The 57,126-nt window shown below is 63.1% G+C and carries 52 protein-coding genes (1 of these 52 only partly in view); 12 read left to right on the forward strand and 40 right to left on the reverse strand.

All coding sequences use genetic code 11. The features are described from left to right. The 3 genes from ACGLHS_RS16905 to ACGLHS_RS16915 form a co-directional block, all read left to right on the forward strand. Positions 1-2,544, forward strand: a 2,544-nt coding sequence (locus ACGLHS_RS16905; protein ID WP_394481497.1) for a YadA family autotransporter adhesin, incomplete at its 5' end; no start/stop codon positions are given. Continuing rightward, positions 2,531-2,821, forward strand: a complete 291-nt coding sequence (locus tag ACGLHS_RS16910) for a hypothetical protein (protein WP_394481499.1) — start codon at positions 2,531-2,533, stop codon at positions 2,819-2,821. The genes ACGLHS_RS16905 and ACGLHS_RS16910, both read left to right, overlap by 14 nt. 69 nt (positions 2,822-2,890) lie before the next feature. Beyond that, positions 2,891-3,670 carry a helix-turn-helix domain-containing protein gene (locus tag ACGLHS_RS16915; RefSeq protein ID WP_394481501.1) on the forward strand — a complete coding sequence of 260 codons (780 nt, stop codon included), beginning with the start codon at positions 2,891-2,893 and terminating at the stop codon, positions 3,668-3,670. A gap of 442 nt (positions 3,671-4,112) precedes the next feature. On the opposite strand, the gene ACGLHS_RS16920 is transcribed toward ACGLHS_RS16915, so the two are convergent. The 11 genes from ACGLHS_RS16920 to ACGLHS_RS16970 form a co-directional block, all read right to left on the reverse strand. Further along, complete coding sequence (locus ACGLHS_RS16920) at positions 4,113-4,994, reverse strand: plasmid partitioning protein RepB C-terminal domain-containing protein (protein ID WP_394481503.1); 882 nt, start codon at positions 4,992-4,994, stop codon at positions 4,113-4,115. Beyond that, the gene (locus ACGLHS_RS16925) at positions 4,991-5,851 is read right to left on the reverse strand and encodes a plasmid partitioning protein RepB C-terminal domain-containing protein (protein ID WP_394481505.1); all 861 of its coding nucleotides are present in this window, start codon (positions 5,849-5,851) and stop codon (positions 4,991-4,993) included. Before ACGLHS_RS16925 ends, ACGLHS_RS16920 begins: the two co-directional genes overlap by 4 nt. Before the next feature lie 38 nt (positions 5,852-5,889). Then, complete coding sequence (locus tag ACGLHS_RS16930) at positions 5,890-7,455, reverse strand: recombinase family protein (RefSeq protein ID WP_394481507.1); 1,566 nt, start codon at positions 7,453-7,455, stop codon at positions 5,890-5,892. A gap of 147 nt (positions 7,456-7,602) precedes the next feature. Beyond that, positions 7,603-8,034 carry a hypothetical protein gene (locus ACGLHS_RS16935; RefSeq protein WP_394481509.1) on the reverse strand — a complete coding sequence of 144 codons (432 nt, stop codon included), beginning with the start codon at positions 8,032-8,034 and terminating at the stop codon, positions 7,603-7,605. 568 nt (positions 8,035-8,602) lie between these two features. Further along, a complete protein-coding gene (locus tag ACGLHS_RS16940; RefSeq protein ID WP_394481511.1) occupies positions 8,603-9,622 on the reverse strand; it encodes a TniQ family protein in 1,020 nt (339 codons plus the stop codon). 15 nt (positions 9,623-9,637) lie between these two features. Beyond that, a complete protein-coding gene (locus ACGLHS_RS16945) occupies positions 9,638-10,666 on the reverse strand; it encodes a TniQ family protein (RefSeq protein ID WP_394481513.1) in 1,029 nt (342 codons plus the stop codon). Positions 10,667-10,671: 5 nt separating this feature from the next. Then, entirely contained in the window at positions 10,672-11,562 is an 891-nt protein-coding gene (locus tag ACGLHS_RS16950) for a TniB family NTP-binding protein (RefSeq protein WP_394481515.1), read from the reverse strand. A 2-nt stretch (positions 11,563-11,564) separates the two neighbouring features. Next, positions 11,565-12,143: a Mu transposase C-terminal domain-containing protein gene (locus tag ACGLHS_RS16955; RefSeq protein ID WP_394481517.1), complete on the reverse strand. Its 579-nt coding sequence runs from the start codon at positions 12,141-12,143 to the stop codon at positions 11,565-11,567. Positions 12,144-12,214: 71 nt separating this feature from the next. Continuing rightward, entirely contained in the window at positions 12,215-13,546 is a 1,332-nt protein-coding gene (locus ACGLHS_RS16960) for a hypothetical protein (RefSeq protein WP_394481519.1), read from the reverse strand. Next, positions 13,506-14,180 (reverse strand): Tn7 transposase TnsA N-terminal domain-containing protein, encoded by a 675-nt coding sequence (locus ACGLHS_RS16965; RefSeq protein ID WP_394481521.1) that lies wholly within the window; start codon positions 14,178-14,180, stop codon positions 13,506-13,508. The genes ACGLHS_RS16960 and ACGLHS_RS16965 overlap by 41 nt, the downstream gene beginning before the upstream one ends. Before the next feature lie 264 nt (positions 14,181-14,444). Next, positions 14,445-14,798 carry a hypothetical protein gene (locus tag ACGLHS_RS16970; protein WP_394481523.1) on the reverse strand — a complete coding sequence of 118 codons (354 nt, stop codon included), beginning with the start codon at positions 14,796-14,798 and terminating at the stop codon, positions 14,445-14,447. Between the two features lie 239 nt (positions 14,799-15,037). Between ACGLHS_RS16970 and ACGLHS_RS16975 the strand changes: the two genes are divergently transcribed. Then, the gene (locus ACGLHS_RS16975) at positions 15,038-16,066 is read left to right on the forward strand and encodes a hypothetical protein (protein WP_394481525.1); all 1,029 of its coding nucleotides are present in this window, start codon (positions 15,038-15,040) and stop codon (positions 16,064-16,066) included. 111 nt (positions 16,067-16,177) lie between these two features. Here the strand turns inward: ACGLHS_RS16975 and ACGLHS_RS16980 are convergent, their stop codons facing one another. From ACGLHS_RS16980 to ACGLHS_RS16990, 3 genes are all read right to left on the reverse strand, one after another. Then, positions 16,178-16,543, reverse strand: a complete 366-nt coding sequence (locus tag ACGLHS_RS16980; protein ID WP_394481527.1) for a hypothetical protein — start codon at positions 16,541-16,543, stop codon at positions 16,178-16,180. 394 nt (positions 16,544-16,937) lie between these two features. Next, the gene (locus tag ACGLHS_RS16985; RefSeq protein ID WP_394481529.1) at positions 16,938-18,011 is read right to left on the reverse strand and encodes a hypothetical protein; all 1,074 of its coding nucleotides are present in this window, start codon (positions 18,009-18,011) and stop codon (positions 16,938-16,940) included. A gap of 484 nt (positions 18,012-18,495) precedes the next feature. Next, positions 18,496-19,689 carry a hypothetical protein gene (locus ACGLHS_RS16990; RefSeq protein WP_394481531.1) on the reverse strand — a complete coding sequence of 398 codons (1,194 nt, stop codon included), beginning with the start codon at positions 19,687-19,689 and terminating at the stop codon, positions 18,496-18,498. A gap of 95 nt (positions 19,690-19,784) precedes the next feature. On the opposite strand from ACGLHS_RS16990, the gene ACGLHS_RS16995 reads away from it, so the two are divergent. Then, entirely contained in the window at positions 19,785-20,582 is a 798-nt protein-coding gene (locus tag ACGLHS_RS16995; protein WP_394481533.1) for a hypothetical protein, read from the forward strand. Between the two features lie 100 nt (positions 20,583-20,682). Here ACGLHS_RS16995 and ACGLHS_RS17000 read toward each other — a convergent pair whose 3' ends face one another. The 4 genes from ACGLHS_RS17000 to ACGLHS_RS17015 form a co-directional block, all read right to left on the reverse strand. Next, entirely contained in the window at positions 20,683-22,557 is a 1,875-nt protein-coding gene (locus tag ACGLHS_RS17000; protein WP_394481535.1) for a hypothetical protein, read from the reverse strand. Beyond that, positions 22,548-23,042 carry an ABC-three component system middle component 2 gene (locus ACGLHS_RS17005; RefSeq protein ID WP_394481537.1) on the reverse strand — a complete coding sequence of 165 codons (495 nt, stop codon included), beginning with the start codon at positions 23,040-23,042 and terminating at the stop codon, positions 22,548-22,550. Before ACGLHS_RS17005 ends, ACGLHS_RS17000 begins: the two co-directional genes overlap by 10 nt. Beyond that, a complete protein-coding gene (locus ACGLHS_RS17010; RefSeq protein WP_394481539.1) occupies positions 23,039-24,115 on the reverse strand; it encodes an ABC-three component system protein in 1,077 nt (358 codons plus the stop codon). Before ACGLHS_RS17010 ends, ACGLHS_RS17005 begins: the two co-directional genes overlap by 4 nt. A gap of 154 nt (positions 24,116-24,269) precedes the next feature. Further along, complete coding sequence (locus ACGLHS_RS17015; protein ID WP_394481541.1) at positions 24,270-24,512, reverse strand: hypothetical protein; 243 nt, start codon at positions 24,510-24,512, stop codon at positions 24,270-24,272. 400 nt (positions 24,513-24,912) lie between these two features. Between ACGLHS_RS17015 and ACGLHS_RS17020 the strand changes: the two genes are divergently transcribed. Continuing rightward, entirely contained in the window at positions 24,913-25,398 is a 486-nt protein-coding gene (locus ACGLHS_RS17020) for a DUF488 family protein (RefSeq protein ID WP_394481543.1), read from the forward strand. On the opposite strand, the gene ACGLHS_RS17025 is transcribed toward ACGLHS_RS17020, so the two are convergent. Then, positions 25,355-26,191 (reverse strand): hypothetical protein, encoded by an 837-nt coding sequence (locus ACGLHS_RS17025; protein ID WP_394481545.1) that lies wholly within the window; start codon positions 26,189-26,191, stop codon positions 25,355-25,357. The genes ACGLHS_RS17020 and ACGLHS_RS17025 overlap by 44 nt on opposite strands. 77 nt (positions 26,192-26,268) lie before the next feature. Further along, complete coding sequence (locus ACGLHS_RS17030) at positions 26,269-28,746, reverse strand: DEAD/DEAH box helicase (RefSeq protein WP_394481547.1); 2,478 nt, start codon at positions 28,744-28,746, stop codon at positions 26,269-26,271. Positions 28,747-29,240: 494 nt separating this feature from the next. Between ACGLHS_RS17030 and ACGLHS_RS17035 the strand changes: the two genes are divergently transcribed. After that, entirely contained in the window at positions 29,241-29,531 is a 291-nt protein-coding gene (locus tag ACGLHS_RS17035) for a co-chaperone GroES (protein WP_007835162.1), read from the forward strand. 56 nt (positions 29,532-29,587) lie between these two features. After that, complete coding sequence (gene groL / locus ACGLHS_RS17040) at positions 29,588-31,243, forward strand: chaperonin GroEL (protein WP_042579049.1); 1,656 nt, start codon at positions 29,588-29,590, stop codon at positions 31,241-31,243. Positions 31,244-31,314: 71 nt separating this feature from the next. On the opposite strand, the gene xylB is transcribed toward groL, so the two are convergent. From xylB to ACGLHS_RS17095, 11 genes are all read right to left on the reverse strand, one after another. Continuing rightward, entirely contained in the window at positions 31,315-32,784 is a 1,470-nt protein-coding gene (xylB, locus tag ACGLHS_RS17045; RefSeq protein WP_394481551.1) for a xylulokinase, read from the reverse strand. Positions 32,785-32,824: 40 nt separating this feature from the next. Beyond that, positions 32,825-33,766: an AraC family transcriptional regulator gene (locus tag ACGLHS_RS17050; protein WP_394481553.1), complete on the reverse strand. Its 942-nt coding sequence runs from the start codon at positions 33,764-33,766 to the stop codon at positions 32,825-32,827. 11 nt (positions 33,767-33,777) lie between these two features. Further along, the gene (locus ACGLHS_RS17055; RefSeq protein ID WP_394481555.1) at positions 33,778-34,746 is read right to left on the reverse strand and encodes a carbohydrate kinase; all 969 of its coding nucleotides are present in this window, start codon (positions 34,744-34,746) and stop codon (positions 33,778-33,780) included. A 17-nt stretch (positions 34,747-34,763) separates the two neighbouring features. Beyond that, complete coding sequence (locus tag ACGLHS_RS17060; RefSeq protein WP_394481557.1) at positions 34,764-35,435, reverse strand: transaldolase family protein; 672 nt, start codon at positions 35,433-35,435, stop codon at positions 34,764-34,766. 122 nt (positions 35,436-35,557) lie between these two features. Then, on the reverse strand, positions 35,558-36,346 hold the full coding sequence (locus tag ACGLHS_RS17065) for an L-iditol 2-dehydrogenase (RefSeq protein ID WP_394481559.1): 789 nt from the start codon (positions 36,344-36,346) through the stop codon (positions 35,558-35,560). Next, the gene (gene dalD / locus ACGLHS_RS17070) at positions 36,343-37,722 is read right to left on the reverse strand and encodes a D-arabinitol 4-dehydrogenase (RefSeq protein ID WP_394482478.1); all 1,380 of its coding nucleotides are present in this window, start codon (positions 37,720-37,722) and stop codon (positions 36,343-36,345) included. Before dalD ends, ACGLHS_RS17065 begins: the two co-directional genes overlap by 4 nt. A gap of 82 nt (positions 37,723-37,804) precedes the next feature. Then, entirely contained in the window at positions 37,805-38,845 is a 1,041-nt protein-coding gene (locus ACGLHS_RS17075) for an ABC transporter ATP-binding protein (RefSeq protein WP_093245442.1), read from the reverse strand. A 17-nt stretch (positions 38,846-38,862) separates the two neighbouring features. Next, complete coding sequence (locus tag ACGLHS_RS17080; RefSeq protein WP_093245440.1) at positions 38,863-39,687, reverse strand: carbohydrate ABC transporter permease; 825 nt, start codon at positions 39,685-39,687, stop codon at positions 38,863-38,865. Between the two features lie 148 nt (positions 39,688-39,835). Next, the gene (locus ACGLHS_RS17085; protein WP_093245437.1) at positions 39,836-40,693 is read right to left on the reverse strand and encodes a carbohydrate ABC transporter permease; all 858 of its coding nucleotides are present in this window, start codon (positions 40,691-40,693) and stop codon (positions 39,836-39,838) included. A gap of 157 nt (positions 40,694-40,850) precedes the next feature. After that, a complete protein-coding gene (locus ACGLHS_RS17090) occupies positions 40,851-42,164 on the reverse strand; it encodes an ABC transporter substrate-binding protein (RefSeq protein WP_394481562.1) in 1,314 nt (437 codons plus the stop codon). A 182-nt stretch (positions 42,165-42,346) separates the two neighbouring features. Continuing rightward, positions 42,347-43,279 (reverse strand): LysR family transcriptional regulator, encoded by a 933-nt coding sequence (locus ACGLHS_RS17095; RefSeq protein ID WP_176801212.1) that lies wholly within the window; start codon positions 43,277-43,279, stop codon positions 42,347-42,349. Positions 43,280-43,372: 93 nt separating this feature from the next. Here ACGLHS_RS17095 and ACGLHS_RS17100 point away from each other — a divergent pair, with 93 nt between their 5' ends. Continuing rightward, positions 43,373-44,347: a tripartite tricarboxylate transporter substrate binding protein gene (locus tag ACGLHS_RS17100; RefSeq protein WP_093245432.1), complete on the forward strand. Its 975-nt coding sequence runs from the start codon at positions 43,373-43,375 to the stop codon at positions 44,345-44,347. A 41-nt stretch (positions 44,348-44,388) separates the two neighbouring features. Beyond that, on the forward strand, positions 44,389-45,459 hold the full coding sequence (locus ACGLHS_RS17105; protein WP_394481565.1) for a 4-hydroxythreonine-4-phosphate dehydrogenase PdxA: 1,071 nt from the start codon (positions 44,389-44,391) through the stop codon (positions 45,457-45,459). Here the strand turns inward: ACGLHS_RS17105 and pgi are convergent. Next, complete coding sequence (gene pgi / locus ACGLHS_RS17110) at positions 45,443-47,002, reverse strand: glucose-6-phosphate isomerase (protein ID WP_394481567.1); 1,560 nt, start codon at positions 47,000-47,002, stop codon at positions 45,443-45,445. The genes ACGLHS_RS17105 and pgi overlap by 17 nt on opposite strands. A 2-nt stretch (positions 47,003-47,004) precedes the next feature. Further along, a complete protein-coding gene (gene tal / locus ACGLHS_RS17115) occupies positions 47,005-47,961 on the reverse strand; it encodes a transaldolase (protein WP_093245424.1) in 957 nt (318 codons plus the stop codon). Positions 47,962-48,196: 235 nt separating this feature from the next. On the opposite strand from tal, the gene ACGLHS_RS17120 reads away from it, so the two are divergent. Next, the gene (locus ACGLHS_RS17120) at positions 48,197-48,904 is read left to right on the forward strand and encodes a lipocalin family protein (RefSeq protein ID WP_394481570.1); all 708 of its coding nucleotides are present in this window, start codon (positions 48,197-48,199) and stop codon (positions 48,902-48,904) included. Here ACGLHS_RS17120 and ACGLHS_RS17125 read toward each other — a convergent pair. From ACGLHS_RS17125 to ACGLHS_RS17145, 5 genes are read right to left on the reverse strand one after another with little or no spacing between them, the layout of a single operon-like run. After that, positions 48,850-49,512 carry an HAD family hydrolase gene (locus ACGLHS_RS17125; protein ID WP_394481572.1) on the reverse strand — a complete coding sequence of 221 codons (663 nt, stop codon included), beginning with the start codon at positions 49,510-49,512 and terminating at the stop codon, positions 48,850-48,852. The genes ACGLHS_RS17120 and ACGLHS_RS17125 overlap by 55 nt on opposite strands. Positions 49,513-49,524: 12 nt before the next feature. Further along, positions 49,525-50,568 carry an ABC transporter ATP-binding protein gene (locus ACGLHS_RS17130; RefSeq protein ID WP_394481574.1) on the reverse strand — a complete coding sequence of 348 codons (1,044 nt, stop codon included), beginning with the start codon at positions 50,566-50,568 and terminating at the stop codon, positions 49,525-49,527. After that, positions 50,565-51,116 carry a hypothetical protein gene (locus ACGLHS_RS17135; protein ID WP_394481576.1) on the reverse strand — a complete coding sequence of 184 codons (552 nt, stop codon included), beginning with the start codon at positions 51,114-51,116 and terminating at the stop codon, positions 50,565-50,567. The genes ACGLHS_RS17130 and ACGLHS_RS17135 overlap by 4 nt, the downstream gene beginning before the upstream one ends. An 8-nt stretch (positions 51,117-51,124) precedes the next feature. Further along, positions 51,125-53,386 carry an ABC transporter permease gene (locus ACGLHS_RS17140; protein WP_394481578.1) on the reverse strand — a complete coding sequence of 754 codons (2,262 nt, stop codon included), beginning with the start codon at positions 53,384-53,386 and terminating at the stop codon, positions 51,125-51,127. After that, positions 53,387-54,400, reverse strand: coding sequence for an ABC transporter substrate-binding protein (locus tag ACGLHS_RS17145; protein ID WP_093245411.1), 1,014 nt, complete (start codon positions 54,398-54,400; stop codon positions 53,387-53,389). A gap of 144 nt (positions 54,401-54,544) precedes the next feature. On the opposite strand from ACGLHS_RS17145, the gene zwf reads away from it, so the two are divergent. Then, on the forward strand, positions 54,545-56,017 hold the full coding sequence (zwf, locus tag ACGLHS_RS17150) for a glucose-6-phosphate dehydrogenase (protein WP_394481581.1): 1,473 nt from the start codon (positions 54,545-54,547) through the stop codon (positions 56,015-56,017). 26 nt (positions 56,018-56,043) lie between these two features. On the opposite strand, the gene ygiD is transcribed toward zwf, so the two are convergent. Together ygiD and mctP are read right to left on the reverse strand one after the other, a co-directional pair. Further along, positions 56,044-56,946 (reverse strand): 4,5-DOPA dioxygenase extradiol, encoded by a 903-nt coding sequence (gene ygiD / locus ACGLHS_RS17155; protein WP_394481583.1) that lies wholly within the window; start codon positions 56,944-56,946, stop codon positions 56,044-56,046. A gap of 100 nt (positions 56,947-57,046) precedes the next feature. Next, positions 57,047-57,126, reverse strand: the final stretch of a protein-coding gene (gene mctP, locus ACGLHS_RS17160) for a monocarboxylate uptake permease MctP (RefSeq protein WP_394481585.1). 1,426 nt of this gene lie beyond the right edge of the window; only the last 80 of its 1,506 coding nucleotides appear in the window; its start codon lies beyond the right edge, outside the window; the stop codon is at positions 57,047-57,049.

Consider the following 57,126-nt stretch of genomic DNA (forward strand, 5'->3'; position numbering starts at 1 on the left):
AGCTTGTCGACGGGCCTTAGTACAGCTACTAGCGGCATTGGCAGTCTGTCCACTGGCCTCAGCACGACCAACAGTGCCGTTGCGAGTTTGTCGACTTCGACCTCGACTGGCCTGAGCACTGCAACCAGCAGCATCGACAGCCTTTCGACCTCCACATCTACGGGTTTGAGCACCGCGACGAGCAGCATCGGCAGTCTGTCGACTGGCTTGAGCACGACCAACAGCGCCGTTGCGAGCTTGTCGACGTCGACCTCGACTGGTCTGAGTACCGCGACCAGCAGCATCGGTAGCTTGTCGACGGGCCTTAGTACAGCTACTAGCGGCATTGGCAGTCTGTCCACTGGCCTCAGCACGACCAACAGTGCTGTTGCGAGTTTGTCGACTTCGACCTCGACAGGCCTGAGTACAGCGACCAGCAGCATCGACAGCCTCTCGACCTCGACATCCACAGGGCTGAGCACCGCGACGAGCAGCATCGGCAGCTTGTCGACAGGCCTGAGCACAACCAACAGTGCCGTTGCCAGCTTGTCGACTTCGACCTCGACCGGTCTGAGCACTGCAACCAGCAGCATCGACAGTCTTTCGACGTCAACGTCCACGGGCCTGAGCACCGCGACGAGCAGCATCGGTAGCTTGTCGACTGGCTTGAGCACGACCAACAGCGCCGTTGCGAGCCTGTCAACCTCGACGTCGACCGGCCTGAGCACTGCAACCAGCAGCATCGACAGCCTGTCAACCTCGACGTCCACGGGACTGAGCACCGCGACGAGCAGCATCGGTAGCCTGTCGACGGGCCTGAGCACAACCAACAGTGCCGTTGCCAGCTTGTCGACTTCGACCTCGACCGGCCTGAGCACTGCAACCAGCAGCATCGACAGTCTTTCGACTTCGACGTCCACAGGACTGAGCACAGCGACGAGCAGCATCGGCAGCTTGTCGACGGGCTTGAGCACAACCAACAGTGCCGTTGCCAGCTTGTCGACTTCGACCTCGACGGGCCTGAGTACGGCGACCAGCAGCATCGACAGTCTTTCGACTTCGACGTCGACGGGTCTGAGCACAGCGACGAGCAGCATCAGCAGCTTGTCGACTGGCCTCAGCACGACCAACAGTGCCGTCGCTAGCTTGTCGACTTCAACCTCGACCGGCCTGAGCACAGCAACCAGCAGCATCGACAGCCTGTCAACCTCGACGTCCACAGGTCTGAGCACCGCGACGAGCAGCATCGGTAGTTTGTCGACTGGCTTGAGCACAACCAATAGCGCCGTTGCCAGCTTGTCGACCTCGACATCGACCGGCCTCAGCACCGCCATCAGTGGCGTCAGCAGCCTGTCCACTGGCCTGAGCACGACCAACGTCAACCTCAACAGTCTCTCGACCTCCACCTCGGTGGGCCTGAGCACGGCTGCGAGCGGCATCGGCAGCTTGTCCTCCGGCCTGAGCACCACCAATCTCAACGTCACCAGCCTGAGCACGACGGTCAACACCATCTACAACACGGGCACCAAGTACTTCCATGCCAACTCCACGGCGGCGGACTCCAGCGCCAGCGGGCAGGAAGCGGTGGCGATCGGCCCGCAGTCGGTGGCCAGCGGTGCCAACTCGTTCGCGGCCGGCAACGGCGCGAAGGCCACGGCCGACGGCGCGGTGGCGGTGGGCTTCGGTGCGCAGGCCACGGGCGCGAACGCCATCGCGATCGGCACAGGCGCCTTGGCCACCGGTTCGCAGGCCATCGGCGCGAATGCTCGCGCAGGCGGTGGCGGCGTGGCGCTGGGCGACAACGCCGATGCCGGCGGCACGCCGTTGAGCCAGGCGCAGAACGTGTCGAAGGGCACGGCCATCGGCTTCGGCGCGGTGGTGCAGCAAAGCGGGGGCGTTGCACTGGGCTCGGGCTCGGTGGCGTCGACGGCCGCTGGCGTGGCGGGCTATGTGCCGGCGAGCGCGGCTGCGCAACAGGCGGCAGCCGTCAATGCCACCACCAGCACGCAGGCGGCCGTGTCCGTGGGCAATGCGGCCAACGGACAGTTCCGCCAGATTACCGGCGTAGCAGCAGGCACGGCTGACAGCGACGCGACCAACGTGGCTCAGTTGAAGGCCACGGCCAGCGCAGTAACGGCCAGCAGCGTGCAGTACGCGACCAACCCGGACGGATCGGTCAACTACAACCAGGTCACGCTGGGCAATGGCCAGGCGCCGGGCGGCACGCGCATCAGCAACGTCGCACCGGGCATCGCGCCGACTGACGCCGTCAACCTGGGGCAGTTGACGGCCGCGCAAAGCCAGTTGCAAGGCCAGATCAGCAGCACGCAGCGCATTGCCTACTCGGGCGTGGCCATGGCCACCGCGATGAGTTCGCTGCCGCAGGCGATGACACCGGGCAAGACGCTGCTGTCGGTCGGCGTGGGCAACTACTCGGGCTACAGCGCGATGGCCGTCGGCTTCTCTGGGCGCTCGGACAACGGCAAGTGGGTCTACAAGGTTAACGGTGGCTACAGCGGCCAGAAGTTCAATATCGGCGTGGGCGTGGGCTATGAGTTCGATTGAGCATCCGTGCTCGACCGTTTGTCCGGACGGCGTGCGCCGCCCCTTGACCAGGCAGTCTTCGGTCTTCCGCGGGCTCGGGATCTGCTTGCCGGTGACTGCGAGCGCCGACGCCTCGGCGGCGCTCGCTCACTATCCGGACGACAGCCTGGGCCTGCCTGCAGGCGGCCGGGCCAACGTCGACTGCGCAACACAAGCAGGCAGCGGCAAGGCCTTCTACGAAAGGCTCGAGTCCAACGGCTGCCACTTCACAAGCTACGCGCCGCGCAATATCCAGTAGGCCAGTAACCCGGCGATGCCGGTGCGCGCCTGCTGGCGCCCCGGCGATGGAACCAACGAACATTTGCAAATGAAGATGATGACCGGCGTGAGAGGGGCGTTGTCGATCGCCATTCTGGGCAGCGACGGTGCGCGCACCGCGGCCTTGCAGGGCAGGCTGGATCGCATGGGACATCAGTCCGTCGTGTTCGCGGGCACTCCCGATTTTCTGACCACGCTGAGCAACGGTGTGCGGTTCAGCCTGCTGTTGTTGCTGGCCCCGCAAGATGACATGACGAATGCGAGCCTGCGTGCCGTGTGCAAGGTGCTGGGCATGCCGGCGCTTCTCGCGATCCAGGACGGCGGCCGGGAGCGTCTGTTGCCGATGGATGACGACGCCCAATGGAACGATGCCCTCGACCTCGAGGCGCCGACAGCGATGGACGCGGAGCTGGACTGGCAGATTCACCTGCTGCTTCAGCGTGCGGGCAACACCCAGCGGCAAGAGGCCCATGCAGCGGAAGACACCCTCGTGCGGGGCGACTACCGGTTCCTGGGCGGCAGCAACACCGTGCTGCACCACGATCGCGAAATCATTCTTCAGCCGCGCCAGTTCGCCTTCGCGCTGGCCCTGTTTCGCAATGTCGGCGAGGTGCTGACGCGAGGCTGGCTGCAGAAATCGCTGTGGAAGGACGCGCCTCAGCGCGAAGGAGCGCGAGCGCTGGACGTCTGCGCCGCGGGTCTGCGCAGGCGGCTGGATCTTCGCCACGAGAACGGATTCGTGCTGCGCGCCGTGTACGGAACCGGCTATCAGCTCATGGCTGTACCTTCTTCATCCAATACATCCAGGGCAACCCCCGCCCGGAAGTGATTCACCTCGCACTTCTTGCTTCCGACCGGCTGTGCGGCGGCCAGATCGTGGAAAAGGGGCCAGGGAAACCGGGCTCCCCTGACTACAGAGGCTACAAAGCAATCCGCTCAAAAAGCACGATCGTGCGGTCAAAAGCCGACCGGGAAGCACTCGAAATCGGCTGAAAACCGGCCTCCAGCAAGCCCTCCTGCGGAACGACACCGGACATGCGCAACCGGCCTTTCATAACTCGTTGATTTTGAACGGCTGCGTTTCGGATGCGCCAAAGCATTTTCGAACCACGCGCCGCTGAACATTCGACTGTGCCGATTCCGCGCCACTGAACATTCGCCGGAGCACCCCTGACTTGTTGGGGTCGATATGCGGTGCAAGCGCCCGCACGACAAGCGGTATCCGACTGAATCGTATTGAAGCGAGGAGGACGTCCATCGGACTGGCTGCCTCAAACGTCTATCGTCGTTGTTCGCACGAGGCTGACTAGCTGCTCCAGAACGGCCGCATGGCTGCGTTCCAAGTACCGGAAAACGGCCTTGTTGTCGATCAACTTAGCCACATACCCCTTGGCAAGAACGAGATTGAGCATGTCTTCCCCAAACGATTGCTCGATCATCTTGTACTGGTCGTGTAAGCCCGTCATCTCGTGCTCCATCCGGTTCATCTGCTCCTGACTGACACCCCTCGGCCGAGAAGGCGCCTTGCTGTTCATCAGCATCTCAGATGGGGTTGCCATGAGCAGTGCTCGTACGTAAGCCACGGTCATATTGTTGGACGAAATCATCAGCTCAACCACCTCGACCTGTCGCATCGGCTTCATCCTTCGTAGCGCTGGTGCGACCTCCGGCGAGAACTGTCGATCCTTCATTAGTTCGGCGGCCTCTAGGCAGATGCCATCCAACAAGTTGGCCTTCTTGGTGATCTGCGAGAGATCGACGCAAAGAGCCTTTGCCAAGCGTTCGGGAGAGACACCGCGTTCGATCGCGCGACGCAACATCAAGTGCTCTTGTATTGAAGACAGCCGATTGATTCGATTGTTGTATGTGTAGCCCTCGTCATCTGTCGCGACAAGACAAGCAACCTCGGAGTAGCCCAACTTGATCAGCGCATGCAGGCGGATGTGCCCGTCGAGAAGCACGTGCTGGCCAGAACGTCGATCCACGGCATTTATCGTCAGCGGCTCGATCAGTCCAATCTCGCCGATTGACGCTAGAACCAGCTTGTACTTCTGTGTCCCAAGCAAGCCCACCGGCGGTTTACGCGAAGGGAGAATGTTGTTGACCGCAACCATCATCGGCTTGGGCAAGAAGCCAAGTACGACGTCGCTCACCCTGGACCTCCATTCGGACTGATCCGCTCTGCGAGATATTTGGGCAGCGCATCCAAGCCTTCGGCCCTTAGAAGATTGATGAAATTCTCTTCCGAGCAAAGCTGCCTCAACGCACCCACCACGAAAAGAAGTCGCTGCTGCGCAAAGGAGGCTCGGCGCACCATTAGTTGCTGGCGCTGCACTTCCTTTTGGTACACCCTCACCAGACTAGAGGTTGTGACATCCGTTTGCTTACGCGACCCCTCTCGGGCAATCGACCGCCCCAACTGATGCCTGCGTTGAATCAAGCGCCGCGCCTCTATCAACTGCCGTCCTCGCAAACGACCTGTCTCATAGGCCTCCTGCAACGCAGCCTGAACAGTCTTTTCACTGTCTCCAGCTCGTGCAATGGTGATCGCTGCACTCAACGGGATTTTCCCGCGCTCGACCGCCACCAGCAAGCGTTCCTCGCCCTGATCAATCAATAGCAGTATGTCGTTGACGTACTGCAGCGTGAGTCCTGTCTTTTCAGCGATCACTTTGGGCGTGTAGCCCTTGGCTTTGAGTTGGTTGATGCCCGCAAGAAGTTCAAGAGGTCGATATTGACGCCGCGCAATGTTCTCGGCGAGGCTCATGATGAAGGCCTCCTCATCATCTACGTGCACGACCAATGCGGGTATCCGCGTCTCGCCAAGCTGACGCAATGCCTTGAGCCTGCCCTCACCACATACCAAGAGATACCGCTCAGCTCCATCATCACCGGCACGAGGGGTCACCGTGATCGGCTTCTTCAGGCCGATTGCACTGATGTTGGCAACGATTCCCTCGAAGACCACCTGGTTGCGTTCTCGCGGATTCAGCACGTCGATGCGATCCATCGGGATCATGCGGAGGTCGCCCGCTGGCCCCTTTCCTGTCACGCCGCTCTCCGCAGTCGAATCTGAGAAGCCATGCCATACAGGTAGTCGAGCGTGTCAAAGCGGTAGCTCTCTAACTCCACGGCGTTCTGCTCAGCCAGGCTGATGCGCGGCAAGGCGAAATGAAGCCGCGGCAGCAGGTAGTAGTCCAGCGGTTTCTCGTTACCCGGAGCGAGGCGCACTGCCACAGTGATGTCCGGCAGCAGGCTGGTATCGAAGCGCACCTTCCAGCGGTGGCACCCGTTTTCGCCGACCTGGCAGCGTGCCAGCGCCAGGGACACGCTGAACTCGTGGTTGACGTCTAGAAGGTCCGTCGCTGGGTCTCGATACAGGCGGCCACCGAGACTTTCCACCTGTGCCTCTGCTTCGGCCACGATCTTCGGATGAAGTCGCCGGAGGAATCGGTTGATCTCGAGATACTGGTAGTCGCGTCCCGGCGCGAAACCCACCATCTGATAGGCGCGGAGGAGGCTTCCAAACCTGTGGGCATAGACGGTCGACGACGGCATGCCTTCCGCCTCGTCGATCACCATGCCCGACAGGAAGCCTCGATGACGATAGAGGCTTAACAGACGTTCGATAAGCTCCTCATTCGAGTAGCGGCGCGCGCGTGCCCGAATGATGCCTTGGGCTGTGTAGAAGGTGTCGCGGGTCACGATAGGCTCGAACGCATCATCCTTGCGGATCCACATCTCGGGTGTATTGATCACGCGAAGCTTCTTCAGTTTGAACGAGATGCGGTTATAGACGTTGCTCCCGATGTACTTCTCGTTGATAAGCACCTGATGGACGGTGGCACGCGTCCATTCACGATCCAAATCTGTCTTGGCCTGCATGCCGTTGAGCCGGCGAGCAATCTCCAGTTCGGCCAACCCCTCGTCGGTGAACCATTCATAGATCTTTTGGACCATCTCCACTTCGTCTTTCGGTCCAGGCGAAAGAATGACGCGGTCGGTCTGGAGACTCTTTTGTTCCCCGCGGCCCAGCTCCGCTTTGATGGTGCCCGTCTGATCTACCAGCGTGCGCCGCAGGCCGTAGCCTGCCGGACCACCCTGACGAAAGCCGAGCTCAACCAGGCGGCATTGGCCAGCGAATACCTTGGTCGAGAGTTCGCGGCTGTACTCGCCGGCCATTGCGCGCTTGACGCCCTTGACGATTGTCGACACCGGTGAGCCGTCGTTTTCAAACTGCTCGGCGCAGTACGCCACTTGGATGCCCGCGCGACGACAGATGTATTCGTAGTAGGCGCTTTCGTCCGCATCCTGGAAGCGACCCCACCGGCTCACGTCATACACAAGGATGATGCTGAAGTCCGCTGTACCAGCCTCAACATCACGAATCAGGTGCTGTAGCGCCAGTCGCCCGTCGATCCTGAGCCCGCTCTTGCCTTCATCGGCATAGGTCTTGACGATCTGTATGCCACGCTGCGCTGCATATTCTCGAATTCTGTCGTTCTGATTGAGGGTGGAGTACTGCTGGTGCTCCGTGGACATGCGAACGTATTCCGCAGCGCGAAACAGAGGCTGGCCTGCCGCCACAGCATCACTGACTTGGTTCTGGTCCATGTGAGTGCCCATCCAGAGTTCGTCCGAGCTCATTTCGTCGCCGCGAATGCCTGTTTTGACACTCGGGCCCGCACTGCAGCAAGGTATCAGTACTGTGATCGGGCACCGATCAGGTCCTCTCTTTGCAATCACGAGGAAGCATCGCAACTACGCGGACGAAGCAGAGAGCACGGTGAGCTGAACGGTCCAGACGCCCATCTTTGCAAACGTCTCCCTGTCCAATGGGCGCAGTTCGTAGATGCCGGCATCCAAAACAGGTGCGGTCGATGACACGTCCATCTTTGCAATCTTCGAGATCCTGCGTTTGGCGTTTCGGCCGCGCTGATCGGCACGGTTTTTTGCGGCGTACCCGGGGTTCTTTTCCCGATACGTCGCCCAGTAGCCCGGGTTTCGCTCCACCCACGCACGTTGCGCCTGGATCTGATTCTCAAGATAGTCGGGATCGCTTCGGCGTTTGGCTTTCTGCCAAAGCCGCCGTCGCTCGCGCTGACAGGCAGGTTCAGCACAGTAGCTCTGGTGAGGTGCTTGCGCGCGAGGCAAAAATGCAGCACCGCAAGCTGTACACCACCGGTTGTCCATGGCCTTCTCCCCTTGGGCTGGTCGACTATCCATCAAGCGGCGTACCGCAGAACCTGAAGGCTTTGGCCGATGCTGGGTGTAACAATCGACGAGCCGGGCTACGCACTACCGACGGCGCGGTAAACCCACCTCGGGGTGCCTCGCTCGATGCGCTTTAAGGATGCAACGCCTAGGGGAGACGTGACGGTGTAGCCGCGATCAAGCTATTGAAAGACTTCGCGCAGCTTTTCACCGCCGTGAAAGTTGCTCCGCGGCGACGTGCAGTGGATGCACAGGTTGCAGTGGGGCCAGTTCGTGCGCTTGCCCTGGATCAATTGTTGCGCCCCCACCTCGTTCACGCCTATCGCTCGTAGTTCCCCGGTAAGAATGGCCAAGTGCACCCGCCAGGCGTCTGGGATAGCGCCGCCACGCTGGTGGGCCGCAAGGGAAATGAGCGCCGTGTCGCGCACATCGCACACGGCGGCGTAGTCGGAAAATCGGTCTGACCGCGACCGCACTGCGCTGCCTTGCGACGTTCCGGAGCGACGACACCCCCGATGGTGATCGACCATCCAAAGCCGCATCGGATCTAGAAGAGTTCGAGCTGGGACAACGAAGCGTGCCTGGCACCCCATCCCGATCTGGAGGCGTTCGCCATCAGCCACCCGAGCATTGAGTGCGCGAAACTCAGATCCTCCGGCGACGCGCGCGATGATGCGGCTACGTCGGTCAGCAGATCGACCAGAACAGTTGGTCTGTGAGTTCGAAGCACGGTCGCATCCAGGCGAGCTACCTTGACGCTGAATGCCGAGGCGATCGCTACGGTCTGACGCGCCTTGCTCAGCGAACTACGCTCTCGCTTGATCTGCGAATCCAAGTCGTACATTGCTGCTGTCGCGAGCGCATAGACAATGCGCATGACGCCGTCCAGGCTCAGGTTGCGCAGGAGCGCGGAAAGCGCCTGAGCGGCCTCATCGTCGACGACGCTTGCTACGTCGTGGCCATATTCCGGCGAGCCAAAGTCGCCCATCCTCTGGTCAATCACTCTCGCAAGAAACAGCTCGCTCGCCGTCGGCTGTACAGACACATCTTCCATCTCGAAGGCAAAGCCGCAGGAGCAGACATCTAGCGCTGGGCGATTCCAGGACAGGGATCGCTGGCACGAGGGGCACCGGTCCAGTAGCACGCGGCGATGCCGCACGCACGCAACCGTCAGCGCCATATCCCAAGCGATTCGACAGTGGCCGAGTTCTCGCAGGCAATTCGGGCACACCCGGGGGAATGAGCGCGTCAGGAAGTACTGCCGACCAAGCGCCTGCCCGGCATAGCGAAACCCCTGCTCGCGACGCCCTTTCGTCAATCGCTCGAGCGCGAACTCAAGCAGCTGAACGCTTGCACCGAACCACTGCGCCAGGAAAGGTGCGTCACTCGCATCGAGCACGGCCGAGTGTGTTTTGCTCAACGCATGCTTGACCCACGGTAATCCGATCATGCCGTTGGCGAGCGCCATGCGCATTGCGTAGCCTTGTCCGGACTCGCCGTTGCGGATTTCGTCCTGATATGGAAAAGAAAGCTCGGTCGGCTCGATCCATGTTTCCTGGTAGCTCATTCGATCTGCTCCTGCTCAGCTCTCTCTCTTCTCGCGTCGAATCGTTCGCAGCGCGCGTGCAAGCATCAAGCGCCTTTCAGCGCCGAGGCGCCAGCTCCAACGGACAATGGGTGCGTTCGATCCTTGTGGCTCAGCGGTGGAGGGACGGAAGCTCACCGCATTCAACGTCCACCTTCCGGACTGGTCCGGAGCGCTTCGCAGCCGTGCGGCGTTCGCCGCGGCTCTCGCATAAGCCGCGGCCACGCCAAAGGGCGTTCCGATGAGCCGTTTGCTCACTACGACATCCGTGCCAAATTCGAGGCAAGTCGGGGGACGACTCCGAAGCGCGTTTTTCAAACCAGCCGCGTGGACAAAATGAATAACGACTCTGGCGATACTTTCGGCATCGAGGTCGAACCATGGGGCCATAAGAGGCTTCAAAGAATGCCGGATGAGCTTGTCTACTCGCGAAGCTCGAACACGCGGCTGCTCGCGCTCGTCATGCAGAGGCATTCCGCAGCGGTCGCAATGGGCCAAATCCAATGCCAGCCCCTGCGCTCCATGTGCAACCAGCCGGCTCGAATCCATCCACAAGGGCTCGGAACACATAGGACAAACCTGCCACAAAGCAACGCGATGAAGCTCACATGTCTCGACCAAACGCAGGCGCCAGTACCAGCGAAGATAGGGAACACGGTCTGACGCCAGGCATTGAGCACACCAGCGATAGTGCGGCCGGCCCGCACTGTGCAAAAAGAGCTTTGCCGGCTCGATATGCGTGGTCAAGACTGACAACACACGCGGCGAATATCCGTATCGCAGGTAGCGAATCCCCGCCACCGCGAGGATCCGCAGCCAGGCCGCGAGCGGAATCGGCAGATCCCAGTCACGGTGCGATGTGTGAACATCGAGGATCTGCATCAGCTTATTCATGCTGTACTGGTGGTCACCTGCCATGCGTTGTATCCACGAAGCGCAGCTTTCATCCGGCAGAGGCGGCATGGTCGCAAGCAGCACCGCCTCAGGCGCGAGCGTCTGCGACAACGGCAGGACGGATTTCGTCATCTCGACTACGGCCGCGCCGGCCTGAAAGGGTTCAGTTGCTCGGCCACCTGGCCCTTCGCGTCGATGAAAGCACTGCTGAGCGCTGCCATATCGACCAATCGATTGGGTTGCGTGGACGCGTACATGCAGGCGTAGGTCAGGATGCGCTTGAGCATGCGCATGTTGCCGCCGCTGGCCTGGTGAAGTGGTCGGCACGCCGCACCGTTGACGATGCCGAGGTCGACGCTGTCCACGGCGCTGGAAAACCCCGCGAGCACCTGGCGCCAAGCCTCGTCGAATTGAAAAGGGTGGATGATGAAGTTCGCTGACGCCCGACCGGTGAACTGCGGATTGATCACAGTCAACCGCTCCAACGCATGTGTGCCCAGGCAGACCACCGGAAAGTTGTATAGGTCCATGCGAACCTTCAGCCAATCGGTCACCGATCGCGCGGTAATGTCCTTGTTCCCTTCACAGACATGCTGCATCTCGTCGATCAGCAGAACCAAAGGCCGCGCCCGCTCGAGCGCCGTTTTCGTCATGTGGTTCATGGACTCGAGCTGACGGCGCATCGGCAGCGCGCGGTAGCCCAAGGCCAGGGTCATGGCGGCGGCCATGCCGTTGGTATCCACGGTGCTGTCCAACGCCACGTGCAGACAGGCAGTGCTCCCGTTGGGGGAAGCTTGGGGCGCCAATTCGCGCCGAATCAGCTCGACCAGCAGGGATTTACCCATGCCTGATTCCGCCTGTACCAGGATGCCGTGAGGCAATCTGAGCGACCGCATGATATGCACCATCGTCATGGAGGCTTCGCGAATGCGGCGAAAAACCGCGTGGTCGACCACCACATTGAGGACCTGTTCGCCAACCTTGAGCACTTCGGGTGTTAGCGGGCCGGTGTATTCACCAACGGGCATGGTCAATCCTCCTCCAAGCTGAATGTGTTGAATGGAACGACCTTGGGCAAAAGCTGCCGCATGGTCGGACTGAGTTCCAGCGGCGCCGCGTTCGACGCTGGGGCAATCGCGGGGGCATTCGGACCAAGAGGCACGGAGGTCAACCCCTGCATGCGGATTAGTGCCGTGTCCTTGCGCAAACGAAGACCTCGGCGGATGGCCTGCTCCCATCGATCTTGCAGACGCACCATGGCGCGCTCCAACTCCTCATGAGCATTGGCTCGTGTGAGCTTCTTTCCGGCCTCCTGGCGGGCGATTTGCAACTGCACTAGAGACAGACATCGGCCGGCCAAGGGCTGAGGCCGCTGCAGAGGCGCACTAAGCCACGTCTTGCTCTTAGGCAGGAATACGTGCAACTGGCGAAGATCGTCAGGGTTGAATCGCACCTCGGTTCTGAAGCCCAATCCGTGGCTGCGGCGATATTCCTGCAACTCCACAGAGTTAAAGCGCAAGTAGTTGAAAAACACGCCATCGCCGTCCACACTGCGCTGGGTTCCCAATCCGCACAGGAGGTCCAGCCCGTCAAGCTGCGTAGGGAGCATGGTTGGAGGACAGCCTTCCAGGCCCTCCTGCCAAAGATCCAAGGGCCGACAGAGCGTCTTGGCATGGATGTTCAGCGGGTGCTTCTGTGAGGCCCATTCGAGAAGGCATGTGCACAGGTCATCAAAGACGATCGCAGCCCCTTTGCGGGATCAGGCGGCCGCGCGTTGGCGATGGGTGTGTACACCTTGCCGTTTGTCGGTAGCGCGCGGTTGAACTCCATGATCGCGCGCTCAATCGCGGGCTTCAACCAGGGCTGATGCACCGGATTAAAGATCACGTCGCTGCGCAACTCCATGGCCATGCGCATGAACGCGGTCGAGTGAAACTCCAGGCCGTTGTCGATCACATATAACTCGGCCGTGCCTTGGGCGCTCCACCGCAGGGCGGCGTCAGGCAGGGCCTCAAGCCATTCGTCTTTGGGCAGGATCGAAACCTTGACCGCGCGTGCGACCGTAGCCGCGGATGGCCCGTAGAAGCTGATGTAAAAACCCAGGAGGTAGCCGGACTTGCGATCGATCAGCACAGTGATCCAAGGGCGGCCAAGCGGGACACCGCTGTAAGGATCCAGGACCCAAATGTCCAAGGGCGTGTGGTCAATCTCGACACGCTCCATGATGCGAGTGCTCTGGTCGCCCTTGAGGCTGTACCGCCATTTGTTGCGCGCGTAGGCAGGCCCCAGACGCCTTGAGTCTCGGATGAACGGAGGGATGCTGTCGACCCGCCGATTGATCGTCCGCTCCGACGGCAGTGACAGATCGGTGCCATGTTGCGCGTTGTGGCGGGCGATCTCACGACAGATCAGCCGGTACGCCTCTTTGACCGAGACGCCACGCAAGCGAAGGTAATGTTTGGCCAGCTGACCATCGACGATCACGTCGATCAAGGGCTCCAGCCGCTTGGGGCGCCTGGACATCGCCCGCCGGTCGAGAAGTACATAGGCGTTGCGATCCGACTGAAGATACTTGCGGATCCACAACTCGATCGTCGCACCCGAAGGACACGAGAAGGCCGAGCAATCGACGCCGCCGCCATGAGCCGCTTTCATCCGCGCCCAGACTCGTCGTCCGATTGACTCGCAGTGATCGCGCGAATGCGTTCTTGCAGGCGAGCACAGTACCGCTTTGACGAATCGCATGCGGAAGTCAACAAGCTGCTGCTGCTTGGGCGACCAGTGCGGCGGCAAGGCCACCGAGCCTGCTCTTCCGCTTGCATCCGAGGGGGGCACCGTCACAGGCACATACCTGCCGGACACGATCTCTGCATAGAGCTTGGAAAGCCGGTATGTCTTGACCTCGAAGTTGTCCAAGTATTTGAACTGGACCCGGCCATCGCCAAGGTCACGCTCGAACTCGAGTTGCCGTTCACCGACGCGCAGCACCAAACCACGACAAAAAGTAATCATGGCAGTCTCCTTGCACGGTTTGGGTGGTGACGACCTGATCGGGGTTGACATCGAAATCAGCGGGCACCCGACATTGGTGCCGCGCCACCAGGCTCCAGATCAGCGGCTCCGACAGCCCGTGTTCGACCAGCTTCGCGATCGATGCACTCCCGCCACAGGCATCTCGCAGTGCCTTCAGGCAATTCAAGGCTTGCTCGTCGGAGAACCGAAGGCGGCCGTAGCGCATGAGGAGCATGGCCCGTGCGCTAAGCCCGTTGCCGTCGATGAGTTCGTCCGTTGCCAGAAAAAAACGGACGCCTTCGTCACGCAAGCGGCGTTCGATCAGGCGCAAGCGCTCGGCGTGCTTGCGGGCAAAGATCTCCGGTTTGACTTCGACGATGAGCGAGGTGTCATCGCGAAACGTGATCTTGAAGTCAGGTGTGTAGCGAGTTGCCTTAGCGCCCGCATCGTCGCCCTCGACCGTGAGCGTGAAGGGTTGGTGAACGATATCTCGAACCACCGGGCAGCTGAGGGCCACCATCACGAATCGGCGTTCAAGATGCGATTCATGCTCGACGGGGTGGTTCAGCAACCACCCGGCGTTGACCACGCCGACCTCTCGGTGTGGCGCGCGCGTGACGACTTTTCGACTCATGCAAATTACTCCTTGTGCGAATGGGCAAACACAGCCGCGACCTACGGATAGACGCGCAGGCGCGGCTTGACGCGGCCGCATTCACAGGAGTAAAGTCATCCTAAGGATCTCAAACCTAGGTGGCCTTAACGCTGCCGGCAAGCGCCAATCATCTGAAAGGGTGGGTGGCGTTTGTTCGTTCTAGGGCTTAGTTTTTTCCTTGTTGGAAGTTGATGGGTCTGACCGCACACGCGTTGCGGTGCATCGATGAACTCGCAGGCGACGCTACGCGCCGCGCCCCTCCGGCAAAGCGGTAGACGCCAGAGGCTCCGAATTTGAATCCCGATCACTGCCTATGGCTGGGCGCAATGGTCCTGCTGCTTTCTCGTACTGCTGGGCAAGCCAGCGCGCAACGTCCCGTGTGAGAGCGAAGCGTCCCCGGCGATGCTCGATCTGAAACAGAGGAACCGGGACCGTCCGGCGGGAGACCGCCTGGTGATAGGCACGCATCGTGGGATAGCCGAGCGCGTCTGCCAAGGCGGCCGAAGGAAGCATGAAGCCATGACGCTGCGTCAGACGCTCTTCCAGCGCTTGAGCCAGGTCCTCGTCGATTCGCTTTTCGGCTTGCATTTCGGCCATGTCGCGCTCCGTGTGTCTACGTCGAGCATGCTATGGCAAGCCAAAATGCCGAGCAATGTGGTCACTTCGAGGGGACATAGGGCTGAATCCTGGCGCGGCTGAATGCGTTATCTCCTTGATCCGGAAGAAGTTTTTCGCCACCATAGGCAACTCGGAAAAATTTCGCGTCCAGTTTCGCATCCGTGAGCACCCTCTCTAACGGCTTCCCCGGGCGAGTCTTCGCGCCTACGAACAGAAGCATGGGCGAAGGCCTGGTGACCGAGGCTGAAAAGCAGCGCCACAGAGACGCAGTCGCTCTCAAGGCGCGGTTCTGGTTGTCCGGACTGGTTGTGCGATTCCGGCCGACAAGCCTCGAGGATCTAGCTCGTGTCCTAGAGCCGAATCTGAGATGGCAGGGCAAATTCGCAAATGAGCCCTACCGTTCGAACAAATATCGCGCGTATCACAAGGGTGAACGGTCCCCCAGGTTGTCGCTTGTCAGAAAGATCGAAGCCATACGCCAGCCGGACCGCAGTGGAGAAGGCTCCCAAGCTGAGTTCGAGCACATGATCTGGGAAGTGCTTCGAGGTCAACCTGCATCTGCCCAGACCTGCCGACGCTGGCTGCACAGCTTGAGCGCCGAGGTTCAAGCTATCGCTCGCAAGGCACCCGCCCTGCTTGCCGGCAAAAATTCGAGCTACTGGATTCCCGCGTTACGCCCCCTCGAGTTCGCGCTCCTGCGCCACCGGGCGGACCTCGATGCTTTGGCCCTCCTGACGTTCGTAGTGCAACAAGCCCATCGCTTCGGCCATCCCGAACTGGCACACATGGCCGGACGCGAGCTCGTCCAAATGCTGTGGCAACTCAGCATTCAAATTGACGACCGCGGACTCCTGAAGGCGTTCATGGAAATCTTCGAAAAATGGATCTTGCCGCTTACCTGCAAAGGTGGCATTCGCCTGGCTCTGGGTGACAACGTTATAGCGAGGGCCGAGCTCCTGCGGCTCGCATGCGAAGTTCGTGTCGCTGAGCGAAATGGCTCACGGGACGATTCCGTAGCGCGGATTGAGCTTCGCCGAATCTTGAATTGGCAACCGTGGTTGGACCTGCCCTCCCTTTACTCTGCCCGCTGTGTTCCGATGCAGGAAAACCATCTGACGGACAAGGAACAGTTGCTCTGCAACCGACCGCCAAACAACCTGGAGATCCAGCTGCGTTCGCACTCGATGGTCTCGATGCTCGCCGCGCGCCGGGAACGTCGCGCGGGCTCGGGTTTCGAGCTTGAATAGCGTTCTCGTGCCCTTACACAGAGGGCAGATGAAAAAGGGGACGTGAAATGCCCATTGCAATGGTCGAGCGCTCGGAAAGCCCAAGTGAACCGACCACCTGGTGCGAGCGTCCTAACTTTGATCCCAGGCGTCGATGGTCAGGACCTGCTCGGGGGGGCATGCATCGAACTTGGGCTGTTCGATCCGAAATTGTGACTTCCAGCCTGCTGGCCTCACATAGTCGGCGTCGATAAGCGAACCGCTGGGGGCTGGGGGGCCTCCGACGATCAGCGGAAGTACGTCTTTGGCCCGAGCCGTGTATCGGGACGGGTATCCATCCCTAGAAAGGCGCTCGACCTTGCCCTCGGCCACAAGCTTGTGCAGCCACGCCAAGCCACCGACGCCAGCTTCCCAGCTTGCAAGCAACGTGGTGCGGTCATGGGAAGCCAGCCGCTCGATCGGTGTTTGCTGATAGATGGCAACGTACCAACCGATCATGGGTCTACGAATGGACTTATAGAGGGAGCATAACCAAAGCCGGGAGGCCCAAAAGACAACGGCCGCCCAGTTAAACCGGCGGCCGTCGCATGCGAGGCTCTCTTCGTGCTTGTGGCTTCAGCGCTATTCCACTCCAGGTGGAACCCGTTGCCGGGCGGCGCCATCTTCATTACTCTCGCCAGACGGAGATGGCCTTCGAGAAAAATTATTAAGCAAATTGATCATCCCGTCAATTAACCCCCGCGCGGGCTTGTCGCCGCCGATGTCTTAAAGGCGCAGCTAAGCCGCAAGAAGAATAGCAAGACTGCAGCCAGGCGCCTGATGTTGCGCTTCGTCGGCTGTAACGCTTCACACGGCCACTTCCCAATAATGCGCAGGCGAGGCAACCCGAGCGTCACCAAGAATCATCGCCTAAAGATGCAACTGTTGCGACTGCGTCCCTCGCAATCTTGTCTGCTTGCTGACGCAGCATAGCAAGCGAATACGTGCCAATCGTGATCCCTCGGTACCCGAATTCGAAGCCCTTGATGTCACCGGTGACGTCAGCCGCAGATTCGAGGGCACTTCGTATGGAATCAAAGCCACCATCCATCATGAGTTCCTCTCCGTCATAGCTCACCTGGAACTCATAGAAGCCTGGCTCGAGCTTAGAAACGTCGAGTCGTGGGATGACACCGGAGCCGGGCCAAGCGACGGCCGCAACCGCGTTGGCGTCAACCGCTGCTTGCACAGGCGTCGGTACCTCTGAATAGGCTCCTTCTCTGCCACCCGCCACAGACATGCGTAGCGCAGTGGTGCCGGTGCCATTCGAGACATAGACCTGTCGCCCATCCACCTGCAAGTCGTGCGGGTACGCCATGTCGTGGAACTGGCCTCGCAACCAAACATGTGTTGGCGGAAAGAAGGTTTTGCTCAATACCAACGAAAACACCTCATCCAGCGAATCCGGCAAGAGGGTCAGGTCTCCCGAGTACCGGAAGAGGCGCAGATCAGAAAGGTGATCAAGCGCCTGATCGAGCAGCAACTCGCCCTGCAACCGCTGGGCCATTGACTCGCCGCGCTCATCCGTCTGATGAATCAGTGAAGCCCAAATTTGTTGCGCGGCGATCGACTTGGCCTCTTCGCATTCAACAAAGTCGTAAGGCCATGCGACATCCTGCGCATGCTTTGTGTCCAGGGCAATCACCAAACCCGACTCGAGGGCCCCGCGCGATGCAGGCGCCACAGAAACTGAGCGTTCCTGCGTGGCCAGAAAATCGGCAAGGATGGAGGGCAAAGGTTTTGAAGCGGCAGGCAGGGATTTTGTCTGCTCGACGCAATCCTTGACATGCTTCCAGTGGTGATAGCCGTGCTCCCTTGCTATTGTGTCGAGCGCGACGGCCAGCGAAGTCGGAAGGGTTTTGCGCCGTTGCTTGGCGAGCCGATGTAGTTTCTCGGCAGCAGTTGACGTGGTGAGGATGAGGTTCAAGACAAGCTCCAAACGTTGAAGCGGTATACCTTGGTGCCCATTGCCAAGCTCCGCCAAACGTGGAAACTGATGCTCACGAAAAACCCTTGTCGTCCCGGCGAACCAGGTGAGCCATGATGGGCAGCATGCGCCGACAAGCGCGAGGCGAATTCTAGGTCATAGCGTTGAGCTCTCGCAAGGCACAACGCAGTTCACGGGGCTTAACGGGCAAGAAGTCAAAGAGGGGCGGGCGGCGTGTCGAAAAACACGACTCCTTCGTTTCAGAGGCCAAGCTCAGAGGAGAAGCAATGTGCCGGCGGATAGCGCCCAAGGATGCGGGTACGCAGATTGCAAACGTCCATGACCGGAAGCTGAGTTTCCGCGATCGGCCAGAAGCGGAAGTCCATCGTTGCCGTCCAGTTCCACAGCGCCGACAGTCTGCGCGACGGAGTACAGCCTCATAGCTTCGCAAGGATGCTCCCGCTGCGTGGAACTGGCAGAGCGCTCATGCATCGATGCCGCTCCACCTCGCCCTGCTCTCGACCGCACCCCATGGATGCTCGGGCACGGGGACCCGATGACCACGCGTTCCCGCCTCATACCTCGGGCGCTGCCAAAGATATGGGTCCGGACCGATATAGTCGTCAATGTAAGAAAGGCGCGCTGAGTCTCTGCGGGAAATTACCATCACGCCATGGTCCGACAAGAACTTCTTCGCGAGCAGCGGAAACAAGAACGAAGCAAACGCTAGGTGGGCTTCAATGCTCCACACAAACCCCGCAACGCCCCCACGCTTTCCGTGTGCCGAGAGTCCCCTAATCGCGCAGAACTCGCGTGCCCAGGCAATGAGGGGGCGAGTGTGGCCCTGCCATCTGATCTTCCATCCTGCCTCTGATGATTCGGCATGGCCACGCACTGGAATTCCGCTCAGCCGTTCCTCCAGCGCTCGCACGAAGGACGTTGCCTTCTCATCGATTGAGAGTAGCCATTCGAAGGCCGACTTCATCATCACCAGCTCCAAGTGCTGGGGCATGTTGGGGCCATCCGAGTTTGCGGCGTTGAACTCTCGCACCGCCTCTCGGAACGACCGCTCAATTGAAGTTGGAAGGACCAGGAGCGCCTCTAACAAGTCGCTCTCGAACTGAAGCATCGCGGCCGCGGGAACATGGTGTGGCCTGAAGAATTTGTATTCGTCACTTGTCCAATAGCTCAGCGTAGCCCCGTCTCGCCGCCGCACCGCGAATGCGAAGCCGTGGGCATCTCCTGGCGTGAAGCGCTGCACTACCAGTTCATAAGCCGAGAAATTGACGTCGCTGCCATGTCCAACGAACAACTTTCGTGTCGCCAGAGCAGCAAACGAAAGCGCTTCTTGGGCCAGCAGGAAGCCCTCATTGAAGCCGTCAATTGGCATACCGGACTGCCATTCGGCCCATTCAACCAACACAGCTCGCTGGACAGCAGCGAAGCGGGACTGGCCCCTATAGGCGTTCAACACGTTGTCGAGATCCACTCTCTTTATGGAGGGCATGTCCCCAGGGCTGACCCCGCGCTCATAAGGTATGAGCCGCAACGGCCCAACTTCCGAGTAGTCATGAACTGCCAGCCAAGGGAAAAATGCCACGGCGCCCATCGCTTCTCCACAATGCAATGAAAACGACGATGGTAGGCTTTGTGCACAACCGTCGAGGCGCATGCTCATTGACCCCAAATCACGGGTGGCGGGGCTCGCGGACCCCGGAGCTGAATTTGCCCAGCGCGTCCTAGAATTCCGAAAAAGAAACAACCGGAGTGAGGATGACAGCATCGCCGTGGACTTACGTCATCGGCCCGTTTGTGGGCGCGTTCTTGGCCTTTGGGTTGGCACGCATTTACGACGCTAACCGCCGCTTCAATGAACGCCTTGCAGCCGGCAATCTGGCACTGCTTACGCTGAAAAACCAGCTGAACGACTTTGCTCTGTTCCGCCTTGGCTTCGTGCAGGATTGCAGCCGAATCGCATTAACTGGTGACGAACCTATTTGGGCGCTCGTACGCCCTAATTTCATGCGGTACGGCGACTACGAGTTCGACTACAAGGAGATTGCTTTCTTGTTCGAAAGCGGTGCTCGCCCGCCAGCGTTCGACGACGTCGAGCTGGCGCAAATGGCGCATCACGACCTTATCAAGATGGATGAGCATCGAACAGCGGCCGCGCGGGAAACGCAGCGACTGGTCGCAAAGGAAGGCAAGGTCGGCGATGGGCTCGACGTGGCCGAGAAGATTATCGGAAAGGCAATGGTGGCCGAGTTGGAGATGCTTGCCTCCGGCCTTGCACTGAGAGCTGCAGATAACGAGCAGGTTTACTTGAAAGCATTCGAGTCGCTACGAAGGGCGCTTCGCGAGCACTTCATGCAGACATGGCGCTATCGTATTGGCTATCTCTGGCGGATGCGACACGACGCAACTGTGGAGGACATGCTTGTGCAGTTGCGGCCAAGGCTCGAGATCGGCTTCAATGCCGACGAATTGCCACAGTTCCCGAAGAAGCTGCAAGAAGCTGTGAACCAAAGTCTAGCTGCCCGCAAAGCACATAAGGCAAAAGCGAAAGGCTAGAGTCGCTTGTACAAGGCTCGAAGGTCAGCTCAAGGGCCCCAAACGGACGTGCAAAACGGGGCAAAGAACCGGCCGCTTTGTAGCGCCTCCTATGAGCGCACTACGCGAGATCGTCGAATTGAGTACCGTCGCTCGCCGCCGCTGGCGGCGAGGCAATCACCGGTCTGGGCGGATAGAAGCCTTGCCGTCCGCGGGTGTAGTCGTCGGTGAACTCGACGGCGTCTAAAGCGCGGGCCGTGGCCGGATTCACCACTTCGTTTTCAAGAACGATGATTTGGCCAGGGCCTTTGAAGCGCGACAACCAGCCGTAGAAGCTTGCGTTTACCGTGGCCGTCGGGATGTCCCGATCCGTGTTGTCTGCCGACTCTTTTTGGGCGTAGGCCTTCAGCGGCGAATCCAGCACGACCACGCCCAGATGGGGGTGACCTTCCTTCAGCGCGTGCTGCATCAACGCGATGGTCATGGCGGAAAGGAACAGGCCGCGCTTGCCCGCACCATAGCTGAGGCGCCGACGGCCGTCGATGAGTAGGTCGCAGGCAACCGCGTCGACGTGCACCGACTGGATGGACGTGAACCCCCAGTCGTTGAGCATCTGGCGCGCGATCGCACCGACTTCATCGCCGTGGGATCCCACGTTGCGAATCAGGGCGGTCCTCTTCTGCTTCATTTCCAGTTCGAGGCGCGCAATCTCCCCCTTCAGCCGAATCGACTCATCGAATGCGTCGATCAGCGATGACAAACGCGTGTGCGACTCGGCGAGCTCGCGCGGGTCCGCATCGAACTCCTGCCCCGCGGCCCGCAGGACCGACGTCTCCTGCTCTTCCAGTACCTTGAGCGACGACGTCAGTCGTTGCACATCTGCGGTGGCCGTGACGATCCGCGCTTGTTTTTGTGCCAAGGACGGCTGAAGCCCACGCCGAAGCTCGCGAATCTTCTGGGCCTCTGCAGCAATGGCATGGCGGTACTGTGTTGGCGCCCTGGGCTTCAGATTGCCAGGATCGACGTGCTGCTCAACCGGCGTACCGCAGAGCGGGCAAGGCGTCCCCTCCAACGCCTGGAAAAAGGCGATGCCCTCGTCCGTGGCTCCGAGCCGGGCCAGATCGCTCGAATACTTCAGGTCCAGCAACGTAAATCGCTCGCGCATCGATGTGGCGCTGGCCAACTGCATCGATGCAGTAGTAAGAGCGGCCCCTTCAACGGCGATCTGCCATCGGAGTTCCTTGAGAACCGACGAGCGCGCCTGGAGTTGCGTGGCGAACATGTCGAGACGCTCATCGACCCGTGCCAGAGCCGCGACGGTCGATTCCCGATTCGCGTCAGCTGGAATGACGCCCTCCAGGCGCGCCAATTCAGACTCGGCTGCCGCCAACCTGCCTTTGGCTTGGTTCTTCTCGGAAGTGCTCTTGTAGAGCTCGACCGCGGAGTCGTCGAGTCCGCTCAGGAACAGCGAGTAGGAAGAGACGCGCTTGTCCGAGCCATGACCCTTGCCCTTAGTCGCGTCCCTAGAAATCATGCCGGGCTGGGAGAGCAGCGCCCAATGCCTCAGGTCGTCACCGGTAATGGCGCCCTTCTCACTTCGCGTGCGCAGCACCCGCTTGCCTGCAGCGCCAGACAGCTTGACGAGCAACTCACCCAGATCCTGGGCTACGTCTTCGAACGGGTTAGGCGCACCGTCCGCCACCCAAATCTCGTCCAGCCGCACCAGCACGCGCGCGGCACCGCCAGCCATCGCCTTACGCACGATGTACTCATGCTCCCCATGCAGGAAGGCGAGCTCCAGCGAATCGTAACCCTGCGACTCCGGAAACTGCTCCAACGTCCCGGTACCGCCCAGCAGAAACCAAATGCAGTCCCAGATGTGCGACTTGCCCGTGTCACTGGGGCCACGAATGAGGGTGCGATGTCCATCAAACGGTACGGCGGCCGGCAACAGGCCCGGACCGTGCACCGACAAGTGCTTCAGCGTTATTGCCATTGGTGCCCTCGCGCGTTGGCACCTTCGAACTCGGCGCCCCACAGGTGACCTTGCTGGGCGAATCGTTGGGTCATGCCTTGCGAACTGAGCGTGGCGAAGGTGGCTGCCGCCCAGCGGCATCGGCCCTCCAGTTCACGCAGGTAGGGTGAGGTCAGCGCACCAACCATGGTTCTAGCGGAGTCACCGGCGAAGTAGGTGATGCCGGTCTCGTCCATGGCCACGGCCACAAGGCCGCGAGTGCTCATCAGGTAAAGGCCTTGGGCGATGAGGTCGCGGCGGCTCAGGTATTCGCTGCCGCGATAGGGCACCGGCGTGTGAAGGCTGGGCGGCCCGCCAAGATCGTCGGAATATACGATGGCGTAGTCAAGCAGGACCAGCTTCTGGAGGTCGGCGCCATCCGGCTGCAAGGAATTAAGCAGGTACACCATCCGAACGCCCAATTCGAATGGCGAGTTGAAGGCGGCGATTGGCTTAGACTTTTTCATTTGACCCACTTGAGCCTACCGCCGTTGGCCAGGTGATGGCAGGTGCCGGGCAGATCACCCCCGCGAAGCTGGGGCGACAAGCGGCTCTCCTGGACCTGCAGCGTCGATGCCCTTTCAACGGCCGCGTCGACCCGGTCCATGCCCGTCTTCAGGCGGAGTTGGGCGACAGTCGGGCGGATGCCTGCGTGGACCATGTCCAGCAGCCGCTCGAACTCAGGCTCGTTGGGGTAGATGTCGCGGCTGAACCGCTGCAGGCCCTCAGCACAGTAGAAGGTCTGTCGATGCGAATCGAAGTGTTCTTCGTATTTGCTAACCGACAGATCGGCAAGGCTGACGGGCGACGTTTTATCCTCGGTATAGACGCGCAGGAGCTCGTTGACATACACGCTTTCGTGCCCAGCAGGCTGGGCTGGCATCGGGTCATCGTCGCCGCGTTCGGGCACGATGCCGAACAGGTCATGATGGGCAGCCTTGTCGAGCGCGTGCCAGGCCAGCAGGTCGTGCACGGGGCACTCGATGAAGCGGTCGAAGTCGAAATCGTCGATGGCAGCCTGGACGTCCTGCGTCAGCTCGCCGGCTCTGCCTTTCATGCCGGTGTGCTCGTTCTTCCAAGCATCGAGGAACTTTGCTTTGAAGGCTGCAGCACCCGAGGCCATCGTGTTGTGGAGGTCGTTGCCGACCGCCCGCGGGCAGCAGAAATAATAGTAAGTCGGGCGAGGGTAGGTCTTCAAGGACAACTGCTTGAAGAACTTTGCCATCTCCGGAAAGGCGTCGCTGTGCGTCAGTCCCTGCGCGTAGTGCTTGGCTTGGTACAAGTCCCATCCGTCACGCACCAACGCTTGGCCATACCGCGCCTCAATGTCGCGGCCACCGTCACCGGCCCCGCCCAAGCGCTTGACGACTGCATAGTGGCTGTCGCCGGGAAGATCGCGCTGGCGCGCGGCGGCCAAGATGAACTCTTCCCATTGGTCGGGATTCAGCAGAAGGATTTGCGACGACGGCTGGATGACGCCGCCCTTGGCGACGTGCTGGGTCTTCCGAGGTTTGCGGGTTGTGGCTGGTTTTGGTGACATGGATTTGGACTTGTCCCTGGCGCAGCATTCTCAGTGATCGCGAGGTGACGGAGGTGGAGCTGTAGCCTAGAGTCCAGTCCCCGTTCTGGTTTCGGCCGACGGCGGATGCGCGACGTGGCCGCGACAGGCATTGCGGGGGTTGAGGTCAACTGTTCTATTTCAGCGCTCCCCAGATGTGGTTGCTTTCGCTATCCCATAGCTCGATCTTGCCGTCGGCTTTCAGCTTGCCCCAGATGTAATTGCTGTCCCGATCCCACAGTTCAATTTTTCCGTCTGGTTGCAGCTTCCCCCATATGAAGTTGCTCTCGCTGTCCCAGATCTCGATTGATCCATCCACTTTCAGACTGCCCCAGAGGTAGTTGCTTTCACTGTCCCAGAGATCGATCTTCCTCGTCATCTTGCCTCCGATTGAACCTGCTCCTGCATTCCTCAACACTTTACTGCGTCGGTGATGGTCTCCCATCGAGTGGAGAGGCCATGAAGATGCGCCTTCTCCCATGCAGCTGTCCACAAGTGACCACCCTGGCTGAGTCGGGTCTTGAGGTTCATAAGGCGCCTGCCGAAAGCCTCGACTATCCGATCTTCCTAACAGCCGTCATCAGTCGGCCAACAAGTGATTAGCAGCTCTCAGTCTGAAGCGGAGATACCCGAATGGCGGCTATGCAGCGGAATCAGCGGCCTTGCGGTGTGTACCTACACGCCCCGAATCGAGTGCTTCGTCAACGGGCCCCATGCGTCAAATCGCCCGCCCGGCGTGACCGTCTCTTTATCGCGAGCCGGCCGGTAAACTCGCTCGGATGGGTTCAGCACATCATCTTTTCACCTTCGGCTACGAAGGCTTGGACATTTCAACTTTCGTCGGGCGGGCTCAAGCAGCCGGGGTAAAAACGGTTGTCGACGTGCGCGAGTTACCGCTTTCTCGGAAGAAGGGCTTCTCGAAGTCGAGCTTTCGTGAGGCGCTCGCCGAAGCTGGCATCGCGTACGCTCATATTCCGGCACTGGGGTGCCCCAAGGCGGTCCGCGAGCGGTACAAGGCGGACGGCTCGTGGGCTACGTATACGCGAGGTTTTCTTGCCTACTTGGCGACACAGCCGACCACGGTGGGCGAACTTGTGAAGATCGCCAACGCGACCACGGCTTGCTTAGTCTGCTTCGAAGCGGACTTCACTATGTGCCACCGTACGTACGTGGCACGTGCTGCTCGTGAGCGAGGTGGTCCGGCAGTCACGCATCTCACCTCTAAAACAGCTTTTCCTGATGTTGGTCGTCAGGCTGCGGCCTAGGTGGACAGATCACGCTGACGGCGAGCCACTGGTCGGGGAATCGATGAATCGTCCCGAGCAAGAGAAGTAAGTCCCGGGCCGGAAGGTCGCGCTCGTATTTCTCGCGAAAGGGCGCCTCCCAACCAGCAGCGCCGAACTTCCGCCGCAAATTCCTGAAGAGCGCGCCGGCCTCCCAGTCCACGATCTTGTGTCGGTACGGGACGGCCTGCCCATCGACCATGCATTCATATCGATAGTGGAAGTCGAACGGTAGTTTCTCAAGCAGCCGAATTTGCTTGCTCTCATCGTCATCGTCGAAGAGGCCGCCTTGCTGCTGCAGTTGAAGCAATTTTTGCTTCTCGGCATCGGTCCAATCAGCGTTCTTTATCGGCGTGATGTCGAGACCGACGATGCGCGATGGCCGCAGCAAGGCGAGTGACGTACCGTCAGCCACTCTAGCGGCCTGGACGGCGGCGAAGTCGTCGAATACAGGAAGTTGGGACAGCAGTTGCATGCGCCGCGGCCAGCCTTCCTTCCCCGCTCTGAGAGGCCCGGCATCGCACTGGATCGTGTCAACGAACAGACGATGACTTTCGGGACGATGGTCGTTGTTCGCCTTCTCGACCCGCGCTTCAATCCACTGCCATTTGCGGAACTGCTGATCGTCCGAAACTAGTCGGAACGGCACCGGATAAAGGCGGACGAACTTGCCGTCCTCGGTCATCCCAGCGACGCACGATGTCTCGGCGTACTTGGAACTTGGCGACGGGTAGGTCTTGCACAGAATGAGAATGCGCTGAAGGGTATTCAACACGACCTACACTTTCAGAAATAGCAAGAAAGCTCGGGCCAGAGAAGGCGATCTTTAGCGACGAAACTTCTAGTCGTCCGTTAGCCTTTCATAATCGGGAGCGCGCTAAGAATCTGTTTTCCAGTCAATGCAAGTTCGGCCAGTTTTTTGCCAACGGCGGGCGGGTCAGTGAAAAGAGGGCCATCAAAAGTCAAACTGAGAACCAGTTGCCGCAAGCGCTCGACAAACTGCATGAGCAGATCTTGATTTATCAGTCGTGGCCCGAAGGAAATGTCCTCCGGTCTGTCGACCTGGGTTACGTTGGTTGCAAAGATGCCGCTCGCAGCACCACCAACTAGATCAACTTGCTCACGACACCACTCCATACTAAGCGAAAGCTGCGCTGCATCCGTTTTATGTATCGGCGCGGCTTTCTCATTCTTGGCCTCTATGCATGCTGCGCAGCCGTCGAATAACCAAAGAACGTCCGGTCCACGCCCAGTTTCCTTTTCTGGTCGGCTTGCGGCTGCACCGAGTGCCATTCCTAATTCGAGAAGCCCCTGCTCCACTACTTCTGCAGAATTGGCATAGACCAGTTTTGCTTTTATCTCATCAAGCCGAGCGATTGCTGCATTTGGAGCATTAAAAGTACTGAAGAAATTTCGAACCGCGACAGCCTGCTCGGTCATTTTCACAAACTTCTTATCGGCAACTTTTTCGGGGCGAGGGAAATGTGTGTTCATGGCGAAAACCGCTCGATATGCATCGGCAGCCGCGCCTGGATCGAACTGATGCAAATAGCTTGAAACCACATAGATGATTTCTGCTTTTTGAATTTTGTGAAGTCCACCGATGTTTGAAGCTTCTCTTAGCGTTGCAACGGCACTTTGGAAGTTCCTCGCCTTCGCGTCTTCCCAGGCCGCTCGCGATGCAACTGCAGCTTCTTCGAACGCTGTGAGGCCTGCAGGGCGAGGTACGCGAGGAACCGCTTTCACGCGCACCCGGTGCGCATCCTTCCAACCTTCATTACGATGCAGCAGGGCCTGCGCCATTTCGTTAACTACAACCGCGATTGGCTTCCCGTCGCCAGTTTGTTTGGCGAGCTCTTTTCCAAGCTCAACTTGGACGCGCGTTCTAGCCTCAAGCAAGTCCGAGACAGTCTTCTTCCCTATGAACGCTGCAATGTCGGTGCCGACAAGCAGCACCGCCGCGTAATCGGCGCTGGATCGTACAGCACGGCCTAAAGCCTGCTCGAAACGATTCACGGTACGAACTTCGTAACCCGGAGAATCTTTTTGCCGATAGGAATCAATGTGATCGCAAACCCGGTCGCCGCTGGGAATGCCATCCAACACGAGGACTCGGCAGGCATCGTCAGCAAGGTCGACACCGTCGAACCGCTGGGCGAAGACAGCGTAGTTTTTATTGGTCTGTCGCAATCGATCAATCGCAGCGTCAACATCTTTCCCCTGAGACAGTACCGCACCTGCCTCTTGCCAAGTTTTTGCCTGTGCCGCCGAGCTAGTCAGAACCACAACGTTAGCTTGCTTTGAAAGAACTCCGCATATTGACGCGACTTCTTGCTTGGTCGCTTGATTGTTGATTAATGAAGTAGGCAGCATCATTCTTTCGCCTGCCCCTTCGTCCTCCGCCGGCTCAATAACTCTGGAAAATGCAGCAGAATCGCATGCAAGCACACCAATCAATGCAGAACCATCTTTAACGCTTGCCGACATAAACAAGCGATGTTTTGCATTTTGATATGCTGAGTTTTCTTCTACCGGCGGAACAGAGAGCGATATCTCAGCCGCGATGCCAGAGATGCAGAAACGTGCCAATTCTGCATAACGACTGATGTTGCCCCAATTAAATTTAAGTTCTAGGCTGTCTTTGTGCTCCTCGAAAATTGCACAAATCTCCTTGTGTACTGCATTCCAAATCCAGTAGGGAACCTCATAAGTCGACCCTTGCTCATCGCGCTCGATGCCTCGCCAAGTTGCGGCGTCCGATCCCTCGCAAAGCGGCTTTAGAAGAGCGCGGACTTGGCTGTAACACTCGACTGGAATAGTTGCGGTGTAGCTTTGCTTGACGCGCTCGATGCCAGCGTGGCAATCATCAAGAACAAATGTCGATGGTCTGATCGAACGGGATTCAAAAACTGTTCTTGCAGTAAATAATTTGTCGTATGTGCAAGCGAGGACGGCCTCGCCTCCCAATGCTTCATAAGGCAAACCATCCTTACCAAAGGTCGATACTGGGACGCCGATAACTTTCCCTGCGGCGACTACTTGATCAACAAGTTGCGTGGTGGGGCACAAATACACGACAGGCTCGCCTTTGTAGCGACGCCTCATCCGCTCGGCGTAGAGCAGACCTAGGACCGTCTTCCCCGAGCCGGTGCTGAGCTTCATGACGATGTCATGTTGATCGATCTGGAGGTCGATCGCTTGGGCTGCAGCGGCTTGGGCTGGCCGGAGGCTGGTGTGCGTAGCCTTTCGGTCGAGCTGGCCAAAAAGCTCGGCCAAAGAAGCAGGCAGATCGGACTGCGGGGCCTTTGCAAGCGAGGAAAAATCAAACATTTGCGACGCCTTTGCAACACCGTGATACAGACATTCTGCCGTGCTGCGAGGGAAGCAAATATGCGGACAACCCGGTGAGAGCAGCAGAGGTGCCGGGCCGAATGTGTTGCGCATGAGTGCGGAAACACCCTGGATTTCCGCCCAGGGCAACAATTACGCCACCTAGCTAAGCTAGGGGGCAGGCTTTTTGGAGTTCACACCGTAAAGGTCGGCAACCATCGGTTGGCATCCTCGTTGACAGAGCTTCACCATACCTCTTACCCTCTTTTTACCCGGATAAAAATTCACACGAAGGTTAAATGGCGTGTGCACTAATCTCCACCGGCGTTCCGCACCTCCGGACCAAGCCCTGCCCTTGAAAGGTCATCGATTGCCCTTATGATTAGCACTCGCTGCTGATGAGTGCTAACAGCCCTCGCTTCCAGTCGATGGGCCGCCGGCTTCCCCTGGCGCCCGACCACAAACCCGTTTCTTATCCATATCCAGGAGATGCAATGAAACTTCGTCCTTTGGCCGATCGCGTGATCGTCAAGCGTGTTGACAGCGAAACCAAGACCGCCTCCGGCATCGTCATCCCCGACGCAGCCGCTGAAAAGCCCGATCAGGGTGAAGTCCTGGCCGTGGGCCCGGGCAAGCGCAACGACAAGGGCGAACTGGCCGCACTGACCGTCAAGGTCGGCGACCGCGTCCTGTTCGGCAAGTACAGCGGCCAGACCGTCAAGGTCGGCGGCGACGAACTGCTCGTGATGAAGGAAGACGACCTGTTCGCAGTCGTCGAGAAGTAAGCCTTCTCCTCTCTTTCGATTCCATCCAAATCCAATCCATTCGGAGTTAATTCATCATGGCAGCAAAAGACGTAGTCTTCGGCGGAGAAGCCCGCGCACGCATGGTCGAGGGTGTCAACATCCTGGCCAACGCAGTCAAAGTGACCCTGGGCCCCAAGGGCCGCAACGTGGTGCTCGAACGCTCGTTCGGCGCCCCCACCGTGACCAAGGACGGTGTGTCGGTCGCCAAGGAAATCGAACTCAAGGACAAGCTGCAGAACATGGGCGCCCAGCTCGTGAAGGAAGTGGCCTCCAAGACCAGCGACAACGCTGGTGACGGCACCACCACCGCGACCGTGCTGGCCCAAGCCATCGTTCGCGAAGGTTTCAAGCTGGTGGCTGCCGGCATGAACCCGATGGACCTGAAGCGCGGCATCGACAAGGCCGTGACGGCCCTGGTCGCCGAGCTGAAGAAGGCTTCGAAGCCCACCACCACCTCCAAGGAAATCGCTCAAGTCGGCTCGATCTCGGCCAACAGCGACGAAACCATCGGCAAGCTCATCGCTGACGCGATGGACAAGGTCGGCAAGGAAGGCGTGATCACCGTGGAAGACGGCAAGTCGCTGGACAGCGAACTCGACGTCGTCGAAGGTATGCAGTTCGACCGCGGCTACCTGTCGCCCTACTTCATCAACAACCCCGAGAAGCAATCGGCGCTGCTCGACAACCCGTTCGTGCTGCTGTTCGACAAGAAGATCAGCAACATCCGTGACCTGCTGCCCGTGCTGGAGCAAGTCGCCAAGGCTGGCCGTCCGCTGCTGATCATTGCCGAAGAAGTCGAAGGCGAAGCCCTGGCTACGCTGGTCGTGAACACGATCCGCGGCATCCTGAAGGTTGTGGCCGTCAAGGCGCCTGGCTTCGGCGACCGCCGCAAGGCCATGCTGGAAGACATCGCCATCCTGACGGGCGGCAAGGTCATCGCTGAAGAAGTGGGCTTGACGCTCGAAAAGGTGACGCTGGCCGACCTGGGCCAAGCCAAGCGCATCGAAGTGGGCAAGGAAAACACGATCATCATCGACGGCGCTGGCGCTGCTGGTGACATCGAAGCCCGCGTGAAGCAAGTTCGCGTTCAGATCGAAGAAGCGACCAGCGACTACGACCGTGAAAAGCTGCAAGAGCGCGTGGCCAAGCTGGCCGGCGGCGTTGCAGTGATCAAGGTTGGCGCTGCCACCGAAGTCGAAATGAAGGAAAAGAAGGCTCGCGTCGAAGACGCCCTGCACGCTACCCGCGCTGCAGTGGAAGAAGGCGTTGTGGCTGGCGGCGGCGTGGCTCTGCTGCGTGCCAAGCAAGCCGTGGGCGAGTCGGTCAAGGGCGACAACGCCGACCAGGAAGCCGGCATCAAGCTGGTGCTGAAGGCCATCGAAGCGCCCCTGCGCGAAATCGTGAACAACGCCGGCGGCGAAGCCTCGGTGGTGGTGAACGCTGTGCTGGCCGGCAAGGGCAACTACGGCTTCAACGCTGCGAACGACACGTACGGCGACATGCTCGAGCTGGGCATCCTGGACCCGACGAAGGTCACCCGCACCGCACTGCAGAACGCCGCTTCGGTGTCCTCGCTGCTGCTGACGACCGAAGCCATGGTTGCTGACGCACCCAAGGACGAGTCCGGCGCTGGCGGCGGCGGCATGCCCGACATGGGTGGCATGGGCGGCATGGGCGGCATGGGCATGTAATGCCCGGCTGAGCTCTGCTCACCAAACGAAAAAGGGCCGCGCAAGCGGCCCTTTTTTATTGCGCGTTCGACTTAACGGAATTGATCGCGCAGCGCCATGTACAGCACCTGAAAGCGCGCATGCCGCGTCTTGTGCCCATCGGCCCCTTCAGACGAAGGCAGCAGTTGCTGCTTGACCGGCGGCAGAGTGCACACCTCGGCCACCGCACCGCCATCGGCTAGCCACGCAAGGCGCGCCGCACCGAGCGCACCGCCCGTCTCGCTGCCCGCATAGAGCGTGAGCGGCACCTGGAAGATGTCGGCCAGCAACTGGCCCCACCACACGCTGCGCGCACCGCCGCCCACGAGCGCGATCTCGCGCAGCGGCATGTCGGCCGGCAGGCGCAAGGTGTCGAAGCCATCGCGCAAGCCGAAGCTCACGCCTTCGACCACGGCATAGGCGATCTCCGCCGGCCCATGCGCATGGGTCAAGCCGAACAGCACGCCCTGTGCATTCGGGTTGTTGTGCGGCGAACGCTCGCCCGAGAGGTAAGGCAGGAAAAGCGGGCAACGCGCACGCTGGTCCGTCGGCACCGATGCGGCGGCTTCGAGCAGCGCGGCTTCGTCGGCGAACTTGAATGTCTTCGCAGCCCAGCTCACAGCACTCGCGGCCGAAAGCATCACCGACATCTGATGCCAGCGTTTCGGCAGCGCGTGGCAGAAGGCATGCATCGCCTGCGCGGGATTCGGCAAGAAGCGATCGGTCGATACGAACACCACACCGGAAGTACCGAGCGAGACGAAGCCCTGCCCCGGCTCCACCAGCCCCATGCCGACCGCGCTGGCAGCGTTGTCGCCCGCACCACCCGCGATGAGCACGGTGCCGTTGCCCACACCCCAGCGCGCAGCCAGTTCAGGCTTGAGCCGGGCCGACACCTCGCTGCCTTCAACCAGCCGCGGCATGTGATCGCGCGTCAGCCCCGTCGCCGCGAGCAGCTCATCGGACCAGTCGCGCGCCCCCACGTCGAGCCAAAGCGTGCCCGCCGCATCCGACATCTCGCTGACCGCTTCGCCGCTGAGCATGAAGCGCAGCCAATCTTTCGGCAGCAGCACGCGCGCCACGCGCTTGAAAACATCGGGCTCGTGCTCGCGCACCCACAACAGCTTGGGCGCCGTGAAGCCGGGCATCGCAAGGTTGCCTGCGATCTCTCCCAGGCGCGGCACGGCACGCGCCAGCGCCTCGCACTGTGCGCCGCTGCGCCCGTCGTTCCAGAGGATCGCCGGCCGCAGCACTTCGCCCGCCGCATCGAGCAGCGTGGCGCCATGCATCTGGCCCGACAGGCCGATGGCACGCACGGCCGACAGCGCCTCGCCATGCGCGGCCCTCAGGTCGGCCATGACCTGCTCCAGCGCCTGCCACCACTGGCCCGGCGCCTGCTCCGACCAGAGCGGTTGCGGCCGTTCGACTGTGAGTGCGGCACGTGCCACGCCGACGATGCGGTGATCGCCGGCGAGCAGCAGCGCCTTGAGCTCGGACGTGCCGAGGTCGAGTCCCAGATACAAGATAGTTCTCCCTGACTGCTTCTCGAAGATTCGCGTCGTGTCAGCCGAAGCGTGTGTCGGCCTGTCGCCTGAATTCGCTCGGCGTCATGCCCTTGATTTCAAGGAACCGGCGATTGAAATTGGCCACGTTGTTGAAGCCGACCTGGTAGCAGATGTCCGTCACGTAGTGGTCGGTCTGCATCAACAGGTGGCAGGCGCTGTTGATGCGCACGCGGTTGACGAAGTCGGTGAAGCTGTTGCCGGTCGAGCGCCTGAAGAAGCGGCTGAAGCGGCTCTCGCTCATGCCCAGCTCGGCCGCCACGTCCGACATCGAGATCGGGTCCGCCATGTTGTTGGTGATGCGGTTGACGATGTCGTTGATCTGGTCGACCTGCGCATCGCCATCGCTGCCTTGTGCGCCTTGCATCTGAACGCTCGACAACAGCCGGTAGTCGGTGCATTGCGCCAGGTCGGCCATGAACTCGCAGAACAGGCCCAGGCGGCGCACGCCGCGCGCGGCCTTGATGTTGTCCCAATGCGTTTGCGCCTGCTGCGACATGCCGAAGAACTCGATGCCGTGGCGCGCGCGCTCGAGCAACTGCATCACCTCGCGCAACTCGGGAATGTCGGCGGCGGCGCGCTCGATCGGCTCGTGGCGAAACTGGATCACGCGGTCGCGTCCGGCGGCACCGCCCTCGGGCACGTCGAGCGAGATCCAGTTGTGCGGCAGCCGCGGCCCGCACAGCACCAGGTGCCCCGGCTGGAACGGCCCGATCCAGTCGCCGATGAAAGCCTTGCCCGATGTCTCGGTGATCAGGTGCAGCTCGTAGTCTTCATGAAAGTGCCATCGCACCAGCGGACTCGGAAAGCCGTGCGCCAGGCAGCGCACCAGGCCGGTTTCTTCAGGCGCCTCGTAGCCCAGCGAGGGCGAGCGCGCAAAGTCGCGCTCCAGCTCCGGTTGACGCTGGCGAGGAATCGCGCGTTTGCGTGTGGACGTGGTCATGGCAGCACCGATCAGGACCGGGAAGCGGCGGCCCCATTGTCTTCCTGCGCAAGCGCGGTGTGAACAGCTTCCAGCGTCGGTGGGTCGGCGCCCTCGCGGGTGCAATTCAGGGCGGCGGCCGTGGCGGCAAAGCGCATCACCGCGGTCCACGCCTCGTTGCTCAGCGCGCTCAGCTGGGCGGGTTGCTCGACACCCTGCGCCAGCAGCGAAACCGACAGCCCGGCCGTGAAGGTGTCGCCCGCGCCGATGGTGTCGACCACCTTCACGCGCGGCGCGGCCACGGTCATCGCCTCATGCCCCGTGCGCCAGAGCGTGGCACCGGCACCGCCGCGCGTGACGATGACGGCACGCGCGCCCGCAGCAAGGCATTCGGCAGCCAGCGCATCGACCGGCCGGCCGGGCGCGAGCAGCTCCGCGTCTTCGTCGCTGAGCTTGACGAGGTCGGCCATCGCGAACCACCGCGCGACGCGTGCCCGATAAGCCGCCATGTCGGCGATCAGGCTGGGCCGCACATTCGGATCGAACACGATCACGCGGCGGCCCCTGTTCTCTGCGATCAGGTCGGCAATGCGCGCGCCGGCCGGGTCTTGCAGCAGGGAGATCGAGCCGAAATGCAGAAAACGGCATTCCGCCGGCAATGGCGGCAAGGGCACGGGCGCCCACGTCGCATCGGCACTGCCGCGTGTGTAGAAGGCGTAGCGGTTGGTCTGCGGCGTGCGCTCGACGAACGCCAGCGTCGACGGTGCATCGCTGCGCAGGATGAAGCTGGTGTCCACGCCGTTGCGTTCGAGAAAACCCATCAGCCGTTCGCCGAACAGGTCGGTCGACAGCTGCGTGAGAAAGCCGGTCGGCTGGCCCAGCCGCGCACAGGCCACGGCCGTGTTGAGCGGCGAGCCGCCTTCATGCCCCAGAAAGGCCAGGGTGCCCGCCTCGCTGGCGGTGAAATCGATGAGGGCTTCGCCCGTGAGTGCAATGCGCATGGTGCTTCGGGTTTGAATCAGGGCAAGGCCCGTGCATCCGCCAGGAAGCCGCGTTCGGCAGCCAGCGTGGCGGGATGGTCGAGCAGTTCGGCAAAGAGGCGCGGCGGGATGGTGATGGCCCCCACGCCGAGCCCCAGCAAGGACAGGTAGGCCTCGCGCGAACGGATGCTGGCCACCAGCAGGCGCGTGCCCGGCGAAGGCCGCCGCGCCACCAGCGATTGCATCTGCGCGATCAGCGCCAGCCCATTGACGCCCGAGTCTTCGAGCCGCCCGAGGTACGGCGCCGCATAGGCCGCGCCCAGTTGCGCCGCAAAGTGCGCCTGCTCGGGCGCATACACCGCCGTGAAGGTGACGGGCACGCCCTCTGCGATGAGCCGCGCGCCGGCATCGAGGCCCTGGCGCGTGGCGGGAATCTTGACGACCAGTTGGCCCCGGTCGAAATGCGACAGCAGGGCCTGCGCGTCTTCGAGCATGCCGTCGACCTCGTCCGAGTACACCTGCGCCTGCACTTGCCGTGCGCCCAGGTCGATGCAGCGCTTCAGCAGATCGGGCACGGCGGCGCGGCCCACGCCCGCGCGTTGCAGCAGCGTGGGGTTGGTCGTCACCCCATGCACCACCGGGTGCGGCAGGCAGGTCTTCAGCTCCGCGAGGTCTGCACTGTCGAGGTACAGGTGGAAATCTTCATTCATGGATTGCACGCTGCAAAAGAAATCGATCTTCTCACTGTGCCGGCCGCGCGTCGCCGCACCCAAGGGAACGGCGCTGATACTTTTTTTGCGGATGCTGCCATCTCATCTCATCTCATCTCATCTCAGCTCATGACGTTGCCGCCATCGACATTCAAGGTCTGCGCCGTGATGTAGCGCGCCTCGTCGCTGGCAAGAAATACGGCAGCACCCGCGATGTCGCCCGGCAAGCCCATGCGCCCGAGCGGCACTTCGAGGCCCACGCGCCGCTTCTTCTCTCCGATCGGCAGCCCTTCAGCCTTGGCGAACAGGCTGTCGACGTGGTCCCACATCGGCGTATCGACCACGCCCGGCGCAATGCCGTTGACGCGGATGCCATGCGGCGCCATGGCCAGCGCGGCGCTCTGGGTGTAGCTGATGACGGCGGCCTTGGTCGCGCAGTAGTGCGACACCAGCGCCTCGCCGCGGCGCCCGGCCTGCGACGCCATGTTGATGACCGACGCGCCCCGCGTGCCGGCCTCGACCATGTGCCGCAGCACGGCCTGCATGACGAAGAACATGCCCTTCACGTTCACCGCGAAGAGCCTGTCGAAAGAGGCCTCGTCGCTGTCGAGCAGCGGCGCGAGATCGAACACGGCCGCGTTGTTGAACAGCGTGTGGATCGGCCCGAAGGCCACCTGCGCTTCGGCCAGCAGGTGCGCGATGGCCCGGGTGTCCGTCACGTCGGCCGCGATGTACGCCAGGCTCTGGGGATGGCGCTGCTGCAGCGCGCGCACCGCATCGGGTGCGGCGGCCGCGCGATCGATCACGCTGCAGCGTGCGCCTTCGGCGATGCAGGCTTCGGCCACCGCAAGACCGATGCCGCCGCCCGCACCGGTCAGCAGCACATGGCGGTCTTGCAGGCGGCCGCTCATGGCTTGCTTTCGGCGGCGACGAAGCGCGCCACGCGCTCGCCCGCGCGGCGCACCGCATCGACCAGTCGTGCGTCGCCCGCGATGCTGCCCCACAGTGCCGCACCTGCGCACAACGCGGCCACCGGGTCGGCGGCATCGCAGATGGCATGCGCCACGGCTTCGTCCATGCCCTGGTCCTGGTAGGCGTAGGGCAGCGTGCCCTTGTGCCAGCGCTGCAGGAACGCAAGGAACAGCGCGGGCAGCATCGCCACGCTGTCGATGCCCTGCCCCGCCGCCAGCCGCTCGCGCACGGTCGGCGCGATGAAGCCGGGAATCTTCGAGAAGCCATCCGCCGCCACACGCTGGTTGGTGTCGCGAATGGCCGGGTTGCCGAAGCGGTCGAGCACCACGTCGCGGTACGCCGCAAGGTCGATCGGGCTGGGGCTGAGGCACGGGATGACGTCGTCGGTCACGTAGTCGTAGGCCATCTTGCGGATCGCCGCGTTGTGCGTGCCTTCATGGATGAAGCCCAGCCCGATCAGCGTGCCCGCCCACGCGACGCAACTGTGCGTGGCGTTGAGGATGCGGATCTTGGCCTCTTCATACGGCTGCACCGATTCGACCAGCTCCACGCCCACGCGTCCCCAGTCGGGTCGCCCGGCAGCGAAGTTGTCTTCGATGACCCACTGGATGAAGCTTTCTCCGGTGACCGGCGCCGCATCGTCGCGGCCGGTGGCCGCCTTCACGCGCGCGCGCAACTCGGGTGGCGGGCGCGGCGTGATGCGGTCGACCATCGCGTTCGGGCAGCGCGTGTTCGCGTTCACCCAGGCCAGCAGGTCGGCATCGCCCGCGCGCTCGATGAACTCCAGCAGGCCCGCGCGGAAGCGGTCGCCGTTGTGGCGCAGGTTGTCGCAGTTGAGCAGCGTGATCGCGCCCGCGCCAACCGCCTTGCGCGCACGCAGGATCGCGCAGACAGCGCCGTAGATGGTCTCGCCCGCCTCGCCGCGCCGCGCGCGTTCGATGTCGGCCGCCAGATCGGCGAAAGACAGGTCCAGCTTGCCCTTGGTGTCGAGGTAGTAACCGGCTTCGGTCACCGTGAACGACACGATGCGCGTGGACGGCGCCGCGCCGCGCGCGACCACGGCCGCCAGCGAGCGCTCGTAGGGCAGCACCTCGCGGATGGCCTCGATCTGTTCGTAGCGGTACTCGCCGGCCGGCGACACGGTTTCGAGCGTGTAGCGCCCGCCCTGCGCCTGCAGGGCCGCGACGACATCGGCCATGTCGGGCCGGATGTTGGCACCCGACAGCGACCAGCGGGTGTCGCCCGCATCGATCAGCCGCTGCAGGTAGACGGCCTGGTGCGCCCGATGGAACGAGCCCAGGCCCAGGTGGAGCACCGTGAACTCGGAAAGAGCCGGTGGGGTTTGCGCAAGAGACGCTGCTGCAAGGGTCACGGGGAAATGTCCGGAAGAAGAAAGATCAGGCAGAGACCGAACGGCCTTCGCGGTTGAACAGGTGCAGCACCGACGGGTCGAGCTCGATCGCCACGTCGTCGCCGGCCTGCAAGGGGGTGCGGTCGTTCTGCCGCGCGATCAGCGGCACGCCGCCCACATCGACGTGGATCAGCGTGTCGGCACCGAGCGCCTCGATCAGCTCGACACGGCCCTGCACGTCGGACACCGGCGCGCCCTGCTTCGGATGCACGCGCAGGCCCTCGGGGCGCACGCCCAGGAAGCCATCGCTCGGCAGGCGGCCGCCGGTGGCGGCGGAAAAACTCGGAATCGCGCTCGCTGCCACCATGTTCATCGACGGCATGCCGATGAACTGCGCGACGAACTGGTTGGCCGGGTGGTCGTACAGCTCCAGCGGCGTTCCGACCTGCTCGATCAGGCCGTCCTTGAGCACCACCACGCGGTCGGCCAGCGTCATGGCCTCGACCTGGTCGTGCGTCACGTAGATGGTGGTCGCACCCAGCGCGCGATGCAGCTTGTGGATCTCGACGCGCGTGTTGCCGCGCAGCGCCGCGTCGAGGTTCGACAACGGCTCGTCGAACAGGAACACCTTGGGCGCGCGCACGATGGCGCGGCCGATGGCCACGCGCTGGCGCTGGCCGCCCGACAGATCCTTCGGCGTGCGGTCCAGGTACTGCGTGAGGTTGAGCGTCTTGGCCGCGTACTCGACCTTGGTCTTGATCTCGTCCTTCGACACGCCCGCGAGCTTGAGCGCGAAGGACATGTTGTCGTACACGCTCATGTGCGGATAGAGCGCGTAGCTCTGGAACACCATCGCCAGGTCGCGCTTGCCCGAAGGCGTCCAGGTGATGTCCTTGCTGTCGAGCAGCAGGTTGCCGCTGGTGATGGGTTCGAGCCCCGCGATCAGGCGCAGCAGCGTCGACTTGCCGCAACCCGAGGGGCCGACGAAGACGATGAACTCGCCTTTCTTTATCTCCAGGTCGACGCCCTTGATGATGTTGACTTCACCAAAGCTCTTCTTGATGTTCTTGAGTTCGAGGTAGGCCATGAGATGTCTCCCTTTCTTTACTTGACGGCGCCGAAGGTCAGGCCTTGCACCAGTTGCTTCTGGCTGAACCAGCCGAACACGACGATGGGCGCAATGGCCATCAGCGAAGCCGCCGACAACTTGGCCCAGAACAGGCCCTCGGGGCTGGAGTACGAGGCGATCAGCGTGGCCAGCGTGCCGGCCTTGGCCGAGGTGAGATTCAACGCCCAGAAGGCTTCGTTCCAGCTCAGCACCAGGCACAAGAGGCCGGTCGATGCGAGCCCGCCGACCGACAGCGGCATCACGACATGGCGGAACTCGGTCCACAGGCTGGCGCCGTCCATGCGCGCGGCTTCGAGGATCTCGTTCGGAATGTCCTTGTAGGCGCTGTAGAGCATCCACACCATGATCGGCAGGTTCGAGAGCGTGAACACGATGGTCAGCGCGGGCAGCGAGTCGAGCATGCCCGCCGTCTGCGCGAGCACGTAGATCGGCACCAGCGCGCCCACGGCCGGCATCATCTTGGTGGAGAGCATCCACATCAGGATGTCGCGCGTTTTCTTCGTGCGAAAGAAGGCCATCGAGTACGCAGCGGGCGCCGCGATCAGCAGGCCCAGGATGGTCGAGCCCAGGCTGGTGATGAGCGAGTTGCGCGCGTACAGCAGGTAGTCGCTGCGCCGCTGCACTTCGCTGAAGTTGTCGAGCGTGGGCTCGAAGATGAACAGCGGCGGCACATGGATCGCCTGCAGCTCGGTCTTGAAGGCCGTCAGAAACAGCCAGCCGAGCGGAAAGAACAAAAGCAGCGCCACGGCCCACGCACCGACGGTGCGCAGCAGCTGCGGAAGGAAGTTGCTGGGTTGCATGTGAGTTACTCCACCGCTCGTCGACTCGGGATGGGACCAGTTCCAGGAACACCACGGAACCGGCTCTGCCGGGCCGTTGGTGTTGCCCCCTGCAAGGGGGTTGGCGAAGCGACACGAAGTGCGCGAAGACTGGGGGTGTGCAACATGACTAGTCCAGGTTCTTGCCGATGATGCGGATGAGGAACACGGCCACGATGTTGGCCAGCACCACCGCGAACAACGCACCGGCAGAGGCCACGCCCACGTCGAAATTCATCAACGACTGCTTGAAGATCATGTAGGTCATGTTCGTGCTCTCGTTGCCCGGGCCGCCATTGGTGGTGATGGCGATCTCGGCGAACACGCTGAGCAGAAAGATCATCTCGATCATGATCACCACGGCCATCGGGCGGCCCAGGTGGGGAATGGTGAGATAGAAGAAGCGCTGGAACGAACTCGCGCCGTCCATGCGCGCGGCTTCCATCTGCTCGCGGTCGAGCGACTGCAGCGAGGTGATGAAGATCAGGCAGGCAAAAGGCAGCCATTGCCAGGCCACCATGATGATCACCGAGAGCAGCGGCACGTCGGTGAGCCAGTCGACCGGCGTGGCACCGAAGAAGCGCCACACATCGGCGAGCACGCCGTAGATGGGGTTCATCATCATGTGCTTCCACAGCAGCGCATTCACTGCCGGCATGACGAAGAAGGGCGAGATCAGCAGCACCCGCACGATGCCGCGGCCCGGAAAAGGCTCGTTGACCAGCAACGCGAGCAGCACGCCGAACACCACCGTGATGACGATCACGCTGCCGATCAGCAGCAGGGTGTTCCACGTGGCCGGCCAGAAGTCGGGGTCGGTGACGAAATAGTGGAAGTTCTCGATGCCGGCGAAGGTGTGCTCGCCAGGCTGCATGAGGTTGTAGTTGACGAAGGAGAAGTACAACGTCATTGCGAGCGGCACGATCATCCAGAGGAAGAGCGTGAGCACCGCGGGCGCCATGAGGGCGCGGGGCAGGAGTCTTTTCATGAGGAAGTCCCTTCTTGTTGTCTCTGGCTCCTTCCCCCTCTGGGGGAAGGCGGGGATGGGGGCTCCCTGATCGACCACCGCGGCGATTGACGCGCCGCGTGCCCCCACCCCGACCCTCCCCCGGAAGGGGAGGGAGCAAGGCCCGGCCTTGCTTGTCTTACTTGTAGTAGCCAGCCTTCTTCATCTCACGCTCCGCAGCCAGCTGCGAGGTCTTCAGCGCCTGATCGACCGTGACCTTGCCCGACAATGCCGCGCTCATCTGCTGGCCCACCGCCACGCCGATCGCCTGGAACTCGGGAATGGCCGCGTACTGCACGCCGACGTACGGCGACTTGGGCAGCGTGCTGTCGGTGAGGTTGGCCGTGTCGATGGCCTTCTTCTCGGCTTCGGCGAACTTCGCGACCTTCTGGAACTCGGGGTTCGCGTAGGTCGACTTGCGCGTGCCGGTCGGCACCGAGGCCCAGCCGGTTTCCTTGGCCACGAGGTTGATGTAGTCCTTGGAGGTGGCCCACTTGATGAACTTCTGCGCCGCATCGTCCTTGGTCGAGCTGGCCGGAATCGCGAGGTTCCACGACCACAGCCAGTTGGCGCCCTTCGGCGTGACGGCCGTCGGCGCCTGCGCGAAGGCCACCTTGTCGGCCACCTTCGACTGCTTCGGGTCGCTGATGAACGACGCCGCGATGGTCGCGTCGACCCAGGCCGCGCACTTGCCCTCGTTGAACAGCGCCAGGTTTTCATTGAAGCTGTTGGCCGACGCGCCGGGCGGGCCGTTCTTCTTCATGATGTCCACGTAGAAGGTGATCGCGTCCTTCCAGGCCTTGGTGTCGATCTGCGGCTTCCACTGCATGTCGAACCACTGGCCGCCGTTGGTGTTGACCAGCGTCGTCAAAAAGGCCATGTTGTCGCCCCAGCCCGGCTTGCCGCGCAGGCACATGCCGTACACGCCCGCCTTCGGGTCGTTGGCCTTGTCGGCGAACTCCTTCACCTGTGCCCAGGTCGGCTGGTCGGAGAACTTCACGCCCACCTTGTCGGCCAGGTCCTTGCGGTACATGAGCATCGAGCTTTCGCCGTAGAAGGGCGCGGCGTAGAGCTTGCCGTCGTTCGACAGGCCGTTGCGGATGGCGGGCAGCAGGTCGTCCACGTCATAGGCCGCATCGGTGGCGATGGGCTTGAGCCAGCCCTTCTTCGACCAGATCGGCGCTTCGTACAGGCCGATGGTCATCACGTCGAACTGGCCGCCCTTGGTGGCGATGTCGGTGGTCACGCGCTGGCGCAGCGTGCCTTCCTCGAGCGTGACCCACTTGAGCTTGATGTCGGGGTAGGCCTTCTCGAAGAAGGGCGTGAGCTTCTGCATCTCGATCATGTGGCCGTTGTTCACGGTCGCGATCACAAGCTCGGTGGTGGCGGCCTGGGACACGAGGCCCGTGCCGGCGAGTGCGAGGACGAGGCCCGCTTTCAGAAAACGCTTCATGTTGTCTCCTAGAGGTGAGCGACGCCCTGGGGTGCCTGTCGGGTCGCCGTGGCCGGATTCTGGAGAAACGCGCTTGCGGGTTTGGTACTTCGATCGTCGGCAGTGGTACTTTCATGCACCAGTTGACTGGGAGATTCCCTAATCGATGCAATACAGCATGGATGAGTGGCGGTCCAAAGGCCTCAGGCAGCGCCCAGCAGCTGGCGGCGGAACTGCGCGGCCGCCGGCGACAGCGCCCGGTCTTCGCGGGTGACGAGGCAGATCGGTGGCACCCGCACCGGCAGCTCCACGGGCACGGTGCGCAGCACGCCCAGCCGCGTGTAGTGGCCGGCCTGCGAGGCCGGCATCACGGCCGCCATGTCGGAGTTTTCGAGCAGGGCCGTGGTGGCGATGGGCGATGCCGTTTCGATGATGTCCAGCCGCTCCCGGATGCCGGCTTCGCGCATCGCCGCCTCGAAGCGCCCGCGCTGCGGCGAGCCGGGCGGCTGCAGCACCCACGACCAGTTCGCCATGTCGGCCAGCGTGACGACGGTGGCGCGCTCGAACACCGGATGGGCCGCGCGCACCACGACCACCTGCGACTCGCCCAGCAGCGGCACGCTGGCGTATTTCGCCTCGTCGTGGCTGTCGGTGAGCCGGCCCAGCACGAGGTCGACATCGCCCCGCTCCAACAGCGACTGGATCACGTCGCTGGTTTCGACCACCACCGACACCGCCACCTGCGGATGGCGCCGGTGGTACTCGACCAACGCCGGCGCCAGCAGTTCGGGCACCGCGCCCGGCACGCTGCCCACGCGCAGCGCGCCGCTCAAGCCCGAGCGCAGCGCGAGCATTTCCTCGCGGGCCGAGCCGAAGTCGCTGAGCACGCGGCGGGCATAGCGGATGAGGATCTCGCCGTAGGGCGTGGGCTCCATGCCGCGCGCCAGGCGCTCGAACAGCTTTTCGCCGAGCGAATCTTCCAATTGCTGCAGCAGCTTGGTGGCCGCGGGCTGGCTGATGTTCATGGCTTCCGCCGCGCGACCGAGGTGCCGGTGGGTGTCGAGCCGGGCCAGCAGGAGCAGCTGGCGCGGCCGGACATGAAGCATCAGCGAGGCATCGGCCAGACCGTTTGTCATGCACAAAAGTATATGGAGCTTCGGCCTTTTTCGATTGGATCGGACGAACGAAGCTCCGTAGGCTCGGGCCCACAACAAGCAGGAGACAAACCGATGAAGCTTTCTTCCCTCGCCCGCGGGGCGGGACTGGCGCTGGCGATGCTCGCCGCGTCGCTGGCCGGCGCGGAGCCGGTCTACCCCGACAAGCCGATGCGCATCATGGTCGGCGCCCCGCCCGGCGGCGGCACCGACATCCTGGCGCGCGTGCTGGCCGACAAGTTCTCGCCGGTGCTCAAGCAGCCCGTGACGGTGGAGAACCGGCCCGGCGCTTCCAACACCATCGCCGGCGAGCTCACGGCCCGCGCACCGGCCGACGGCGCCACCCTGCTGCTGGCCACCAACACGGCGCAGGCGGTGGCGCCGCACATCCTCAAGCTCAAGTACGACCCGCTCAAGGACCTGCAGCCCATCGGCCTCGTGGCCGTCATGCCCAACGTGCTGGTGGTGTCGGCCAACTCGCCCTACAAGTCGGTCAAGGACCTGGTGGCGGCCATGGCCGCCAAGCCCGGCGGCTTCAAGTACGCGTCGTCGGGCATCGGCAGCACGCAGCACGTGGGCGGCGAGGCCTTCAACCTGGCCACGGGCATGAAGTCGATCCACGTGCCCTACAAGGGCAGTTCGCAGGCCCACATCGACATCATCTCGGGCGAAGTCGACATGATGTTCGACAGCACCTCCTCGGCCATGGGCCAGATCCGGGCCGGCAAGTTCCGCGCGCTGGCCGTGAGCGCGCCGCAGCGCTCGCCCGAGCTGCCCGACGTGCCGACGCTGGCCGAGCAGGGCATCAAGGGCGCCGACGTGTCCACCTGGTATGGCCTGTACGTGACGGCCGGCACGCCGCGCCCCGTGGTCGAACGCCTGAGCGCCGAACTCGTCCGCACGCTGAAGCTGCCCGATGTGCAGACGCGCATCAAGGCCCTGGGCGGCGAGCCCGGCGCGCTCACCGGCGAACCCTTTGCCGCCATGAACAAACAGGAGTTCGACCACTACGGCCAGCTCGTGCGCGACGCCAACATCAAGGCCGAATGAGGCCGCCCCCTTCTTCCTTTTTTCAACCGCATCCGACCGACATGTCCACCCCTTCAAGCCCCTCCGGCGTGATCTCCGCCAAACCCCGCATCGTCGTGCTGCTCGGCGACCCCAGCGGCATCGGCCCCGAAATGGCCGTGAAGCTGCTGGCGCGCCAGCGCAACCTCGACGCCGCGCGCGTGCTGCTGATTGCCGACCCGGCCGTGCTGGCGGCGGGCGAGCGCGTGGCGGGCGCCAGGCTCGACGTGCTGCCTGTCGAGCATCTCGATGCCCTGCGATTCGAAGACGGCCGCCCCACCCTGCTCGCACGCGACTGGACGCAGGGGCAGGAGCCGGTGCTTGGCGAGTCGAACGTGCAGTCCGGCCGCGCGTCTTTCGAGGCACTGGAACTGGCGACGGCCACCGTGCGGCGCGGGCAGGCCGAGGCGATCCTCTTCGCGCCGCTCAACAAGCATTCATTGCGCCTGGGCGGCCTCACGCACGAGGACGAGCTGCGCTACATGCAGGAGCGCTTTGCCGTCACCGACTTCGTCTGCGAGTTCAACCTCACGGGCTCGCTGTGGACTTCGCGCGTGACCTCGCACATTCCGCTGAAGGATGTGGCGAGCCACATCACCATTGAGGGCGTGCGCGACGCGGTGAAGATCATCGCCTCGGCCCTGCGCCGCGCGGGGGTGGCGCAGCCGCGCATCGCGGTGACGGGGCTCAACCCGCACGCGGGCGACGGCGGCTCCATCGGCATGGAAGAAATAGAGATCATCGCGCCGGCCATCGAGCAGCTGCGCGCCGAAGGCTTCGATGCGCGCGGCCCGTTCTCGCCCGACACGGTGTTCATCGGCGCGCGGCGCGGCGACGTGGATGCGGTGGTGTCGATGTACCACGACCAGGGCCAGATCGCGATGAAGCTCATGGGCTTCGAGCAGGGTGTCACGCTGCATGGCGGCCTGCCGGTGCCGGTGGCCACTTCGGCCAGCGGCAGTGCCTTCGACATCGCCGGAAAGGGCGTGGCGCAGATCGAAGGGCTCCAGCAGGCCTTCGACCTGTGCGTGCGCATGGCCAGCGGCGCGCCCGTGCGGGCACCCGCCGAAGCGGCGGCTACTGCTGCGGGCTGAGGCGCTTCAGCAGGCCCGCCGTCGAGGCATCGAGCCCCGTGATGTCGCCCGATGCGAGGCGCGGCTCGATGTCGCGCGCCAGCACCTTGCCCAGCTCCACGCCCCATTGGTCGAAGCTGTTGATGCCCCACAGCGCGCCGCTGGTGAACACGCGGTGCTCGTACAGCGCCAGGAAAGCGCCGAGCGTTTCAGGCGTCAGTTTCTCGAACACGAAGAAGGTGCTCGGCCGGTTGCCCGGAAAGTTCTTGTGCCCACCCGCATCGAGCTTGCCCACCATCAGCGCCTGCGCCTGCGCAAGCGCATTGGCCAGCAGCTTGGGGTGATGGCCTTCGAGGTCGTGCGCCGCGTCGCGCACCGCCACGAATTCGAGCGGGATCACGTCGGTGCCCTGGTGCAGCATCTGGAAGTAGGCGTGCTGGCCGTTGGTGCCGGGCTCGCCCCAGAGCACCGGCGACGTACCGAAGGCCACGGGCTTGCCGCTCGCATCGACCTGCTTGCCGTTGCTTTCCATCTCCAGTTGCTGCAGGTAGGCCGGCACGCGCTTGAGCGCGCTGTGGTACGGCGCGATGCTGCGGCTGGTGAACTTGTGGAAGTTGCGATACCAGACGTCGAGCAGGCCGAGCCGCACCGGCAGGTTCCGCGCCAGCGGTGCGGTACGGAAGTGCTCGTCCATCGCATGCGCGCCCGCGAGCAGCCGGCGGAAACCGTCCGCGCCGATGGCCAGCGCAATCGGCAGGCCGATGGCCGACCACAGCGAATAGCGGCCGCCCACCCAGTCCCAGAAGCCGAAGGTGGTGTCGATGCCGAACTTCTTCGCAGCCTCGACGTTGGTGGTGAGCGCAGCGAAGTGGCCCGCGATGTCGGTGCCGCCCGATTGCTCGTACCAGCGCTTGGCCGAGAGCGCGTTGGTCATCGTCTCGGCGGTGGTGAAGGTCTTCGAGGCAATGAGGAAGAGCGTGTGCTCGGGGGCCAGCCCCTGCAGCACGCCCGCCAGCTCGTGGCCGTCGACGTTCGAGACGAAGTGAAAGCGCTTGCCCGGCGCCGCGAACTCGGCGAGTGCCAGCACCGCCATCTGCGGCCCGAGGTCGGAGCCGCCGATGCCGATGTTGACCACGTCGGTGATCGTGTGGTCGGCGCGCACCTTCTCGGCATAGGCCAGCATGGCGTCGAGCGTGGCGTGCACTTCGCGCAGCTCGTTCACCGTCTTCGGACCGGTCGGCGCATCGGCCGGCGCGCGCAGCAGCGTGTGCAGCACGGCGCGGTCTTCGGTGTTGTTGATGTGCTCGCCCGCGAACATGGCGTCGCGATGCGCTTCGAGGCCGCATTCGCGCGCCAGCGTCAGCAGCAGCTCTTCGATGCGCGTGTCGATCAGGTTCTTCGACAGGTCGGCGAACACGTACGGCGCCTCCTGGCTGAAGCGGTCGTAGCGCCCTGCGTCGTCGACAAAGGCATGGCGCACATCGAACTGGCGGCCTGCCGTCTCGAAGTAGGCCTGCAGTTGCGCCCAGGCCGGCGCACGGTCGCAGCGAAGCGTCATGGCCATGTTTACTTGCCGCTTTCCAGCATGAGCTTCTCGAGCTTCACCGCATCGGCCGCGAAGGCGCGGATGCCTTCTGCGAGCTTCTCGGTGGCCATCGCGTCTTCGTTGAGCGCGAAGCGGAAGCCGGCTTCGTCGTAGCTCACCTTCTTTGCGTCGCCGCTGGCAGCGGCCTTGGCGTCGAGCGCGTGCTCGAGCGGCGCGTTGCTCGCGGCCAGCTCGGCCAGCAGCTCGGGGCTGATGGTCAGCAGGTCGCAACCGGCCAGTGCCTGGATCTGCCCGACGTTGCGAAAGCTCGCGCCCATCACTTCGGTCTTGATGCCCTGCTGCTTGTAGTAGTTGAAGATCTCGCGCACCGACTTCACGCCGGGGTCGTTGGCGCCGGCGTTGGCGGCTTCGTCCCACTTGGCGCCGGCCGACTTCTTGTACCAGTCGTAGATGCGGCCCACGAAGGGCGAGATGAGCTGCACGCCCGCCGCGCCGCAGGCCACGGCCTGTGCGAACGAGAACAGCAGCGTGAGGTTGGTGCGGATGCCCTTTTGCTGCAGTGCCCGTGCGGCCTCGATGCCTTCCCAGGTGGAGGCAACCTTGATGAGCAGGCGCTTTTCGGTGTCGATGCCTTCGGCCTTGTAGAGCGCCACGATGCGCTCGCCGCGCGCCACGGTGGCGGCGGTATCGAACGACAGGCGGGCATCGACTTCGGTCGACACGCGGCCCGGAATGATCGAGAGGATTTCGGTGCCGAAGCGCACCAGCAGGCGGTCGATGACCTCGTCGAGCGGCTTGCCGGCGTGCTTCTTCACGGTCTCGTCGAGCAGCGGCCGGTATTCGGGCTTCTGCACGGCCTTGAGGATCAGCGACGGATTGGTGGTCGCGTCTTGCGGCTTGGAGGCGCTGAGTTGCTTGAAGTCACCGGTGTCGGCAACCACGGTGGTCCACTGGCGGAGGGCATCGAGTTGGTTCATGAAATCATTATCCTGTGCGGGTTGTGACAAGTCCTGCACGCAGTTGCGCGTCGGCCGATGTTTTCATGCGCACCGTAGCACGGGTTTTCACGCGACGGCATCGGCCTGCTGCCCGTGTGGTTGTCCGGCCGCCCTGCCCTACAAGGGCTGTGGTCCGCGGCTGACGAGGCGCGGCAAGCGCTGCGGGCTAGCCTGCACCTTACGGCGAATTTCTTACCGCCCAGGAGTGCCCCCAATGTCCCTTCGCCAACGCCCCGTTGCGTCTGCCACGACCACCACGCCCGCCATGCCCGCCACGCCCGCCGCCATCACGCCTTTCGACGACCGCCGCACCAGCGCCGCGATCGGCGCCATGGCCACTGCTTTCGTCGTGGGAGGTGTCGCGACCTGGCTGGCACTGGGCGCCGCGCGCAATGCCCGCGCCCAGGTGGCCGGGCCGGCCGATGGCGCACCGCTGATGCGCGCACCTCTGCAGGTGGTGGCGCCGGTCGATCTGCAGCGCTATGCGGGCATCTGGCACGAGCAGGCCCGCCTGCCGAACCGCTTCCAGAAACAGTGCGGCGGCCCCGTGACCGCCGAATACACGCCCCGGCCCGATGGCACCGTGCAGGTGCTCAACCGCTGCGTGCGGGCCGATGGCAATTTCGACGAAGCGACCGGCACCGCCCGCGTGGTGCCCGTGGCGGGCCAGCCCGGCGCGGGAAGGCTCCAAGTGCGCTTTGCCCCGGCGTGGCTCGGCTGGTTGCCGATGGTCTGGGGCGACTACTGGATCCTGAAGCTCGACCGCGAATACCAGGTGTCGCTGGTGGGCACGCCTGACCGCGAGTACCTCTGGGTGCTGTCGCGCGCGCCGCGCCTGGACGACGCGGTGCTGCTGGCCGAACTCGACTACGCCCGCAGCCTGGGGTTCGACACCGACAAGGTCGTGCTGACTGGCAGGTAGCGCTGCAGCTGCGACGGCAGCATGGCCGGCGCGGTGCAGTGGATGGCGTGCCAGCCGAAGGCGCGCGCCGCCTCGACGTTGGCGGCCGAATCGTCGATGAACACGGTCTGCGCCGGATCGAGCGCATGGCGCATCGCCAGCACCTCGTAGATTTCACGATCCGGTTTGATGAACTTCACATCGCCCGAGAACACGCCGCCGTCGAAGCGCCGCATGAACGCGTGCCGGCGCTCGATGGCCCGGGCATAGGGCGAAGGCATGTTCGAGAGGTAGTACAGCCGCAGCGGCTGACCGGCCTCGCGGTGGGCGATCAGCTCTTCGAGCATCGCCACCGTCACGCCGATGGGCTCCAGCCGCTCGCCCAGCCCGTCGAGCATGGCGTGAAGCGGCTCCGCCGGCAGCGCCAGCCGGGCCGACATGCGCGCGATGGCATCACCCAGCGTGCGGGTGCCGCAGTCGAAGCTGGTCCAGTCGTCGTGATGGAAAAGCGCCCGCCCCATGGCTGCTGCTGCGACCTCGGTGGGCGCATGCGGGGCGAGATGGGCCTGTACCAGCCGTGTGGGCTCCCATGCGAACAGCACGGCGCCAAGATCGAAAACCACGTTCATGGCGCCATTGTTTCATGCGCCGGGCACCACGCTCACGCCATGGGCTCCGAGCGACAGCGTGGTCTGCGCGCCCGCGGCCAGCGGCTGCGACAAGTCGGCCGACACCACGAAGACCGGCCCCAGCGTGGTGTCGAAGCCATATTCGTAGAAGCTGCCGAGGTAGGCCGCCTTGCGCAAGGTGGCCGGCAGGCCCCCTGCCGCGCCGATCAGCCAGGCCTCGGGCCGCACCGCGACTTTCACCGTGCCGGGTGCGACCGCGTGGCGCGGCTGCAGTCGCAGCGGGCCCAGCGCCACGCTGCCATCCGCCTCGGCGACGGCGGGGAACACCATGGCCTCGCCCATGAAGCCGGCGACGAACTCGCTCTCGGGCCGGCCGTAGAGCTGCTCGGGCGTGCCGCGCTGGGCGATCACGCCGTGGTCCATCACGATGATCTGGTCGCTCACGGCGAGTGCTTCGCTCTGGTCGTGCGTGACGTAGGCGACCGTGAGCTTCAGCCGCTGCTGCAGCGCGCGGATCTCCTCGCGCATCTCGCGCCGCAGGCGGGCGTCGAGGTTGGACAGTGGTTCGTCGAACAACAGCACCGCCGGTTCGAGCACCAGCGCGCGCGCCAGCGCCACGCGCTGCTGCTGGCCGCCCGACAGCTCGCTGGGCAGGCGCTCGTCGAAGCCGACCAGGCCCACGCCCTTGAGCGCATCCCGCGCACGCGAAGTGGCCTCGTCCTTCTTCACGCCGCTCATGCGCAGGCCATAGCCCACGTTCTCGATCACGTTCATGTGCGGGAACAGCGCGTAGCTCTGGAACATCATGCTGACGTTGCGCTCGGCCGGCCCCAGCGTGGTGACGTCGCGCCCGCCCATGAAGATCGAGCCCGAGGTCGGCGACTCGAGCCCCGCGATCATGCGCAGCGTGGTCGTCTTGCCGCAGCCCGAAGGGCCGAGGATGGTGGTGAGCGTGCCCACGGGCACCTCGAAGCTGATGCCCTTGACGGCCATCGGCCCGTTCTTGTCGGTGCCGTAGCGCTTGGTGACGTTGCGGAATTCGATGCCGTTGCTCATGAAGCGCGCCTCTTGTCGGCCAGAAATTTGATGTCCCGCTCGTAGCTTGCATCGGCATCGACACGGGTGATTTCGTCCATTGGCAACCACAAATGGCCACCCTGCCGTGTCTGCATGGTTCCGAACTCATTCAAGACCAGGGACTGGTCGTCGATCTCGGCCAGCTCACCAATGAACGTGACGGAAGACCGGGAGCCCTCGGTCATGACATTCACGTAGCCGAATGCCTGCTGGACCGATTCGAGAACGGAACGGGTCGACTCCAGGTCGAGTACCGGCGCCATGGCCTTGGATCCTTTGGCATCGATCAGTTCCTGAATCGAAACCCGTTCGTTGCCGCCCCATCGAATGCGGGTGATGTTGAGTCGGTGAACCACACTGATTCCGTTCGGCAACCCGTCGTCTCCGAAAAGGCTCAGATAGACGAAGGTCTCGTTGAACCCGGAAACAACGCCGGTCAGCGACTCCTGATCGAGATGCTCCCGGTACAGGTCGACAAGCGCCTGTGTGGCCTGAAGCTTGCGCAAGATTTCTGTATGAACACTCATTTTTTTCCTTAGTGCGCGGCGACGGCGTTCACGACCGACGCCCCAGCCTTGCGCCGCCCCAGCTTGCGCTCCCCGACCACGAACTGCACCAGCGCGATCGCCAGCGACATCAGGATCATGAGCACCGTGCAATAGGCCAATGCAATGCCGTAGTCGCCATTGCCGACGCGGCCGATGATGTAGGTGGTGGCCAGTTCGTTCTCGGCGGTGACCAAGAAGATCACCGCGCTCACCGTCGTCATGGCGCGCACGAAGCTGTAGACCAGCGCGGCCACCAGCGCCGGCTTGAGCAGTGGCAGCACCACCTTGAACAGCGTCTGCGAAGTCGATGCACGCAGCATCAGCGAGGCTTCGTCGAGCGAGCGGTCGAGTTGCTTGAAGGCGGCCGTGCCGGCGCGCACGCCCACCGGCAAATTGCGGAACATGAAGCACAGCACGATGATGAGCCCGGTGCCCGTGAGCTCGAACGGCGGCACGTTGAAGGCCAGGATGTAGCTCACGCCGAGCACCGTGCCCGGAATGGCGAAGGCCAGCAGCGCGCCGAACTCGAAGGCGCCCTGCCCCCTGAACTCGTTGCGCGCCAGCAGCCACGCGATCAGCAGGCCCAGCGCCGCGGTGATCGGCGCCGAGATGCCCGCGAGCTTGAGCGTGGTGATCAGCGAGTTCCAGGCCGTGCCGGCCCACACCAGCCCGAACTGCCCCCATTCGAGCGCGAACGCACTCTTGAAGTGGTTCAGCGTGAAGGTGTAGTCGCGCCCCCAGGTCTGCACGAAGCCGCCCGCGAAGGCGAACAGGTAGACCACCACGGTGAACGCGATCCACGGCAGCGCGATGCAGTAGATGGTGCGGCGCACGCCGTCGGGCAGCGCCATCGCGATGCCGGCGTCGCCCTTGCCGCTGACGGTGGTGTAGTTCTGCTTGCCCAGCAGCCCGCGCTGCAGCGCGAACACGCCGAGCGCGAAGATCGTGAGCACCCAGGCCAGCGACGCGGCGCGCCCCTGGTCGTACTGCGCGCCGACGATGGCAAAGAAGATATCGGTCGACAGCACCGAGAACTGGCCGCCCACCACCACCGGGTTGCCGAAGTCGGCAATGCTCTCGATGAAGCCCACCAGGAAGGCGTTGGCCAGCCCCGGCTTGAGCAGCGGCAACGTGATCGTGAAGAAGGTGCGGCGGCGGTCGGCACGCAGCATCTGCGCAGCTTCTTCGAGGCTGGGCGCGATGCCCTGCACCACGCCGCGCATGATCATGAAGGCGATGGGCGTGAAGGCGAAGAGCTGCGCCACCAGCACGCCCGGCATGCCGTAGAACCAGCGCGTGGGCTCGATGCCGAACACGTTCTCCAGCACCTGGTTGACGATGCCGGCACGGCCGAACAGCAGGATCAGGCCCAGGCCGACCACGAAGGGCGGCGTGATGATCGGCAACAGCGCCAGCACCCGCAACGCACTCTGCCCGCGCTTGCTGCCGCGTTCGGCCATGAGCGCCATCAGCGTGCCGAGGAAGGTGGTGCCGGCCGCCGTGAGCAGCGCCAGCACCAGCGTGTTCCAGGCCACGCCGCAGCGCACGCCGCCCGAGAGGCAGCCCACGCCCCAGATGCGCTCGGTGAACACGCGCGCGATGAAGGCGCTGATCGACCACTGGCCGTCTTCATTGAAGAAGGCACCGGCCAGCGCCTTGCTCACCGGGTAGGCGATGAAGAGCGCCATCAGCACGCCGCAGCCAACGACCGAGGCCGCCACGAACAGGTCGCCCTTGAACAGGCCGAGCCGCGCGATGCCGAAGGCCGCCAGCAGCACGAGCGCGGTGAGCGCCACGAAGCCGCCCGCGCCGATGCCGAACTGGTTGGTGGCCAGTTCGCCGAACTGCGTGTTGAGCGCCGCGAAGCTCCAGCCCCGTGCGCCGATAGTGAAGCCCGCGACCGCGAGGCCGACGGCGCCGACCGCGCCGCCCGCCAGCAGCCAGCGCCCCTGCGCCCGGCCCGCCGGCAGCCACGCGCCGACGGCGCACATCAGCAGGCCCGCCAGCCCGATGAAGAGCCAGCCACGGCCCTGCGTGGCCGCCTGCATCAGGCCATTGGCGCCCTCCGCCTGCCCGAAGACCTGCGGAACGGCTTCGTACCAGGTCGCGTCCTGGATCGCATACCAAGGCAGCAGCAGGTACGCCGCAAAGCCCAGCGCGACCCACGCCCAGATCCAGCGCTGCGAGCGCCGAGCCGCAGCCAGGGACGCCGGATTGATGGGCGCCCCTTCGATGGAACGCGCTTCCACTTAGCGCGGCAGCGAGTTGACGTCTTTTTCCCAGCGCGCGATCAGGCGGCGGCGCTCGGCGCTGGCGCCGTACTTCGCGTAGTCGTAGTTGATGAACTTGATCTTCTTGAAGTCGGGAATGCGCGGGTCGAGCTTGGCGTTCACGTTGCTCGGCAGCTGGAACTGCTTGTTGGCGGCGCCCAGTTCCTGCGCGGCCGGGGTCAGCGCCCATTCGTAGAACTTCTTGGCGGCGTCGAGGTTGCGCGCACCCTTGATGATGCTCATGGAGCCGATCTCGGCGCCGGTGCCGTCGGCGGGCGTGATGGTCTCGACCGGAAAGCCCTGCATCTTCTCGCCCGGGCCGTCGTGCACGAAGCTGATGGACACGGCGGTTTCACCGCGTGCCACCGCCTTGATCGGGCCGGTGCCCGAGCGGGTGTACTGGCCCACGTTCTTGTGCAGCGCCTTGAGGTAGTCGAAGGCCTTGTCCTCGCCCATCATCTGCACCAGCGTGGCGATCATGGTGTAGGCCGTGCCGCTCGATGCGGGGTTGGCCACCTGGATGTCGCCCTTGTACTCGGGCTTGAGCAGGTCGGCCCAGGTCTTGGGCACGGGCAGCTTCTTCTTGGCGAGCAGCTCGGGGTTGTAGCCGAAGCCCAACGGGCCCGAGTAGATGCCGACCGTCTTGTAGCCCGACTGCTTGGCCTGCTGCTGCGCCCAGGGGTGCAGTTGCGACAGCGTGGGCGACTTGTATTCGAGCGTGAGGCCCTGCTCGGCCGCCTGCAGGTGCGGGTCGCCGGTGCCGCCGAACCAGACGTCGGTCTTGGGGTTGTCCTTCTCCGCGATGAGCTGGGCCAGCGCCTCGCCCGAACCCTTGAGCGCCATGTTGATGCGCACGCCGGTCGTGCGGGCATAGACGGTCGAGATCACGTTGCACCACTCGGCCTGCACCGAGCAGATCACGTTGACGGTCTGGGCCGACGCGGCGGCCGACAGGCCCAACAACGCGGCTGCGGTAAAAATCTTGTTCTTCATATCGGGTATCTCCGCCTCAGCAATAAAAAAAGGCCTTGCGGCCACGGGCGAGCGTAGCTTTAGTACAGGTTTCCCGAATCGGTACAAGTACCATCGCGACTGGCACATTGCCTGCTCGGCACTCAGACAAAGGAAAGTCTTCTCATGAGCTTCGATCTCGTTCTGTTCGGCGGTACTGGCGATCTCGCGTGGCGCAAGCTCATGCCCGCGCTGTTCCAGGCGTTCCGGCATGGCAGCCTGCCGCAAGACGGCCGCATCGTCGGCGTGGCGCGGGACGACCTGTCGGACGACCAGTACCGCGAGCTGATCCAGTCGCGCTTCAGCGCGGTCGAAGGCGCCAAGCGGCCCTCGCCGGAAGAGTTCAAGAAGTTCGCGTCCATGCTGCACTACCTGCGCATGGACCTGTCGAAGCCCGACGACTACACACGGCTGGCCGACCTGCTCAAGCAGCGCGATGCCAAGACGGTCGTGATGTACGTGGCCACGGCGCCGGCGCTGTTCACGCAGGTGGTCGAGCAGATCGCCGCGGCGGGCCTGAACGGCCCCAAGACCCGCATCGTGCTCGAGAAGCCGCTGGGCCACGACCTGGCATCGAACCGCGCGATCAACGCCGCGGTCGGCAAGGTGCTCGAAGAAAAGCAGGTCTTTCGCATCGACCACTACCTGGGCAAGCCCTCGGTGCAGAACCTGTTTGCGATGCGCTTCGGCAATGCGCTGTTCGAGCCCATCTGGCGCCGCGAGCACATCGCCAACATCCAGATCACCATCGCCGAAGACCTGGGCGTGGAAAAGCGCGGTGCCTTCTACGACCAGACCGGCGCATTGCGCGACATGGTGCAGAACCATGCGCTGCAGCTGCTGTGCGCAATCGGCATGGAGCCGCCCATCAACTCGCATGCCGATGCGATCCGCGACGAAAAGCTCAAGGTGCTTCGCGCGCTCAAGCCCTGGACGCCCGAGACGCTCGGACTGCACACCGTGCGTGGCCAGTACACGGCGGGCACGGCCTACGGCGAACGGGTGCCGGGCTACCGCGACGAGCCGGGCGTGAACCCCGACAGCCGCACCGAGACCTTCGTGGCCCTGCGCACCGAGATCGCCAACTGGCGCTGGGCCGGCGTGCCCTTCTACATCCGCACCGGCAAACGGCTGGCCTCGCGCGACGCGCGCATCGAGGTCAACTTCAGGCCGACGCCGCACGCGATCTACCGTGCGCCCGCCGGCAACGTGAACAAGCTGGTCATCAACCTGCAACCCAAGGACGGCCTGGAGCTGCACATGCTCGCGCAGGCCCAGGACAACCGCCAGCGCACCAACGGCAACCAGAGCGCGGCCGCGCAACTGGCGCCGGTGCAGCTCGACCTGGACTTCGACAAGCGCTTCGGCGCCGAACGCGTGGGCGCCTACGAGCGCCTGCTGCTGGACGTGATCGACGGCCGCCTCAACCTGTTCGTGCGCAGCGACGAGCAGGAAGAAGCATGGCGCTGGGTCGAGCCGCTGATCGACAGCTGGGAATCGGATGGCGGCCCGCGCCCTTATGCGGCGGGTACGTGGGGTCCCAGCGCATCGAGCGCGATGATCGCCCGCGACGGTTTCGCCTGGGGCGAAGAGCAGTAACAGGCCGCAGCGGCCGTGCGCTTCGTTCAGCCGAACTGGATGCAGCGCATGCTGAGCGTGCCCGACTGGAACCCCTCGTAGGTCGTCTTCGCGCGCTCGCCCGCCCCGGCCGCGCCGAGGGCGTAGAGGAAGGGAAAGTAGTGGTCCGGCGTGGCCACGGCGGTTGACGCGCCTTCCAGCTTTTCATAGCCGATCAGGGCGCGGTCATCACGGCCTGCCAGCGCGGCCTTCACGGCATCGTCGAAGGATTGCGCCCACGGGCGGCTGGCCTTCGGCCCATCGACGGTGCCGCGATCGGTCGCCCGCAGGTTGTGCACCACGTTGCCGCTGCCCATCACGAGCACGCCCTGGTCGCGCAGCGCCGCCAGATCGCGGCCCACGGCGTAGTGGAAGGCGGCCGGCTTGTCGTAGTCGATGCTGAGCTGGAACACGGGCACATCGGCCTTCGGATAGAGGTGCTTGAGCACCGACCACGTGCCGTGGTCCAGGCCCCATTGGTCGGTGCCGATCACCGGTGCCTGCTTGACCGCGCCGATGGCTTCGCGCGCAAGCGCGGGATGGCCGGGCGCCGGGTACTCGATGTCGAAGAGCGCCTGCGGGAAGCCGCCGAAATCGTGGATCGTCTTCGGCCGCTCCTGCACGCCGACGCCGGTGGCACCCCGGCTCAACCAGTGCGCCGACACGCTGAGGATGGCCGATGGCCGGGGAAGCTCTTTGCCCCACGCCGACAGGCGCCGCGTGAACGCGTTGTCGGTGATCGCATTCATGGGCGTGCCATGGCCGATGAAGATCACCGGCATCCGCCGCGAAGGCGCACCGGCCGCCTGCACGCTGCAGGTCAGGGAAGCCAGCACCGCGGTCGCGCCCAGGGCCGTGCCCATCAGGAAGCCGCGGCGGCCCAGTTCGGAGGTTGCGAAAGTCGTCGTCATTGGCATGACGGCACTCTGCAACAGTTTTCGGCGCAAGGCGGTGCCTTTGCGCACACTTTCCAGCAACGAACCGGCAGGCGAGCAAGCAGGTCGGCTTGGCTTACTTCCTCGCGAGCACAGGCGCTTCGCGCAACGGACTGCCCTTGACCACCAACTGCACCACCACCGCCACGACGATGT

It is taken from the genome of Variovorax sp. VaC1 (assembly GCF_043658315.1).
GTDB lineage: Bacteria > Pseudomonadota > Gammaproteobacteria > Burkholderiales > Burkholderiaceae_C > Variovorax.

Bases quoted from the DNA above. Each gene is read 5' to 3' on its own strand.
- ACGLHS_RS16935 (WP_394481509.1), bottom strand. From the start codon at position 8,034: ATGGACAACCGGTGGTGTACAGCTTGCGGTGCTGCATTTTTGCCTCGC.
- ACGLHS_RS17145 (WP_093245411.1), bottom strand. From the start codon at position 54,400: ATGAAGAACAAGATTTTTACCGCAGCCGCGTTGTTGGGCCTGTCGGCC.
- ACGLHS_RS16950 (WP_394481515.1), bottom strand. From the start codon at position 11,562: ATGCCCGTTGGTGAATACACCGGCCCGCTAACACCCGAAGTGCTCAAG.
- ACGLHS_RS17100 (WP_093245432.1), top strand. From the start codon at position 43,373: ATGAAGCTTTCTTCCCTCGCCCGCGGGGCGGGACTGGCGCTGGCGATG.
- groL (WP_042579049.1), top strand. From the start codon at position 29,588: ATGGCAGCAAAAGACGTAGTCTTCGGCGGAGAAGCCCGCGCACGCATG.
- ACGLHS_RS17090 (WP_394481562.1), bottom strand. From the start codon at position 42,164: ATGAAGCGTTTTCTGAAAGCGGGCCTCGTCCTCGCACTCGCCGGCACG.
- ACGLHS_RS16955 (WP_394481517.1), bottom strand. From the start codon at position 12,143: ATGCTCCCTACGCAGCTTGACGGGCTGGACCTCCTGTGCGGATTGGGA.
- ACGLHS_RS17105 (WP_394481565.1), top strand. From the start codon at position 44,389: ATGTCCACCCCTTCAAGCCCCTCCGGCGTGATCTCCGCCAAACCCCGC.
- ygiD (WP_394481583.1), bottom strand. From the start codon at position 56,946: ATGACGACGACTTTCGCAACCTCCGAACTGGGCCGCCGCGGCTTCCTG.
- ACGLHS_RS17035 (WP_007835162.1), top strand. From the start codon at position 29,241: ATGAAACTTCGTCCTTTGGCCGATCGCGTGATCGTCAAGCGTGTTGAC.
- ACGLHS_RS17000 (WP_394481535.1), bottom strand. From the start codon at position 22,557: ATGGCAATAACGCTGAAGCACTTGTCGGTGCACGGTCCGGGCCTGTTG.
- tal (WP_093245424.1), bottom strand. From the start codon at position 47,961: ATGAACCAACTCGATGCCCTCCGCCAGTGGACCACCGTGGTTGCCGAC.
- ACGLHS_RS16995 (WP_394481533.1), top strand. From the start codon at position 19,785: ATGACAGCATCGCCGTGGACTTACGTCATCGGCCCGTTTGTGGGCGCG.
- ACGLHS_RS17080 (WP_093245440.1), bottom strand. From the start codon at position 39,687: ATGCAACCCAGCAACTTCCTTCCGCAGCTGCTGCGCACCGTCGGTGCG.
- ACGLHS_RS17135 (WP_394481576.1), bottom strand. From the start codon at position 51,116: ATGAGTGTTCATACAGAAATCTTGCGCAAGCTTCAGGCCACACAGGCG.
- ACGLHS_RS17085 (WP_093245437.1), bottom strand. From the start codon at position 40,693: ATGAAAAGACTCCTGCCCCGCGCCCTCATGGCGCCCGCGGTGCTCACG.
- ACGLHS_RS16960 (WP_394481519.1), bottom strand. From the start codon at position 13,546: ATGATTACTTTTTGTCGTGGTTTGGTGCTGCGCGTCGGTGAACGGCAA.
- ACGLHS_RS16990 (WP_394481531.1), bottom strand. From the start codon at position 19,689: ATGAGCATGCGCCTCGACGGTTGTGCACAAAGCCTACCATCGTCGTTT.
- ACGLHS_RS16930 (WP_394481507.1), bottom strand. From the start codon at position 7,455: ATGGACCAGAACCAAGTCAGTGATGCTGTGGCGGCAGGCCAGCCTCTG.
- ACGLHS_RS16925 (WP_394481505.1), bottom strand. From the start codon at position 5,851: ATGGATCGCATCGACGTGCTGAATCCGCGAGAACGCAACCAGGTGGTC.
- ACGLHS_RS17060 (WP_394481557.1), bottom strand. From the start codon at position 35,435: ATGAATGAAGATTTCCACCTGTACCTCGACAGTGCAGACCTCGCGGAG.
- ACGLHS_RS16975 (WP_394481525.1), top strand. From the start codon at position 15,038: ATGGGCGAAGGCCTGGTGACCGAGGCTGAAAAGCAGCGCCACAGAGAC.
- ACGLHS_RS16910 (WP_394481499.1), top strand. From the start codon at position 2,531: ATGAGTTCGATTGAGCATCCGTGCTCGACCGTTTGTCCGGACGGCGTG.
- pgi (WP_394481567.1), bottom strand. From the start codon at position 47,002: ATGGCCATGACGCTTCGCTGCGACCGTGCGCCGGCCTGGGCGCAACTG.
- ACGLHS_RS16965 (WP_394481521.1), bottom strand. From the start codon at position 14,180: ATGAGTCGAAAAGTCGTCACGCGCGCGCCACACCGAGAGGTCGGCGTG.
- ACGLHS_RS17005 (WP_394481537.1), bottom strand. From the start codon at position 23,042: ATGAAAAAGTCTAAGCCAATCGCCGCCTTCAACTCGCCATTCGAATTG.
- ACGLHS_RS17120 (WP_394481570.1), top strand. From the start codon at position 48,197: ATGTCCCTTCGCCAACGCCCCGTTGCGTCTGCCACGACCACCACGCCC.
- ACGLHS_RS17020 (WP_394481543.1), top strand. From the start codon at position 24,913: ATGGGTTCAGCACATCATCTTTTCACCTTCGGCTACGAAGGCTTGGAC.
- ACGLHS_RS16970 (WP_394481523.1), bottom strand. From the start codon at position 14,798: ATGGCCGAAATGCAAGCCGAAAAGCGAATCGACGAGGACCTGGCTCAA.
- ACGLHS_RS17095 (WP_176801212.1), bottom strand. From the start codon at position 43,279: ATGACAAACGGTCTGGCCGATGCCTCGCTGATGCTTCATGTCCGGCCG.
- zwf (WP_394481581.1), top strand. From the start codon at position 54,545: ATGAGCTTCGATCTCGTTCTGTTCGGCGGTACTGGCGATCTCGCGTGG.
- ACGLHS_RS17125 (WP_394481572.1), bottom strand. From the start codon at position 49,512: ATGAACGTGGTTTTCGATCTTGGCGCCGTGCTGTTCGCATGGGAGCCC.
- ACGLHS_RS17050 (WP_394481553.1), bottom strand. From the start codon at position 33,766: ATGACCACGTCCACACGCAAACGCGCGATTCCTCGCCAGCGTCAACCG.
- ACGLHS_RS16940 (WP_394481511.1), bottom strand. From the start codon at position 9,622: ATGAGCTACCAGGAAACATGGATCGAGCCGACCGAGCTTTCTTTTCCA.
- ACGLHS_RS17055 (WP_394481555.1), bottom strand. From the start codon at position 34,746: ATGCGCATTGCACTCACGGGCGAAGCCCTCATCGATTTCACCGCCAGC.
- ACGLHS_RS17075 (WP_093245442.1), bottom strand. From the start codon at position 38,845: ATGGCCTACCTCGAACTCAAGAACATCAAGAAGAGCTTTGGTGAAGTC.
- ACGLHS_RS17030 (WP_394481547.1), bottom strand. From the start codon at position 28,746: ATGTTTGATTTTTCCTCGCTTGCAAAGGCCCCGCAGTCCGATCTGCCT.
- ACGLHS_RS17130 (WP_394481574.1), bottom strand. From the start codon at position 50,568: ATGAGCAACGGCATCGAATTCCGCAACGTCACCAAGCGCTACGGCACC.
- ACGLHS_RS17015 (WP_394481541.1), bottom strand. From the start codon at position 24,512: ATGACGAGGAAGATCGATCTCTGGGACAGTGAAAGCAACTACCTCTGG.
- ACGLHS_RS16945 (WP_394481513.1), bottom strand. From the start codon at position 10,666: ATGACGAAATCCGTCCTGCCGTTGTCGCAGACGCTCGCGCCTGAGGCG.
- ACGLHS_RS17010 (WP_394481539.1), bottom strand. From the start codon at position 24,115: ATGTCACCAAAACCAGCCACAACCCGCAAACCTCGGAAGACCCAGCAC.
- ACGLHS_RS16915 (WP_394481501.1), top strand. From the start codon at position 2,891: ATGAAGATGATGACCGGCGTGAGAGGGGCGTTGTCGATCGCCATTCTG.
- ACGLHS_RS16980 (WP_394481527.1), bottom strand. From the start codon at position 16,543: ATGATCGGTTGGTACGTTGCCATCTATCAGCAAACACCGATCGAGCGG.
- ACGLHS_RS17065 (WP_394481559.1), bottom strand. From the start codon at position 36,346: ATGAGCGGCCGCCTGCAAGACCGCCATGTGCTGCTGACCGGTGCGGGC.